Source organism: Paraburkholderia flava, assembly GCF_004359985.1.
Classification (GTDB): Bacteria; Pseudomonadota; Gammaproteobacteria; order Burkholderiales; family Burkholderiaceae; genus Paraburkholderia; species Paraburkholderia flava.
Map to the genome: position 1 here is coordinate 967,763 of NZ_SMRO01000003.1, position 56,517 is coordinate 1,024,279.

The 56,517-nt window shown below is 59.3% G+C and carries 55 protein-coding genes and 4 pseudogenes (2 of these 59 only partly in view); 43 read left to right on the plus strand and 16 right to left on the minus strand.

Annotated elements, in window-relative coordinates; translation table 11 throughout:
• Positions 1-311 carry the 3' portion of a hypothetical protein gene (locus E1748_RS26810; protein WP_133650284.1) on the plus strand. Its footprint begins 91 nt before the window's first position, so the window shows 311 of its 402 coding nt (coding positions 92-402); the start codon falls outside the window, past its left edge; it ends in the stop codon at positions 309-311.
• A 22-nt stretch (positions 312-333) separates the two neighbouring features.
• On the opposite strand, the gene E1748_RS26815 is transcribed toward E1748_RS26810, so the two are convergent.
• On the minus strand, positions 334-726 hold the full coding sequence (locus tag E1748_RS26815) for a VOC family protein (RefSeq protein ID WP_133650535.1): 393 nt from the start codon (positions 724-726) through the stop codon (positions 334-336).
• Between the two features lie 97 nt (positions 727-823).
• Between E1748_RS26815 and E1748_RS26820 the strand changes: the two genes are divergently transcribed.
• A complete protein-coding gene (locus E1748_RS26820) occupies positions 824-1,216 on the plus strand; it encodes a carboxymuconolactone decarboxylase family protein (protein ID WP_133650285.1) in 393 nt (130 codons plus the stop codon).
• 8 nt (positions 1,217-1,224) lie between these two features.
• Here the strand turns inward: E1748_RS26820 and E1748_RS26825 are convergent, their stop codons facing one another.
• The 3 genes from E1748_RS26825 to E1748_RS26835 all read right to left on the minus strand — a co-directional run bounded on the left by E1748_RS26825 (position 1,225) and on the right by E1748_RS26835 (position 4,288).
• Positions 1,225-2,385, minus strand: a complete 1,161-nt coding sequence (locus tag E1748_RS26825; protein ID WP_133650286.1) for a serine hydrolase domain-containing protein — start codon at positions 2,383-2,385, stop codon at positions 1,225-1,227.
• Positions 2,386-2,541: 156 nt separating this feature from the next.
• Positions 2,542-3,486, minus strand: coding sequence for a 2-hydroxyacid dehydrogenase (locus tag E1748_RS26830; RefSeq protein ID WP_133650287.1), 945 nt, complete (start codon positions 3,484-3,486; stop codon positions 2,542-2,544).
• A gap of 211 nt (positions 3,487-3,697) precedes the next feature.
• A complete protein-coding gene (locus tag E1748_RS26835; RefSeq protein ID WP_133650288.1) occupies positions 3,698-4,288 on the minus strand; it encodes an amino acid synthesis family protein in 591 nt (196 codons plus the stop codon).
• A 148-nt stretch (positions 4,289-4,436) separates the two neighbouring features.
• On the opposite strand from E1748_RS26835, the gene E1748_RS26840 reads away from it, so the two are divergent.
• The 15 genes from E1748_RS26840 to E1748_RS26910 all read left to right on the plus strand — a co-directional run bounded on the left by E1748_RS26840 (position 4,437) and on the right by E1748_RS26910 (position 21,295).
• Complete coding sequence (locus E1748_RS26840) at positions 4,437-6,257, plus strand: helix-turn-helix domain-containing protein (protein WP_133650289.1); 1,821 nt, start codon at positions 4,437-4,439, stop codon at positions 6,255-6,257.
• A gap of 153 nt (positions 6,258-6,410) precedes the next feature.
• Entirely contained in the window at positions 6,411-7,400 is a 990-nt protein-coding gene (locus E1748_RS26845; protein ID WP_133650290.1) for a flavin reductase, read from the plus strand.
• Between the two features lie 12 nt (positions 7,401-7,412).
• Positions 7,413-8,924, plus strand: coding sequence for an aldehyde dehydrogenase (locus E1748_RS26850; RefSeq protein WP_133650291.1), 1,512 nt, complete (start codon positions 7,413-7,415; stop codon positions 8,922-8,924).
• Between the two features lie 50 nt (positions 8,925-8,974).
• The gene (locus tag E1748_RS26855) at positions 8,975-10,051 is read left to right on the plus strand and encodes an LLM class flavin-dependent oxidoreductase (protein WP_133650292.1); all 1,077 of its coding nucleotides are present in this window, start codon (positions 8,975-8,977) and stop codon (positions 10,049-10,051) included.
• Between the two features lie 3 nt (positions 10,052-10,054).
• On the plus strand, positions 10,055-10,900 hold the full coding sequence (locus E1748_RS26860) for an alpha/beta fold hydrolase (protein WP_133650293.1): 846 nt from the start codon (positions 10,055-10,057) through the stop codon (positions 10,898-10,900).
• Positions 10,897-11,253: an NIPSNAP family protein gene (locus E1748_RS26865; protein ID WP_133650294.1), complete on the plus strand. Its 357-nt coding sequence runs from the start codon at positions 10,897-10,899 to the stop codon at positions 11,251-11,253. Before E1748_RS26860 ends, E1748_RS26865 begins: the two co-directional genes overlap by 4 nt.
• On the plus strand, positions 11,250-12,449 hold the full coding sequence (locus E1748_RS26870; protein ID WP_133650295.1) for a quaternary amine ABC transporter ATP-binding protein: 1,200 nt from the start codon (positions 11,250-11,252) through the stop codon (positions 12,447-12,449). Before E1748_RS26865 ends, E1748_RS26870 begins: the two co-directional genes overlap by 4 nt.
• On the plus strand, positions 12,442-13,383 hold the full coding sequence (locus E1748_RS26875) for an ABC transporter permease (protein ID WP_133650296.1): 942 nt from the start codon (positions 12,442-12,444) through the stop codon (positions 13,381-13,383). The genes E1748_RS26870 and E1748_RS26875 overlap by 8 nt, the downstream gene beginning before the upstream one ends.
• Before the next feature lie 171 nt (positions 13,384-13,554).
• On the plus strand, positions 13,555-14,556 hold the full coding sequence (gene proX, locus E1748_RS26880; protein ID WP_240766839.1) for a glycine betaine/L-proline ABC transporter substrate-binding protein ProX: 1,002 nt from the start codon (positions 13,555-13,557) through the stop codon (positions 14,554-14,556).
• A 32-nt stretch (positions 14,557-14,588) separates the two neighbouring features.
• Positions 14,589-15,080 (plus strand): Lrp/AsnC family transcriptional regulator, encoded by a 492-nt coding sequence (locus tag E1748_RS26885; protein WP_133650537.1) that lies wholly within the window; start codon positions 14,589-14,591, stop codon positions 15,078-15,080.
• Positions 15,081-15,278: 198 nt separating this feature from the next.
• Complete coding sequence (proX, locus tag E1748_RS26890) at positions 15,279-16,319, plus strand: glycine betaine/L-proline ABC transporter substrate-binding protein ProX (RefSeq protein ID WP_133650538.1); 1,041 nt, start codon at positions 15,279-15,281, stop codon at positions 16,317-16,319.
• 212 nt (positions 16,320-16,531) lie between these two features.
• On the plus strand, positions 16,532-17,653 hold the full coding sequence (locus E1748_RS31855) for a single stranded DNA-binding domain-containing protein (RefSeq protein WP_240766801.1): 1,122 nt from the start codon (positions 16,532-16,534) through the stop codon (positions 17,651-17,653).
• A 411-nt stretch (positions 17,654-18,064) separates the two neighbouring features.
• Positions 18,065-19,225 carry a DUF4919 domain-containing protein gene (locus E1748_RS26900; protein WP_166653634.1) on the plus strand — a complete coding sequence of 387 codons (1,161 nt, stop codon included), beginning with the start codon at positions 18,065-18,067 and terminating at the stop codon, positions 19,223-19,225.
• A 76-nt stretch (positions 19,226-19,301) separates the two neighbouring features.
• Positions 19,302-20,459: a dienelactone hydrolase family protein gene (locus E1748_RS26905; protein ID WP_133650298.1), complete on the plus strand. Its 1,158-nt coding sequence runs from the start codon at positions 19,302-19,304 to the stop codon at positions 20,457-20,459.
• 422 nt (positions 20,460-20,881) lie between these two features.
• Positions 20,882-21,295 carry a hypothetical protein gene (locus E1748_RS26910; protein WP_133650299.1) on the plus strand — a complete coding sequence of 138 codons (414 nt, stop codon included), beginning with the start codon at positions 20,882-20,884 and terminating at the stop codon, positions 21,293-21,295.
• 177 nt (positions 21,296-21,472) lie between these two features.
• On the opposite strand, the pseudogene E1748_RS26915 reads toward E1748_RS26910, so the two are convergent.
• Together E1748_RS26915 and E1748_RS26920 are read right to left on the minus strand one after the other, a co-directional pair.
• Positions 21,473-22,131: pseudogene (locus tag E1748_RS26915) on the minus strand (SDR family NAD(P)-dependent oxidoreductase).
• A 211-nt stretch (positions 22,132-22,342) separates the two neighbouring features.
• Entirely contained in the window at positions 22,343-22,531 is a 189-nt protein-coding gene (locus E1748_RS26920) for a hypothetical protein (protein ID WP_133650300.1), read from the minus strand.
• Between the two features lie 306 nt (positions 22,532-22,837).
• Between E1748_RS26920 and E1748_RS26925 the strand changes: the two genes are divergently transcribed.
• The gene (locus E1748_RS26925) at positions 22,838-23,989 is read left to right on the plus strand and encodes a porin (protein WP_420819357.1); all 1,152 of its coding nucleotides are present in this window, start codon (positions 22,838-22,840) and stop codon (positions 23,987-23,989) included.
• 16 nt (positions 23,990-24,005) lie between these two features.
• Here the strand turns inward: E1748_RS26925 and E1748_RS26930 are convergent, their stop codons facing one another.
• Positions 24,006-24,893 carry a LysR family transcriptional regulator gene (locus tag E1748_RS26930; protein WP_133650301.1) on the minus strand — a complete coding sequence of 296 codons (888 nt, stop codon included), beginning with the start codon at positions 24,891-24,893 and terminating at the stop codon, positions 24,006-24,008.
• 101 nt (positions 24,894-24,994) lie between these two features.
• On the opposite strand from E1748_RS26930, the gene E1748_RS26935 reads away from it, so the two are divergent.
• Together E1748_RS26935 and E1748_RS26940 are read left to right on the plus strand one after the other, a co-directional pair.
• Positions 24,995-26,302, plus strand: a complete 1,308-nt coding sequence (locus E1748_RS26935) for an MFS transporter (protein ID WP_133650302.1) — start codon at positions 24,995-24,997, stop codon at positions 26,300-26,302.
• Positions 26,303-26,349: 47 nt separating this feature from the next.
• A complete protein-coding gene (locus E1748_RS26940) occupies positions 26,350-27,054 on the plus strand; it encodes a DUF1028 domain-containing protein (protein WP_166653635.1) in 705 nt (234 codons plus the stop codon).
• A 120-nt stretch (positions 27,055-27,174) separates the two neighbouring features.
• Here E1748_RS26940 and E1748_RS26945 read toward each other — a convergent pair whose 3' ends face one another.
• On the minus strand, positions 27,175-28,020 hold the full coding sequence (locus E1748_RS26945) for an isocitrate lyase/PEP mutase family protein (RefSeq protein ID WP_133650304.1): 846 nt from the start codon (positions 28,018-28,020) through the stop codon (positions 27,175-27,177).
• 47 nt (positions 28,021-28,067) lie between these two features.
• Between E1748_RS26945 and E1748_RS26950 the strand changes: the two genes are divergently transcribed.
• Entirely contained in the window at positions 28,068-29,030 is a 963-nt protein-coding gene (locus E1748_RS26950; RefSeq protein WP_133650305.1) for a LysR family transcriptional regulator, read from the plus strand.
• On the opposite strand, the gene E1748_RS26955 is transcribed toward E1748_RS26950, so the two are convergent.
• Positions 28,999-30,285 carry an MFS transporter gene (locus E1748_RS26955; protein WP_240766803.1) on the minus strand — a complete coding sequence of 429 codons (1,287 nt, stop codon included), beginning with the start codon at positions 30,283-30,285 and terminating at the stop codon, positions 28,999-29,001. The genes E1748_RS26950 and E1748_RS26955 overlap by 32 nt on opposite strands.
• Before the next feature lie 185 nt (positions 30,286-30,470).
• On the opposite strand from E1748_RS26955, the gene E1748_RS26960 reads away from it, so the two are divergent.
• The 3 genes from E1748_RS26960 to E1748_RS26970 are packed head-to-tail and all read left to right on the plus strand — an operon-like array spanning position 30,471 to position 34,129.
• A complete protein-coding gene (locus tag E1748_RS26960; RefSeq protein ID WP_133650307.1) occupies positions 30,471-31,469 on the plus strand; it encodes an acetamidase/formamidase family protein in 999 nt (332 codons plus the stop codon).
• A 42-nt stretch (positions 31,470-31,511) separates the two neighbouring features.
• On the plus strand, positions 31,512-32,885 hold the full coding sequence (locus E1748_RS26965) for an MFS transporter (protein ID WP_240766804.1): 1,374 nt from the start codon (positions 31,512-31,514) through the stop codon (positions 32,883-32,885).
• The gene (locus E1748_RS26970; protein WP_133650308.1) at positions 32,882-34,129 is read left to right on the plus strand and encodes a M20 aminoacylase family protein; all 1,248 of its coding nucleotides are present in this window, start codon (positions 32,882-32,884) and stop codon (positions 34,127-34,129) included. The genes E1748_RS26965 and E1748_RS26970 overlap by 4 nt, the downstream gene beginning before the upstream one ends.
• 780 nt (positions 34,130-34,909) lie before the next feature.
• Here the strand turns inward: E1748_RS26970 and E1748_RS26975 are convergent.
• From E1748_RS26975 to E1748_RS26985, 3 genes are all read right to left on the minus strand, one after another.
• On the minus strand, positions 34,910-35,806 hold the full coding sequence (locus E1748_RS26975; protein ID WP_133650309.1) for a LysR family transcriptional regulator: 897 nt from the start codon (positions 35,804-35,806) through the stop codon (positions 34,910-34,912).
• A gap of 164 nt (positions 35,807-35,970) precedes the next feature.
• On the minus strand, positions 35,971-36,939 hold the full coding sequence (locus E1748_RS26980) for an alpha/beta hydrolase (protein ID WP_205965301.1): 969 nt from the start codon (positions 36,937-36,939) through the stop codon (positions 35,971-35,973).
• 22 nt (positions 36,940-36,961) lie between these two features.
• Positions 36,962-37,846: an MBL fold metallo-hydrolase gene (locus E1748_RS26985; RefSeq protein WP_133650310.1), complete on the minus strand. Its 885-nt coding sequence runs from the start codon at positions 37,844-37,846 to the stop codon at positions 36,962-36,964.
• Positions 37,847-38,118: 272 nt separating this feature from the next.
• Here E1748_RS26985 and E1748_RS31860 point away from each other — a divergent pair, with 272 nt between their 5' ends.
• The 3 genes and pseudogenes from E1748_RS31860 to E1748_RS26995 all read left to right on the plus strand — a co-directional run bounded on the left by E1748_RS31860 (position 38,119) and on the right by E1748_RS26995 (position 39,642).
• Positions 38,119-38,382, plus strand: coding sequence for a 2Fe-2S iron-sulfur cluster-binding protein (locus tag E1748_RS31860; protein ID WP_240766805.1), 264 nt, complete (start codon positions 38,119-38,121; stop codon positions 38,380-38,382).
• Positions 38,383-38,395: 13 nt separating this feature from the next.
• Positions 38,396-38,530, plus strand: a pseudogene (locus tag E1748_RS31865) (IS6 family transposase); the annotation flags it as partial.
• Positions 38,531-38,679: 149 nt separating this feature from the next.
• Positions 38,680-39,642 carry a LysR family transcriptional regulator gene (locus E1748_RS26995; RefSeq protein WP_133650311.1) on the plus strand — a complete coding sequence of 321 codons (963 nt, stop codon included), beginning with the start codon at positions 38,680-38,682 and terminating at the stop codon, positions 39,640-39,642.
• Positions 39,643-39,648: 6 nt separating this feature from the next.
• Here the strand turns inward: E1748_RS26995 and E1748_RS27000 are convergent, their stop codons facing one another.
• The 3 genes from E1748_RS27000 to E1748_RS27010 form a co-directional block, all read right to left on the minus strand.
• Positions 39,649-39,996 (minus strand): putative quinol monooxygenase, encoded by a 348-nt coding sequence (locus tag E1748_RS27000; RefSeq protein ID WP_133650312.1) that lies wholly within the window; start codon positions 39,994-39,996, stop codon positions 39,649-39,651.
• Positions 39,993-40,907: a dioxygenase family protein gene (locus E1748_RS27005; protein ID WP_166653636.1), complete on the minus strand. Its 915-nt coding sequence runs from the start codon at positions 40,905-40,907 to the stop codon at positions 39,993-39,995. Before E1748_RS27005 ends, E1748_RS27000 begins: the two co-directional genes overlap by 4 nt.
• A 75-nt stretch (positions 40,908-40,982) precedes the next feature.
• Positions 40,983-41,507, minus strand: coding sequence for a cupin domain-containing protein (locus E1748_RS27010; RefSeq protein WP_133650313.1), 525 nt, complete (start codon positions 41,505-41,507; stop codon positions 40,983-40,985).
• A gap of 315 nt (positions 41,508-41,822) precedes the next feature.
• Between E1748_RS27010 and E1748_RS27015 the strand changes: the two genes are divergently transcribed.
• The 13 genes from E1748_RS27015 (at position 41,823) to E1748_RS31890 (ending at position 49,653) form a co-directional block, all read left to right on the plus strand.
• A complete protein-coding gene (locus E1748_RS27015; RefSeq protein ID WP_133650314.1) occupies positions 41,823-42,761 on the plus strand; it encodes an NAD(P)-dependent oxidoreductase in 939 nt (312 codons plus the stop codon).
• 12 nt (positions 42,762-42,773) lie between these two features.
• Entirely contained in the window at positions 42,774-44,030 is a 1,257-nt protein-coding gene (locus E1748_RS27020; protein WP_133650315.1) for an MFS transporter, read from the plus strand.
• 26 nt (positions 44,031-44,056) lie between these two features.
• A complete protein-coding gene (locus E1748_RS27025) occupies positions 44,057-44,425 on the plus strand; it encodes a YciI family protein (protein ID WP_133650316.1) in 369 nt (122 codons plus the stop codon).
• Positions 44,426-44,458: 33 nt separating this feature from the next.
• Positions 44,459-44,980 (plus strand): VOC family protein, encoded by a 522-nt coding sequence (locus E1748_RS27030; protein ID WP_133650317.1) that lies wholly within the window; start codon positions 44,459-44,461, stop codon positions 44,978-44,980.
• The gene (locus tag E1748_RS27035; RefSeq protein ID WP_133650318.1) at positions 44,977-45,300 is read left to right on the plus strand and encodes a GIY-YIG nuclease family protein; all 324 of its coding nucleotides are present in this window, start codon (positions 44,977-44,979) and stop codon (positions 45,298-45,300) included. The genes E1748_RS27030 and E1748_RS27035 overlap by 4 nt, the downstream gene beginning before the upstream one ends.
• Positions 45,301-45,801: 501 nt before the next feature.
• A complete protein-coding gene (locus tag E1748_RS27045; protein WP_133650319.1) occupies positions 45,802-46,290 on the plus strand; it encodes a hypothetical protein in 489 nt (162 codons plus the stop codon).
• On the plus strand, positions 46,253-46,639 hold the full coding sequence (locus tag E1748_RS27050; protein ID WP_133650320.1) for a hypothetical protein: 387 nt from the start codon (positions 46,253-46,255) through the stop codon (positions 46,637-46,639). Before E1748_RS27045 ends, E1748_RS27050 begins: the two co-directional genes overlap by 38 nt.
• A gap of 2 nt (positions 46,640-46,641) precedes the next feature.
• Complete coding sequence (locus E1748_RS31870; RefSeq protein WP_240766806.1) at positions 46,642-47,076, plus strand: hypothetical protein; 435 nt, start codon at positions 46,642-46,644, stop codon at positions 47,074-47,076.
• A complete protein-coding gene (locus E1748_RS31875; protein ID WP_338119606.1) occupies positions 46,977-47,726 on the plus strand; it encodes a DUF6708 domain-containing protein in 750 nt (249 codons plus the stop codon). Before E1748_RS31870 ends, E1748_RS31875 begins: the two co-directional genes overlap by 100 nt.
• 12 nt (positions 47,727-47,738) lie before the next feature.
• Positions 47,739-48,002 carry a PAAR domain-containing protein gene (locus tag E1748_RS27060; protein WP_133650321.1) on the plus strand — a complete coding sequence of 88 codons (264 nt, stop codon included), beginning with the start codon at positions 47,739-47,741 and terminating at the stop codon, positions 48,000-48,002.
• Positions 48,003-48,047: 45 nt separating this feature from the next.
• Entirely contained in the window at positions 48,048-48,764 is a 717-nt protein-coding gene (locus E1748_RS31880; RefSeq protein WP_240766808.1) for a hypothetical protein, read from the plus strand.
• A 75-nt stretch (positions 48,765-48,839) separates the two neighbouring features.
• Entirely contained in the window at positions 48,840-49,097 is a 258-nt protein-coding gene (locus tag E1748_RS31885; RefSeq protein ID WP_240766809.1) for a hypothetical protein, read from the plus strand.
• Positions 49,098-49,170: 73 nt separating this feature from the next.
• On the plus strand, positions 49,171-49,653 hold the full coding sequence (locus tag E1748_RS31890) for an AcrVA2 family anti-CRISPR protein (RefSeq protein WP_240766810.1): 483 nt from the start codon (positions 49,171-49,173) through the stop codon (positions 49,651-49,653).
• Positions 49,654-49,739: 86 nt separating this feature from the next.
• On the opposite strand, the pseudogene E1748_RS27070 reads toward E1748_RS31890, so the two are convergent.
• A pseudogene (locus E1748_RS27070) lies at positions 49,740-50,604 on the minus strand (phage portal family protein).
• A gap of 70 nt (positions 50,605-50,674) precedes the next feature.
• On the opposite strand from E1748_RS27070, the pseudogene E1748_RS27075 reads away from it, so the two are divergent.
• The 3 genes and pseudogenes from E1748_RS27075 to E1748_RS27085 all read left to right on the plus strand — a co-directional run.
• Positions 50,675-51,270 (plus strand): annotated as a pseudogene (locus E1748_RS27075) (recombination directionality factor); the annotation flags it as partial.
• A 679-nt stretch (positions 51,271-51,949) separates the two neighbouring features.
• On the plus strand, positions 51,950-52,747 hold the full coding sequence (locus E1748_RS27080) for a hypothetical protein (protein ID WP_133650322.1): 798 nt from the start codon (positions 51,950-51,952) through the stop codon (positions 52,745-52,747).
• A gap of 10 nt (positions 52,748-52,757) precedes the next feature.
• A protein-coding gene (locus E1748_RS27085) for a beta strand repeat-containing protein (RefSeq protein ID WP_133650323.1) crosses the window boundary here: on the plus strand, positions 52,758-56,517 show its 5' portion. 11 nt of this gene lie beyond the right edge of the window; only the first 3,760 of its 3,771 coding nucleotides appear in the window; the start codon lies at positions 52,758-52,760; its stop codon lies beyond the right edge, outside the window.

Sequence of the window (56,517 nt, forward strand, 5' to 3'; positions counted from 1 at the left end):
CGCTCGATGGCTGGCAGTCGCAGCCGTTGTCGCTCGACGAAACGCAGCTCATCGAGATCGGTACATTGGTATCGCCGGAACCCGGCGCGGAACCTGAGCCGACGTTCAGCGAGTATCTGCCTGCCGGGACGAACTACTGGTCCATCGATGCACCGATCGCGCCGCGCTACTTCCCGTACAACCGCTGTTCGGTGTGGCGCTGCACGTCGTGCAGCCGTCTCTATCTGCGCTATACGGAAGGTGGCGGGTATTTCGTCGACCGGCGGATTCGCGCGCTGCGTTCGATTCTGATCGAAGACGTGCCGCTATAACTGCTCACCGGTTAGCGTCGTACTAAACCGGATCGTGGCAGCACACGCAGAGTTTGTTGCCGTCCGGATCGCGAAAGTACGCACCGTAGTAGTTCGGGTGATAGTGCGGCCGCAGTCCCGGTGGCCCTTCGCATGAACCGCCGTGCGCGAGTGCGGATGCATGTGCCTGATCGACGGTGTCGCGGTCGCGAGCGAGCAGCGCGAGCATGTGACCGTTACCGCGATTCGCCTCGTTGCCGTCTTGCGGCTTGCTGATCACGAACAGCGGACGCGGCGCATCCGGCGATATCCATCCTGCCCATTGCCTGTCGTGATCGCAGAATTTCTGCGTGAGCTTTAGCGTCTGCATCAGCGGCGCATAGAAACCGTACGCGCGATCGAAGTCGGTGATGCCGACGAATACGTGGGAAATCATCATGATTTTTTCTGCGGACAGGTTGTGCTGCATGGCTGGCATGCGGAGATGTCCTGTAGTCTACAGGCTCGTCGATCTGTCATTGGAGAAGGAAGTCATGAGCCAGCAGAAGCCTGTCGAATACGTGGATGCCGCGCCGGAAGTCAAAGCGGTGTACGACGACATCAAGGAAACGCGCGGCGTGCCTGATGTCAACAACTTCTGGAAGTACATCGCGCAGCATCCGCCGACTCTCGCCCGCACATGGGACAGCCTGAAGGACGTGATGTCGCCGGGCACGCTGGACCCGCTCGTCAAGGAACTGCTATATGTCGCGGTGAGCGTGACGAACAACTGCACGTACTGCGTCGCGAGCCACACGGCCGCCGCGCGCCGCGCCGGTATGACGGACGAGATGTTCGGTGAGCTGCTTGCGGTCGTCGGGATGGCGAATGAGACGAACCGGCTGGCGGTGGGGTATCGGGTGCCGGTGGATGCCGCGTTTGAGTAGGGTCGCGCCTACCGCATCGCTTCCCACATCGCCTCAATCAACCTGAACGACCGCTCATCACCAATCAGCGTGCGCCTCATCCGGTTCATCGCAAACGCGAACGTGGCACGCGCGTTCAGGTCGACGACGATCAGCGATCCGCCGCCGCCCGCCCAGAAAATCGTGTCCGGGTTCGGCGGCACGGGCTTGAACAGCGCACACGGCGCGAGGCCGTAGCCGAGTCCGAAGCGCACGTCGATTCCCGTCATCACGAGGTCCGGGCCCTGGATCTGCTGTTCGAGTGCGCGTCGGCAGCCCGCTTCCGACAAAATCCGTTTGCCGTTCACGCTGCCGCCGTTCGCCACGATCGACTGGATCAGCGCGATCGAACGCGCGTTGCCGTGTCCGTTCACCGCTGGAATTTCGGCGCCGCGCCATGCACGCGTGAGCGTGGCATCGGGTTCGGGAAGCGAGTCGAGCAACGCGTTGCGCTGGATCTCGGTGAGCCTCACTTCCGGTGCGTTGGCTGGACGTGCGCTTGGGATCAAATCCGCGACGCGATGATCCTCGGACGCGGGCAGTCCGATCCAGAAGTCCGCGTCGAGCGGCTCGGCGATCTCGTCGCGAAACACCGTGCCGAGCGATCGACCGGTAATCCTCCGCACCACTTCGCCGATCAGAAAGCCGAACGTGTACGGGTGATAGCCCGACGCGGTGCCCGGCTCCCACAACGGCGCCTGCGCGGCGAGCAGACGCGTCGCCTTGTCCCAGTCGTAGTAGTCCGCGCCGCTGAACGGTTCGCGCCAACCCGACAAACCCGACGTATGGCTCATCACGTGTGCAACCGTAATCCGCGCCTTGCCGTTGGCCGCGAACTCGGGCCAGTACTTCGCGACCGGCGCGGCGAAGTCGAGTTCGCCGCGATCGGCGAGCAGCAGCGCGGTGAGGGCGGTCATCGTCTTCGTGGTCGAGTAGACGTTGGCGATCGTGTCGCGCTCCCATGGTCGCGTTTTCTGCGCATCGGCCCACCCACCCCACAGATCGACGACGGTCTCGCCTTCGACGGTCGCGCAGAACGACGCGCCTAGATCCGGACCGACATCGGACGCTTCAGAAAAGTTGGCCTCGAAAATATCGCGTACCGCAGCGAAGCGGTCGGACACGAAGCCGTTCACGGCGCAGCCTGTCATGGGACGCTCTCCGTTCATCGCCGCTTGCATGCGCGGCACGATAAGCCCGCTGGACTTGTGCTCCGTTGGGTCGTCAAGTGTAGCGCAGGCATGCAGTGCGTCCGGCAGCCTGGCGTTCCAGAAGACGGTCTTATCGTCGATGAAATGAAAAGCGCTTCAATAGCCAAGCGCCGGATCGACGCCCGGCGGCACGACACCGGTGGTCCGATAGCGCGCGATGTTCGCCGCGATGACAGCCGCTGCCGTGTCGAAATCGGTCGGCGCGGAAACGTGGGGCAGTACGGTCACGCGTGGGTGCGACCAGAAACGCGAGTCCGGGGCGAGCGGTTCTTCGTCGAACACGTCGAGCACCGCGTGCGACAGATGTTCGCTGTCGAGTGCGGCGAGCAGCGCGTCGGCGACGACGATCGGGCCGCGCGCGAAGTTGATCAGCGCTGCGCCTGGTTTCATCGCGTGCAGACGTTGCGCGTCGAGCAGGCCGCGCGTGTCGGCTGTCAACGGCACGAGGCACACGACGATATCGCTTCTGCGCAGCAGTTCGTCGAGACCGTCGGCTTTCGATAGTGTCTCGATGCCGGGCAGCGTTTTCGGCGAACGACTCCAGCCGAGCACGCCGAAGCCCGCATCGACTAGCCGTTGCGCCGCCGTCGTGCCGAGCGCACCGAGGCCGAGGATGCCGACCGTCTTCGACGACGGCTTGCGATAGTCGTGCTGCTGCCAGACGCGCGCGTGCTGCTGTTGCCGGTACGCGGGCATGTCGCGATGCAGGTACAGCGTCCACGCAAGCACGGCTTCCGCCATCGTGCGCGACATCTCCGGATCGATCAGACGCACGATCGGCGGACCGTCCTTCGGCCATCGCTCGACAAGTTGTTCGACACCGGCCCACAGGCTATGCAGCCACGCGAGATTCGGCAGCGCGGCGAGATCGGTTGGATCGGGATTCGCGACGATCGCAATTCGTACGCGTTCGCGCTGCGCAGCCGTTAGTTCGCGCGCTGGCACGATCTGCTCTTCGGGCATCGCGGCCGCGAGAGAAGATCGGTAACGTGCTTCCTGATCGGGGCGAAGGGTGCTGACGAGTGCGATCGGGTCTGACATGGGTGAGCGATCCGGCAAGAGACAGTTACGCGTGCGATTAGGCGCGCGTCGACACGCGCGCGTATTCACGCACATACGCGCTCATGCATGTACGTGCGCAGGCATTCACGCTCACGTATGAACGTAACACCTGCGCACACACCTACGCAGCACGCACGTTGCGCGTCGTGCATCAATTACAGTCTGAAGCGCCGACGCGCCTAAAACCCCCTCACCCCCCAGCCTTCTCCGCCTCCATCTCCGCCATATCCTGATAGCGATCGGCAATCCGCGGATGCGCGCGCCCGCCATCCGACGCCCCGATAGCAATCAGAATCTCATCCGCCCCAGGCGCATCCGCGATCTGAAACGTCGCCGTAATGAAGTGCGACCGCTTGCCCGTTTCCGACTTATGAATCATCGGCACCGACAGCAGCGCACCAGGCCCGACGCGCGTATTCGTGAAGCTAAGAAACGCAGTCCCCTGAACCGCTTCGCGATAGAGGTTGCCGAAGCGCAACGTATGAATCAGTGCGGAGCCGTGCTCGATCTCACCGTTCACGCCGACGGTCGCCGCCTTGCCGTATGCCTCGACCCGTTCGGCCGGCATGATCGCAGTGAGGCGACGCGTCATCTCGGCGCCAAGCGCCGGCGCGAGCCGCAGAATATCGGGCCGCAGGTTCTCGACGAACCCGCGACCCGCCCACGGGTTCCGCAACACCGCCGCGACGACCACCGTCGTGATCGGCCGCTCAGCGGGTCGACCGCCTTCGATCAGCGTTTCCTCGACAAACGTCGAAATCTTGCGAAGTCCTGTTTCCATTGCCGCGTTCTCCATGATGGGTAGAAGGGATGGAATGCATGCTATCGATGCAAAAGGGACGAGTCTTCCGCCGGTTCGCTGGATGGATCTTTTATTTTTCCCTGCGATATGACGTATATTTTGAGCGAGTCCAACGGTCACGCAGAAAATGTCAGATCAATCGTCGCGGATAATGGCGCTTCGCGATGTCGCCAGTCAGATCAATTCCGACGGCGACCTCGATACCGTGTTGCGGGACCTGATCCGCGCCGCGTGTCGGCACGGCTCATGGGATCTCGGGTCGATCATGACCGTCGATGCGGCGCACGGCTACGCGTTCGTGATGGCGCGCTACGAGACCACGTTGCTACCCCGTTCGCTCGAAGACCGCTGGGAACTCGCGACGAGTCCCGCGCTCGTCGCACTCCAGCGCAGCGAGCCGGTCTACATCCGCGACGCGCGCGAATCCGTCGAATTCCCCGGCTATCGCCGCGAAGCACACGAGCGCGGTTATCGCACGGTGCTCGTGCTGCCGATGGCAAGTGCCGACAGCGAAGGCCGGCCGATGGTGCTGGCCGTCGCCGCGCGCAAGGTCGCGGACGTCAGCGCCGAAGACCTGTCGTTCATGGCGTTGATCGTGCACCTTGGCGCGATCGCGATCGAGCGCGCGCATCGTCAGCGCGCGCAGGCCGCAGCCGCCGAGCAGTTGCGCCGCGCGCTCGTGTCGCAAGGCTCGCTGCTGAACGAAGTGCTCGCGGGCGGCACGATCGAATCGCTCGCGCAGATGCTCAGCGATCTGCTGACCGCGCCGGTGCTGATCCTCGATTTCTTCGGCAACCGGCTGGTCGGTTCGGCGTCGCCGTTCCCCGCGAAGCATGACGACGCAGCGTGGCAGCGGATGCTCGAAGGCGCGCCGGGCCGGCAGATCCTGCTCGACGTACGCGACGCAGTCGCGCATCGCCGCTTCGGCACGCTCTCTCTACGTATCGGCGACAAACTCTCGCTCGACGCACGCATCGAACCGGTGATGGTCGACGACGAAGCCGTCGGCGCGCTGCTGATCTTCGGCGAACTGAATGCCGGCGACCTGCAGCAGCTGACCATCGACAGCGCACGCTTCGCGCTCAGCGTGCAATTGATGCGCAGCGTCATCCGCTTCCGTTTCGAAACCCGCACGCTGACCGAACTGTTCTTCGAGATCGTCGAGCGTCGCTGGCGCGACGAACAGGATGTGCTCAACCGCGCGCATCGGCTCGGCCTGCCGCTTGCGTCGCCGATGCGGATGCTCGTGATCGATTTCCCCGATCGGCCGGATCAATCGGCGGATCTTTCGGCGGAAAGCCATCGCACGGTCACGCTGCTCGCCGCGCAGCAGGATGTTGCGGCGCACATCGTCACTGTCGGCGGCGGCCTCGTGTGCCTCATGCCGCAGGACAACGCACGCGACCAAAAGAACGACAAAAGCGGCAGCGAACGCATCGGCAAACTCGCACAACGCATCGCCGAAACGCTAGGCCGTTCGTTCGGCCGCCAGCCGATCGTCGTCGCGGGCGAAACCTGCGCGGGCCTCGACGCACTCGCAAAAGAATGGGAACGCTGCTGGCGAATGATCCGCATCGCGCGGACCTTCGGCCGCAGCGGCGCGATGGGCGTGCCCGATCTGGGCCCGCTACCGATGCTGATCGGAGCGGCCGATTCCGCCGACGTGCGCAGCTTCATCGATGGTGCGATCGGCGAAGTGGTCGAGTACGACCGCAAGCACGCGTCCGCGTACCTCGACACGCTCGCCGCATACGTGCGCTCGGGCTGCCGCAACCAGCCGTGCGCGGATGCGATGGGTCTGCACGTGACCACACTGCGTTACCGGCTTACGCGCATCGCGGACCTCTTCGGCATCGAAGTCGAAACGCCGGAGCAGCGCTTCGCAATCGAGCTCGCACTGAAGCTGCACAGCCTGATCGAAAGCAGCGCGCCTGCGGTTCCGCACTGAAATTTCCATCCTGAGGTTTCTACCAGGCCGCCGCGTTCACTCCACCGAACGCGAGGCTAATCACCCAAACTTCTCCTTCGTTTCAGCGGAAGCTTCTTCCTTCGACATCCCCTAACTTACACCTCATCCGCAACACGCATCGAGGTGAAGGGCATGCAAGTCGAAGTCGCAGAAGTCGCAGAGAAGCCGGTCGTCATCGATCCGGCCGCATTGCGCGGGGCGTTCGGCACATTCGTTACCGGCGTGACGGTGATCACTACGCGCGACGACGAAGGCCGGCCGCGCGGGATGACCGCGAACTCGTTCACGTCGGTGTCGCTCGATCCGCCGTTGCTGCTCGTGTGCGTCGGCAAGAGCGCATCGAGCGCGACCGCGTTCCAGACCGCCGGTCACTTCGCGGTGAATCTGCTGCGTGCCGAGCAGACCGATGTGTCGGGTCTGTTCGCATCCAAATCCGCCGACAAATTCGCCACCGTCGATCACGACACCGTGCACACCGGCGCGCCGGTGCTGACCGATTGCCTCACGTGGTTCGACTGCACCGTACACGACCGCGTCGATGCCGGCGATCACACGATCCTGATCGGCCGCGTGCAGGCGTTCGGCACTAGTCCTTCCGCGCCGCTAGGTTTTTGTCGCGGCCGCTATGCACAGGTGAAGGACCCGCTGCCGCCGGGCTGGCTCGCATCGCACGCGATGACCGCCGGTTATCTGATCGAAGCCGAAGGCGCGGTGCTGCTCGCGAAAGACGGCAAGGGCGGCTGGGTGCTGCCGAGCGCATCGCGGCGTCTCGCGAACGGCAGGCTGCCGGTGCCGGGCGGCGGTGAACTCGAACTGCTGCCCGACGACACGTTCCTCTATTCGGTGTTCGACGTCGACGGTAACGACGCCGGTTATCTGATCTACCGCGCGCGTCTCGCGCAATCGCGGGCTGCGTGCGCGCTGCCCGACTGCTTCCAGTTTTTCGCACTGGACCAGATCCCCTACGACGACATCGCAACCGTCGAGATCCGCTCGATGCTGCGGCGCTACGTGCGCGAAAGCGCGAACGGCCGCTTCGGCATCTACGTGGATTCGCACGACGGCGGCCGCGTCGCGATGGTGAGCACGGTCCAGCCGTGGGTCCAGCATCCGCAACCTTGATTCGGAAACCTCATGAAGACAACCGTTGAAACCCTGCAGGGATCGCGTCAGCAGCTTTTTATCGATGGGCGCTTCGTCGCGCCGCATAGCGATCAGTATGTGCCGAGCTACGACCCGACGACTGCGGAAGCGTGGTACCAGTTCGCGCAGGCGGACGCCGACGACGTCGATGCCGCCGTGCGTTCCGCGCAAGCCGCGCTGAAGAATCCCGCGTGGCAACGCCTCACGCAGACCGATCGCGGCAAGCTGGTGCGCAAGCTCGGCGACCTCGTGCTCGCGCATGCGGACGAACTCGCGCTGATCGAGTGTCGCGACAACGGCAAGCTGCTGAAGGAAATGCGCGCGCAGATGCGGGCGATTCCCGATTCGTACCTGTACTTCGCCGGCATGGCCGACAAGCTGCAGGGCGACACGATTCCGGTCAACAAGCTCGACACGCTGAACTTCAATCTGCGCGAACCGATCGGCGTGGTCGGGATGATCATCCCGTGGAATTCGCCGCTGATGATGCTGACCGGCACGCTCGCGCCGTGTCTTGCGATCGGCAACACGATCGTCGTGAAACCGTCCGAGCACGCGGCCGCATCGACGCTCGCGCTCGCCGAACTCGCGATCGAGGCGGGCATTCCGCCTGGCGTGTTCAACGTCGTGACCGGCGACGGTGCGACGACCGGCGATGCGCTGACGCGTCATCCGGGCATCGCGAAGTTCGTCTTCACCGGCAGCACCGGCACCGGCCGCAAGATCGCGGGCAACGCCGCAGAGAACCTCGTGCCGTGCCAGATGGAACTCGGCGGCAAGTCGCCGCACGTGGTGTTCTCCGATGTCGACGTCGAGCGCGCGGTGAATGGTGTCGTGTCTGGCATCTTCGCGGCGGCGGGGCAGAGCTGCGTCGCGGGCTCGCGCTGCTTCGTCGAGGCACCGATGGTCGATCGTTTCGTCGAGGCGCTGGTCGAGCGCACGCGACGCGTGAAGGTCGGTCATCCGATGGAGGAAGACACCGACATCGGGCCGCTCGCGCTTGCCGCGCAACTCGACAAGGTGCAGCACTACGTCGCATCCGGTGTGCAGGAAGGCGCGCGCATCGCAGCCGGCGGACGTCAGCCGCAAAACCCCGCGCTCGCGAAAGGCTGGTACTACGAGCCGACCGTGATGACCGAAGCGCGCAACAGCATGCGCTTCATGCGCGACGAAATTTTTGGGCCGGTGGTCGGCGTGGTGCCGTTCAACACTGAAGACGAACTGATCGCGCTCGCGAACGACACCGAGTACGGCCTCGCCGCCGGCGTCTGGACGCAGAACATCGATCGCGCGCTGCGTTTCGCGCGCAACGTCGATGCGGGCACCGTGTGGATCAACACGTATCGGTCGGCCGCGTACATGTCGGCGAACGGCGGGATGAAGCACAGCGGCTATGGCCGTCGCGGCGGCTTCGAAGTGATGCGCGAGTTCTCGCGTCTGAAGAACGTCGTGATCGATTACTCGGGTGCGATGCAGGACCCGTTCGTTATCCGTCTGCGCTGATGTGTTGATGCAATGACACAAGCGCCGAACCAGCAGGCCAGGAGAGCCCTATGAAATTCGCAGTCTCGCTCAGCATGGAGCGTTTTTCGCCGACCGATTCGATGTCCGACGTGACCGCCAACATGCTGAAGCTCGCGCGCGTCGCCGACGAAGGCGGCTTCGAAACGTTGTGGACCGCCGAGCATCACACGATCGAATGCACGATCTCGCCGAATCCGTTCACCGTGCTCACGTGGCTCGCGCAGCACACGGAGCGCATCCGGCTCGGCACCGCGACGCTGGTCGCGCCGTACTGGTCGCCGATCCGTCTCGCCGGCGAAGCGGCGATGTGCGATCACCTGACCGGCGGCCGGCTCGAATTCGGCATCGCGCGCGGCGCGTATCAGTACGAGTTCGACCGGATGGCGGGCGGCATGCCTCAGCAGGAAGGCGTCGCGTACATGAAGGAGATCGTGCCCGCGGTGAAGAAGCTGTGGGAAGGCGACTACGAGCACGACGGACACTACTGGAAATTTCCGCTCGCGACATCGGTGCCGAAGCCGCTGCAACAGCCGCATCCACCGATCTGGGTCGCGACGCGCGATCCGGCGAGCTTCGACTGGGCCGTCGGCATCGGCGCGAACATCCTGTCGACGCCGCTGTCCGCACCGCCCGCCGAGGTCGCGGTGCTCGGCGACAAGTTTCGCAAGGCGGTGGCCGATCATCCGGAGCATCCACGGCCACGCTTCATGATGCAGCGCCGGACCTGCGTGTACGACCGTCCGGACGACTGGGAGGTCGCGGTGCGGCACAGCGTCGATTACGGGCGCACGTTCGAGAACCTGATGCAGAACATCGGCGCGGTGACGAACGGCTTTCCCGAAGCGGTGCCGTACGAGACCGTCGCGAATCGTGCGAACTACGATCCGCAGAGCATCCGCGACAATCTGATGTTCGGCACGCCGGACGAAGTGATCGAGAAGCTCGCGATCTACGAGGCGCAGGGCGTCGATCAGTATTGCCTCGGGTTGTCGTTCAACCTGCCGTTCGAATTGCAGATGAAGACGCTGCGGCTTTTTATCGACGAGGTGATGCCGCATTTTGCTGAGCGCACGCGCGAGTCACGTGTTGCTACGGCCGGGTACTGACGCATGGAGCCCGACGCTTTCTCCATCGAGCCGCACGACGACTGCCGTGTGCTGAACGTGCGCGGTGTCGAACTGAACTATCGGCTGCAGGGCACCGGATCGCTGCCGCTGGTGTGCGTGCACGGCGTCGGTTCGTATCTCGAGGCATGGGACGGCGTCGCAGCGCGGCTCGGCGACGCGTGCCGGATTCTCACGTTCGATCTGCGCGGTCACGGGCGGTCGTCGAAGGTGAGAGGACGCTATGAGATCGACGATTTTGTCGGCGACGTGCTTGCGCTGGCCGCACATGCGGGCTTCGAACGGTTCGCGCTCGCGGGCTTTTCGCTTGGTGGACTGATTGCGCAGCGGCTCGCGCTCACGCGTCCCGATGCGTTGACGCACCTTGTGCTGCTTGCGACCGTCGCGGGACGCACGCCGGACGAACGCGAGCGCGTTGCCGCGCGGCTCGCTGCATTGCAGGCCGGCGATCGCGGCGCGCATTACGACGCGTCGCTGTCGCGCTGGCTTACCGAGGCGTTTCAGGAACGTCATCCGGAACTCGTCGCGCAGCTGCGCAAGCGCAACGCGGAGAACGACCCGGATTGTTACGCGTCCGCGTATCGGGTGCTCGCGCAAACCGACTTCGGCGGATTGATCGACCGGATCGGCGTGCCGACGCTGATCGCCACCGGCGCCGACGACACTGGCTCGAACCCGCGCATGGCGCACTTCATGCACCAGTGCATTCCGCACTCGCAGCTCGAAATCCTGCCGGGTCTGCGGCACTCGATCCTCGTCGAAGCGCCCGACCAGGTAGCCACCCTGATGCGGCGCTTCCTGATTGACGCACCACAGGAGGCGCGGCGATGATCGTCGAGGAGCGGATCTATCGCATCAGGAACGGTTGCATGAACCGCTACCTGCAGCTCGTGCGCGACGAAGGTCTCGCGATCCAGCAGCCGATCCTCGGCCATCTGCTCGGCTATTTCACGACCGATATCGGCCCACTCAGTCAGGTTACGCATCTGTGGGCGTATGCCGATCTCGCGGATCGCGCGCAGCGCCGCCGTCAGCTTGCACAGGATGCGCTCTGGCAGGGTTTTCTGCCGCGACTGTCGGAGAACATCGAACAGGCCGAAAACCGCATCCTGGTGCCGACCGATTTTTCGCCGCTGCGCCAGCTGCCGCGTTCCGCCGATTCATATCAGGAGACAGGTCCATGACCGAACGCTTGAAGATCGAACACGTGTACAAGGTATTCGCCGCGCGTCCCACCGACGCGCTGTCGATGCTGCGCGCAGGCAAAACCAAGAGCGACGTGCTGGAGAAGCTCGGCCAGGTGGTCGGCCTCGACGACGTGTCGCTCGACGTGCCGTCGGGTGCGATGTACATGATCATGGGACTGTCGGGCTCGGGCAAGTCGACGCTCGCGCGCTGCATCAACCGGCTCAACGAGCCGAGCGCGGGCCGCATCCTGCTCGACGGCGAAGACATCTGCGCGCTCGATGAAGACGCGCTGCGCGACGTGCGCCGCAAACGCATCTCGATGGTGTTCCAGCATTTCGCGCTGCTGCCCAATCGACGTGTGATCGAGAACGTCGAGTTCGGTCTGAAGCTGCGCGGCATGACGGCTGCGCAGCGCCGTCAACGCGCGGAGGAAGTGCTGAACGTCGTGGGCCTCGCGCGCTGGGCGTATCACATGCCGCACGAGCTGAGCGGCGGGATGCGTCAACGTGTCGGCCTCGCGCGCGCACTCGCCACCGACGCCGACGTGCTGATCATGGACGAGGCATTCAGCGCGCTCGATCCGCTGATCCGCACCGAGATGCAAGACGAACTGCTGCGGCTGCAGCGCACGCTCAACAAAACCATTCTGTTCATCACGCACGACTTCCAGGAAGCGCTGAAGCTCGGCACGCGCATCGCGATCATGTCGGAAGGCAGGCTCGTGCGCGAAGGTACGCCGCAGTCCATCGTGCTCGAACCCGGCAGCGATTACGTCGCCGCGTTCACGCGCGAAGTGGATCGCGCACGGCTCTTCGATGCGGGTTCCGTGATGACGTCGCTGGTCGAGATTCTGCGCGGTCCGGATCGCATCGTGATGGGTGATGCGTCGGGGGCGCCGGGGCCGGCATTCGTCGTCGACGGCGATGCGCAGGTGATCGGTACGCTGAGTGCCGCACAACTCGAAGCGGCACGCGGCGGCGCGGCGCTGCCGCAGCCGCTGCCGGCCGGTGGTTTTACCTGCGTGCGTTCGGACATGCGGCTCGTCGACGTTGCGGGACGCTGCGGTGCCGACGGTCCGATCGGTGTCGTCGACGATGCGGGGCGGCTGGTCGGCCGGCTGGAGATGGGGCAGATGCTCGCGCGCATTGGAGCGGCTGCGGCAGCGGATACGAACGGAGGACGCCATGTTTAAAGCCGACGATCTTGCGGTATTGCCGATCGCCCAGTGGATTCAGGTGGGCGTGCAGTGGATCGCGCTGCATCTGCGGCCGCTGTTTCTGGTCATCAAATGGCCGGTCGAACGGTTGCTCGGTTTCAACGACAGCATGCTGCACGCGCTGCCGTTTCCGCTGATGGTGCTGCTTGTATTCGTGATCGCGTGGCGGCTCGCAAGTCTCGGCATCGGCGTGTTCAGCGCGCTCGGGCTCGTGGCGATCGCGGCGCTCGGCGTGTGGTCCGATGCAATCACGACGCTGTCGCTGATCGCGACCGCGATCGTGTTCTGCGCGGTGATCGGTATTCCGGTCGGCATCTGCTGTGCGCGCAGCGATCGCGTGTGGCGCATCGTGCGACCGATTCTCGACATCATGCAGACCACGCCGACGTTCGTGTACCTGGTGCCCGTCGTGATGCTGTTCGGCGTCGGTACGGTGCCGGGCGAAGTCGCGGTGGTGATCACCGCGATGCCGCCGCTGATCCGCTTCACGCAGCTCGGCATCCGGATGGTCGATCACGAAATCGTCGAGGCGGGTCTCGCGTTCGGCGCGGACCGTCGACAGTTGCTGTGGGAAGTGCAGTTGCCGCTCGCGATTCCGACGATTCTCGGCGGCCTGAACCAGACGGTGCTGACTGCGATGGTGATGTCAGTGGTGGTCGCGATGATCGGCGCGGAAGGGCTCGGGCTTGTCGTGCTGCAGGGGCTCGGACGACTCGACGTCGGGCAGGCGGCGGTCGGCGGCATCGCCATCGTACTGCTCGCGATGATGCTCGACCGGATCACGCAGAAGCTCGCGCAGCCGCGGCCCGGCACGCGTTCGACGTTGCTGTCGACGATTGCGCGGCTGTTTGTCGGTGGGCGTGGGACGCCGGGGGCGGCACATCCGCACGATCCGAAGGAAGCGGTGTAACGAGCCATTGCGTGCGCAGCACGGATCACACACGTGACCCGAAAGAAGCGCAGTAAAAGCACATCGCTTACGACGCGCAGACGCGCATGGCGGCACCGCGCGGATCACACACAAGATCTGGAGAGTTCGATGAGCGCAGGAACAGGGAGACGTTGGGCGATGCGCATGAGCATGGGCATCTGCGCGCTGCTCGTATCGGCAAGCATCGCATCCGCCGCGCAGCCCATGCCCGGCAAGGGCAAGACCATTCGCTACGCGCAGGGCGATAGCCTCGGCGGCAACTACGTGGCCGTGCAGATCATGACCAAGGGGTTGCAGATGCTCGGCTACGACGTGCGGTTGAGCACGATGTCCACGACGCTGTTCTTCCAGGCCGCCGCGCAGGGCGACGCCGATCTCGCGACCGACGTGAACTTCCCGCAGCGCGAACCGGGCTTTCATGCGGTCGAGAAGCAGGCGGAGATCGTCGGGACCGGGATGATCGTCGGCGGCGGCGTGAACGGCTATCTGATCGACCGCAAGACCGCGCTCGCGTACAACATCACGAACCTCGAACAGATGAAGGACCCGAAGATCGCCGGACTCTTCGGTAAGGACGGCAAGGCGGAACTGATCAGCTGCGATCCGGGCTGGAGTTGCGGCGACGTCGTCGACTATCAACTCGACAAGTTCGGTCTGAAGCAGACCGTGCACGCGGTGCGCGGCAAGTACGAAGCGTTGATGGTCGACGCGGTGGCACGCGTGAAGTCCGGCAAGCCCGCGTTCTTCTATGCGTGGAGTCCGTCGTGGGCGACCAACGATCTGATGCCTGGCCGCGACGTCGTGTGGCTGCCGACACCCGCGGATGCGCTGCCGCCGAACGTGACGAACAAGGGCTCTGCGCTCATTGCCAACGTGACGGGTTGCGCGGGTGGCGCGAACCCGTGCCGGATGGCGATGTCGTCGTGGAACTGGGGGGCGGTCGCGAACCGGCAGTTCATCGGGGCGAATCCGGCAGTCCGCTCGCTCGTCGAGCAGGTGAAGTTTCCGGTCGCCACGTGGTCGCAATGGGAATCGGCGATCAGCAAGAACGGCGGATCGCCTGCGCTGATCTCGAAGCTCGCGAACGAATGGCTTGCCGCTAACCCGACCCAACTGGATCAATGGGTCGCGACGGCAAGCACGGCGCACTGACGCCGATGCCGGATCGAGAAAGGAACGACGCGTTGCGCTTCGACCGCTACGACATCGCAATTCTGCGGCTGCTCGCGCGCGACGGCCGGATGACGAAGTCGCGCCTGGCCGAAGAGGTGAACCTGTCGGTGTCGCCTGCGTGGGAGCGCGTGCGGCGGCTCGAGGCGCACGGCGTGATTCGCGGCTATCGTGCGGACGTCGACTGGTTGCAGGCGTTCAAGGGCAGCCGGATCGTCGTCGAGGTGACGCTCGCGCGGCACACGGCGCACGAGATGCGGCGTTTTGAAGCGCGCGTCGCGGCGGCGCCCGAGGTCGTGCAGTGTCTCGCGACGGGCGGCGGCGTCGACTATGTGATGCAGGTCGTCGCGCGCGACATCGATCACTATCAGCGCTTTATCGACGGGCTGCTGATGGATGAGCTGGGCATCGAGCGCTACTTCACGTACATCGTCACGAAGGTCGTGAAGAGCGTGCCGGATGGGCCGCCTGCATGGGCCGGCGATACACACGATGGTGCTGCTTAGGCACGTTTGATCTGTCCGTTGAAGCGGCGGTCTTTTACCGACGGCGCTCCTTCGGTTCGACGGAAGACGCGTTATTTTGCGTCCCCTAACGTGTGTCCCATCTTCGATACGAGGAGACCGGCGGTGCCGCTGCGCGAATCGTTGCGCCGCATCCGCTTCATTTCAATCTCACAGAGGGAAGAGACGTTCATGAAAGCAATGATGCGAGCGGCCGCGATTGCGGCCTGCATGGCACTGGCAACGGCGGCGACCGCACCGTCGGCGATCGCGGCAGGCACGGCGCAGCCAGGCGCGGGCAAGACGATCCACTACGCGCAGACCGACAGCCTCGGCGCGAACTACGTCGCGGTGCAGATCGCGATCAAGGCGCTGAAAGCGCTCGGCTACCAGGTGAACCTGAGCACGATGGGCACCGTGCTGTTCTTCCAGGCCGTTGCGCAGGGTGACGTCGATATCGAAACGGACGTCAATTTTCCGCAGAGCGAGCCGGACTTTCGCACGGTGCAGGCGCAGGCGGAACTGGTCGGCGGGGGCGAGATTATCGGCGGCGGGATCAACGGGTATCTGATCGACAAAAAGACCGCGCTCGAGCACAACATCACGCGTCTCGATCAGATGAAGGATCCGAAGATCGCCGGGTTGTTCGGTAAGGACAGCAGCGATGGCAAGGCGCAACTGATCAGCTGCGATCCGGGCTGGAGTTGCGGCGAGGTGGTCAACTATCAGCTCGACAAGTTCGGTCTGAAGCAGACGGTGCGGCCCGTGACCGGCAAGTACGAGGCGTTGATGGCGGACGTCGTCGCGCGCGTGAAGAGCGGCAAGCCTGCGTTCTTCTATGCGTGGAGTCCGTCGTGGACGACCAACGTGCTCGTGCCGGGCAAGGACGTGCTGTGGCTGCCGACGCCCGTCGACGCGCTGCCTGCGAACGTGCCGAACCACGGCTCTGCGCTCGTGCCGAATGTCGAAGGCTGCGCGGGCGGCGCGAACCCGTGCCGCATGGCGATGGCGTCGTGGAACTACAGCGCGGTCGCGAACAAGACGTTCATTGCGGCGAATCCGGCGGTGAAGGCGCTGGTCGAGCAGATCCGTTTTCCGTCGGCGACGTGGTCTGCCTGGGAACTTGCGATCAGCAAGGGTAACGGCTCGACCGCCGTGATCCCGACGCTCGCCGACCAGTGGATCAGCGCGAACCGTTCGCAGTTCGATGGATGGGTCGACGCGGGGCGTAACGCTCGGTGATGCGAAATATTCCCGGTCTGCATCAACACAGGCCGGGAAGTTCGGAACACGCGACGGCGCTTCGCGTGATGTCCGTTACGATCTATTACCACCTCCTATCTTCGAGTCTGGGGAGCACCCGACGAAACCATCGATGCGGTATGACATCCGGTCCGGCGGCGTGCGACACGTAACCCGGCAATCGATGCCATGAATCCGCGCAGGGAGGTGCGATGATTTCGACCCAGTATTCCAGTCCCGTTTCGACCGGTGTGGTGACGCAGGGCGGTGCATCCGGCTCCGCCGGCGGCATCACGCCCGCGCTCGAAGAGATTCTGAAAGAGCTTGAAGCGCTGTTGATGCAGACGCTCGGCGGCTCGCAGGGACAACCTGCGCCGACGGGGCAACAGGTTCCGATGCAAGGTGGTCAGGGGGCGCCTGGGCAGTTTTTCGCTGCGGGTGGTTTTCCTGCGGGCTCGGCGCAGTTGCCGCAGCTACCTCAGGCGTCTCTGCTACCGACGACGATCGGTATTCCCATGATGCCCTCGGCTCAGCCCACGACGTCAGGTGCAATGGCTTCGCCGCTGGCCGCACCGCAGGCGCCTGCAGCGCCCGCAGCACCGCCTGCGGCCAGTCAGAAGCCCTGCGCCGCATCGCCGGATCCGACGATGGCGCAGTTCGGAACGACGATGCCTAACGATCAGACGAAGCGTCCGCCGGGCGACAACCGCACCGCGCAGCAGATCATCGACGACAACCCATTGCTGAAGAACCTCGGCAACCAGAGCGGCGTGAAGGACAACCTGAACAAGTTCGTCGGCGGCGACATGGCGAACAATCCGGACCAGGCGTACAAGGCGGCCGCGCTGCTCACGTACATCAAGAGCTCGGCGAACAGCAAAGGCGATACGCGCGATACGTCGCAGGTGGGCAACGGCAAGATCGACGGCTTCACGAAGGACGGCGATGCGCGGCACGGCACCGAAGCGGGATTGCTGCAGGACGTGGTCGGCGGCGGCGGACATCCGGGCGGCGGCTGGGACCACCTTCAGCAGACGAAGCACGACCTCGACGTCACCAGCGATACGCATGTGAACGCCGACGGCACGAACAAGGACAATCTGCAGTGGGGCATGGAGCAGGCCGGCAAATATATCGGCGCGTTCTTCAAGGGACTGGGCAAGAGCGTTATCGATATCTTCACGAAGGGGCGTATCAATCCCGTGTCGGCGATTCTCACCGTGGTGAAGGATGTCGGTGTGTCGGAGGCGAAGACGGCGATCGAGAACAGTAGCCTGGGGGATGCTGCGAAGCAGACGGCGGGGAAGGTGTTTGGGGTGCTGGATAATATTTGATGGGGCGAGAGAGCAGTTCCGGCGCAGCGTGAGCGTGAATGCGCTGTGCCCGGGACTGACCGAGACGCTGGGGCCCGGCTTACGAGATGACGACTATCGTCGCGTTTCCGGTTTCCGGTGAATCGGGTTATCTGTCGGGGCACGCGCTGGTTGCGGATGGGGGGTATCGGTTGCCTGAAAGTGGGGCGTTGTGAAGATCGCTACTGAAGTTGAAGTTCAACCGTTGTCGACAAAGCAAACGGAGCCTGGCTTTTGCCGGGCTCTTTTGCATTTGTCGATTCGCTTATTGCCGGGCGGGATAATTTGTGCAACGCTGTTTGCCGCATTGGGTGGCGTAAAACAAAGCTGAATGACATTGGCCGTTAACGAGATATCAATAAATTCGGGGTGGCTATGCGAAACCATCGGTGGTTGATCGGTCTTTTATGCATCGCGTTCTCGGCTGGCGTATCTGCACAAACCTCGACTTCCATCGTCGACCAGCTTCAGGCGCAGCGGCAGAAATTCGCGCAGGACGCGACGGTCGATCCTCAACAGCTCTCGCACGCCATACAGGCTGCGGTTAGCGATTCGATGGCGCTAGATCAGGCCGGCAATGACGCAGAGGCGATCAACAAGCTCTTGAGTTTGCAAAAGTACGCGCCTCTGGAGCAGTTGCCGGACCACGACGTCCAGATGCTATGCGCGAGGTTTTACACGAAGCTCGGTAATACGCATGAGGCCGAAGGCTGCCGCGAACGCGCGGCGGCGATGACGGAGATTCTTCAGAAACGCTCCGGGAGCGGAACTACCGTTGACGATCCGGTGCGTGTCGTGACGATTGGAGAAATCGGTGAGTGGGTACGTCTGCAGTCCGCGACGATTACCGATGTTCAAGGCTTGAGTTATCACGGCGCGAATCTGCAAAAGGTCACGTATTCGTCACCTGCGATAGAGGGGAAGCCGGTCGCCTATTTTCTGATCAATCCTCGTGTGCTCGCGTCGGTTAACCGCGCGCGACCCGGTGTATTCGATCCGCAACCGGTCAGCGCATCCGATGGTAAATACTTTGTCGCGCTGAAGCAGGCACACGAGCAACGCACCCGGTTTCTCGCGGACCGGAGTTTCAATTATCCGGAATTGATTCAGCTGTGCAGGGAGTCGATGAAGCAGGCGGCGCAGCTTGCGCAGCAGGGCGACATCAATGGAGCGCTGTCCAGAATGAAGGATGTCGAAAAGATTCGGCCTATCCGCGAGATTCCGATCTTCAATTTTATTTCCGTCTACAGCGCGTTGCTCGGCAAAGCCGGAGATGTCGAAGCCCAGGCCGACATGAGGATCTATCTGTTCGGTATCGCGCAGGACATTGCTCATAGTGGCGATGGGCTGTCTCCTGACTCGGCCGTTCATGTGGTCGCGATCGAGGAGGAGTATGCGTGGGTAGCCGACAAGAAACTTCGCGTGACCAAGCAAGGTTTGATTCGGCAAGGCGACTTGCGATACGACGCGCTCGAGACGACGGACGCGAACGGGAAGGCGCAAACTTTTTACTTTGAGGTGAGTCAGGTTTTCGAGAGGGGGAGTCCTTTTTGAGACCAGGAGAGAGGGTGACTGGTCCGGTCGATAACAACGAAGCTCGCGCTTCGCACTACCTCGAAAGACAACCGTCATGAAAGTTATTTGTCGCGCGCTAGGGGTCGTCACGATATCCGCGGCGCTTTCGCTGTTCGCCAGCTTCGCCCGTGCAGACGGCATGCGCGACGAGATCGTCCAGGTGCCGCTGAAGGATGGGCTGTTCACGGTCAAGCTCACGACACGAATTTACGCGCCACCCGGCGATGGACCGTTTCCGCTCGTCGTCATCAACCATGGCAAGGCGCCCGGCAACGCGGCGCTGCAGAAGGACGAATCGTACTATTTTCAGGCGCTCGAATTCGTGCGACGCGGCTACGTCGTGATCGTGCCGACACGCGAGGGATTCGGCTCGTCCGGTGGTTCGTATCTGAAAACGAACTGCAATGTCGGCGACGCCGCGAGAAACTGGGCGATCAGCGTGCAGGCCGCGATCGACTACGCACGCAAGCTTCCGTACGTCGACGGCACGCATATCGTCGTGATCGGCCAATCGCAAGGCGGCATCACGACCGTGGCGCTCGGCGAGCTGAATCTTCCGGGCGTGCTGGGCATCGTCAACTTTGCAGGAGGGTCGCGCGAGGATCGCTGCCCGGGATGGCAGGACGCGCTGGTTCGTGACTATCGTAGTTTCGGCAGTCACTCGAAAGTGCCTGCGCTTTTCCTGTACGGCGACAACGATTCGTATTGGGGCAACGGCGAACTGTCGAAGCAGTTCTTCGAAGCGTATCGCGAGGGCAACCCGAACACGCAGTATGTTGACGAGGGAGTATTCAGCAGCGGCGATTCGCATATGGTGTTTCACCGCTACAACGGCGAGTCGATCTGGCTGCAGCCAGTCGGCAGGTTTTTCGGGTCGCTGGGGTTGAACTGGAGCACACGCTATCTCGACTGGCATCAGGGCAATACCGTGGCGCTCGATAATCTCGATATCGTTCCGTATCGCGATCTGAATACGGCAATCGGCACTGGCATGGAACAGTTCCTTCGCGCGGATCCGCGCGCGGGTCGCGCGATCGCGATTGCGCCGAACGGTCATTACGGGTTCGCGACGGGGAAGGACGCTCAGGCGAAGGCAGCGAAGACTTGCGAGGAGAAGGGCGGGGTGGGGTGTCAGTTGTATGCGGTTGATGATCGGCTTGTAGGGGTGGGTGAGGCGGCGGTTGCAGCGAGCGATGGTCAGGCGGGGAAATGAAAAGGGCTTAAGGGCTTAACCGAAACCAGGCTATCGAGCGTGGTCGCTGTGCTTGCAGCATTCGCATCCGCCGGTCGAAAATCCATCGTTGCGACTTTATGCATTATGAATTTTCATCCGCGCTCGATATTCGTGCGGAACGTCGCTGAAATGCTTTAGAAAAAATAAGACGCTAAAACAAAGAGATCGGATCAACCGCTTAAGTGACTCTCAGAACCAGCAACTGATTCGTTATCTGATCGTCCAGCATCACATGCATATCCCTCGTTTTCAGATGACACATTTTGTTGACGCGTCTAAACTTCGGCTGGACTGCGGACCACGGTTTCCTCAACAAAAAAATCTGGAAAAACAAAATGCGCTTAATTACGCTTTCAGCAGCCAGTATTTTCCTCCTTGCCGCTTGCGCGGGATCTCCGACCATGACTCCTCTCCCCGCCGATCGCGGGCACGACGTTAGCGCTGCGCTTGCTGGCGGTGTGGGCGAACTGCAGATCGATACGGGATCGTTCGATATTTCGGCTGAGGCCAAATCGGATCTTCTCGGTGCGTACCATACCGAGATGGGGAAGGTCGGCATTCCGGTTACCCCGTCGGGCGCACCCGTTACGCTTCACGTCAGCGAATTCAAGACGCGGTCGACAACCGCACGGATATTGCTGGGCGTGTTGTCAGGCAGCGATCACATCAAGGGGACCGTCAGTGTCGCGGGCACCGAGTTCGAAGTCGCCGACACAGCCGTGACAGTGGTGAGCGGGCTGGGTGTTGTCGCGAGGAACGTGGGCGTGCAGACCGCGGACGGGATTGCGCATCTGACGGGCGTTACTGTCAAGTGACGTGATTGAGGCCGGTATCGGTTTGCACGGGGTATTTAAATGATGCCGATATCGGCGGCTGTCGCGCACTCGATGCGTGCGCCTGCTCAACGTTTCGCAAGTGCGGCCGTTGAGCGCTCACTCTTGATCTGAAGATTCCGTCTTGTCAGGACTTCTGCGGCAGATCCCCCCCTACCGCTAGAGCAGATCCTCGTACCGGCAATTGACGAGAATCTCGGCGACGCTCGCGGAATTCGGCATCTCGATCGTATTGGCAATCAGGCGTGCGATATCGTCGGGTTGCGTCATCGCCTCCGATGCGATATCCGCGATGCCGGCCGCCAGGTCCGTGTTGACGAATCCGGGGCATATCGCCGTCGCTCGCAGGCCCTCGTCCCAACCCGTGCGTCGCACGGCATGCGAGAGTGCGACCACCGCAAACTTCGACATCTGATAGCCCGCGTTGAGGTTCTTCACACGCTTGCCTGACAGCGACGCGATCGCGCGTTGCCCGCACGACGAAGATGCGGCAGCGCTGCCTGAGCGAGCCGGAACGGTGCCTTCACATTGATGTCGAGCATCTCTTCGAGCCGTTCGTCGGTGCCGTCCTCCAGGCCGACGTGCGTGCAGATCCCCGCATTGCTCACCAGCACGTCGATGCGACCGAAGCGCTCGATGGTCGCATCGACCCAGTTGCGGCCCGCGTTCGTGTCGCGTGCTTCGTACGCGAACACGAATGCATCGAAGCGGCTACCGAGTGCGGAGGGCTCCCGCATGCCGAGGGACAGCAGGTAGCCGCGCGGCGACAACTCCACGGCGATCGTAAGCCCAATGCCGCGACCGGCGCCTGAGATCATCGCTACCTTTGCATGAGCTTCTCCGTGGACGCGTGGCCTTAGAAGCCGGCGTCGATGACGATTTTTGTCCCATCGCTAAAACGGTCGAGACGGAACGCGTGCGGATCGACGAGCGGCGTGTCGTTCGCCCAGCACTTCGATCGGGTCTTCAATGAACTCAGTGTAACTACGCACGTCTGGACACCACCTCTCTTCCCGCACGAGATTCTCTTCAATCGAACAAACGACGACGCGCGCGGCCGTCGCGAGTGAGGATCATATGTGCCTGACGCGCGCGGATCGTCTTGATCGTCGTCACAAAGGCACCGGAAAGATAAGTGAATTTCTCTGGACCGGTGTAGACAATGGCATCGACTTTTTGCAGTTCCATCATCTTTTGCAGTGCGGAGACGGCGGGCATCGTTTTCTTGGAAGTCTCCTGGATGGGAAGTTTGAGGATTGAATTAGCTGGTGTCCACGTCGCTTTTAATCTTTCACTATCAAAAAAACGCCATCAGGATCGCGGCGCGGTCAGCTTAGGAAAATCCTGAATGCACTCAGCTTCAGGAATTTCCGAAGCTGAGTGCATGAAATTCCAGATTGAGTCCAAAAAATTGGAAGAGAAAACTTCAGGCGGTCGCAAGATTTTTCTTATGGAGCTTCCAGCGACATCCGACCTTTAACCCCGATGGCGCACGGCAACGTCGCCCGATTCGTTTAGACAATGATAAAAAAACAATCCTTGTACGGCGCTCTGACCGTCATGCTGTGCGCCACAGCACACGCGCAAAACAGCGTCACGCTATACGGCGTAGCCGACGATGGACTGGTTTACGCGAATAATGCGGGAGGCCATTCGCAACTGCAGATGAATAGCGGCAACATCATGGGGAGCCGCTGGGGACTGCGCGGCACGGAGAATCTTGGCGACGGTCTGTCGGCGGTATTCGTACTCGAAAACGGATTCAGTCTCGCAAACGGAAAATTCGGTCAGGGCAATGACGAATTCGGCAGACAGGCTTACGTCGGCATATCGCATGTGCGCGCGGGTTCGCTGACGTTGGGACGACAGTACGACTCGGTCGTCGACTTCACGGGTGCATTTGAATCGGGCACCCAATGGGCCACGTCCTTCGCCGCGCATCCGGGAGATCTCGACAACATGAATAACTCGAACCGCACCAACAATTCGATTAAATACACGAGCAGCACGATTGCGGGATTTACGCTCGGCGGTATGTACAGTCTCGGCGGCGTCGCGGGCAATATTCACCGCAATCAGATCTGGTCGGTCGGCGCCCGCTGGTCGTCGGGGCCGCTGTCAGCAGGCGCGGCATATGTCAACGTGTCCGATCCGAACTTCTCCTGGTTCGGCAACAACGCCTCATCGAGCACGACTGCCAGCAATATTACTTCAAGAGTTCTTGGCGGCTATGCGTCCGCGAACCGCCAACAGATTTTCGCCGCAGGCGTTGCTTACGTCTTGGGTGCGTCGACGTTCGGCCTGACATATAGCAATACTGCGTTTCAGAACGTTGGGGCAGACAGCGTAGGCACCCGGGTTAGCGCTCACGGCGATGCCCGCTTCCATAACATCGAAGCGAACTACAAATATCAGATCACGACGGCGTTGCTCGCAGGCGCTGCCTACGATTTCACCGATGGCTACGGCATTCATCACGTCCGCTATCAACAGGCAGCCGTCGGTCTCGATTATTTCTTGTCGAAACGCACTGACGTGTACGTCACCGGCATCTATCAGCACGCTAGCGGTACGGATTCAACCGGTCAGACGGCAGTGGCGAACATCACGCTGCTTTCGCCTTCGTCCACAGCGTCGCAGGTCGCAGCGTTAGCAGGCTTGCGCATGAAGTTTTAATCGCGCCAGTTGCGCTTCAGCTGGCCGCGTCAATCAGACACTCGAGCAGCGACGCAGCAGTGCTGGGAAGGTCGGACCGGCTTTGCACAACTGCACTGGTGTTGTAGGCCTTCCACTCGTCAGTCAGTTCGATAATCCGGCATCCGTTGCCGTTGTCCCGCGCCGCGACCCGGCGCGGGACAACGGCAATGCCAACGTTGTTGGAAACCAGTCGGCAAATCGCATCGAGATTGCGAGTTCGAGCGCGATACCGCATCGGCGCCCCTGCTTCGCGAGCGTGCGATTCAAGTTGTTCCTGAAGACGACTGCCAGGCCCCAATCCTAGAAAATCGTATGGGAGCAGATCAGCAAACGCGCAACGGCTTTGAACCTCCGTGGCGAAGTTATTACCCGTGAATGCAACGAGCGAGTCTTCCAGAAGCGGAATGATCTCTAGTGAGCCGGTTTCGACGAACTCGCCAATAATGCCGATCTCCGCAGCGCCGCTTGAGACCGCGAAAGCGATGTCTTCGCTATGCTGTTCTTCGATGACGAGGTCCGAATTCGGATTGCTGGCGAAGAACGCCGGCGCAGCATCCGGCAGGATTTCGGAAACCGCATACGTAGTGGTATAGAGGCGCACGTTGGTACGCAAGCGGCGGGTGAAGCTAGCCAGATCTTCGTTCATGAAATCGACCTGTCTGAGCACTTTTACGGCGTGATGCATCAAAACGCGTCCAGCTTCCGTGGCAACTATCCCCGAGCGCGACCGGGATAGCAAGGGGACGCCAACCTGGTCTTCCATTTGCTTGATGCGTTCACTCACCGACGCTACCGTCAGATGAACTCGCGAGGCGGCCTTAGTCATGGTCGCCAAATCGACGACCGCTTTAAAAATACGTAGGTCTGAGACGTCGAAGCGCATGGCGTACCTTTGGAAAACCCATAATTCAGTTAGCAATTTCCTGATTGTACCGAGCTTTTTGTACCAACAAACTTGCTTTAAACCTCCACCACACTTCGTATATGAACAAGATCATAGACGTTTCCAGCGGGAAGAGTAACGCATCTTCGCGAGCCATCTCGGGCGCCGAGGTCATCGTCGCTACGACTATCGGCAATGCCCTCGAGTTCTTCGATTTCACGGCCTACAACTTCTTTGCGGTGTTGCTCGGCAGGTTGTATTTCCCGACACTAAGCCCGTTGTTCCAGTTGGTGATGTCTACTGGAACTTTCGCCATTGGTTATTTCTTTCGCCCACTTGGTGGCGTGCTAATCGGCGTCTATGCCGACAAGATCGGTCGCAAAGCCGCTCTCACACTGACCGTAGGCATGATGGCGCTTAGTTCGGCGATTATCGGACTGGCACCAACCTATGCCACCATCGGAATCTGGGCGCCGATCCTTATCTTGCTGTCGCGAATTTTGCAGGGAATCTCGGCCGGTGGCGAAGTGGGCGCATCCACGGCTTTACTCGTCGAGTATGCGGGGCACCGACGACGCGGCTACTTCGGAAGTTTCCAGTTTGCGAGCCAAAGCCTTGGCATCGCGCTGGGCGCGATTGTGAGTTCCCTTCTGTCACGTTATCTTGATCCGCAGGCGCTTGCATCCTGGGGATGGCGGACCGTGTTCCTGATGGGGACGGTGATCGCTCCAGTCGGTATCTATATCCGCGTGCGGCTTAATGAGACGCTGCATCTAAAAGCAGACGAGAAGACACAGCATTCTTTGCTTCACATTCTCGTGTCCCATACGAAGGAACTTACCCTTGGCACTTTGCTTACCTTCGGGGGCACCTCGGCCAATTTCATCATTCTGTTCTCACTTCCGATCATCGCAATCAAGTCGCTTGGCATGTCGCAAGCAGATAGCTTGATGGCTGGCGTTGTTACCGGCCTGGTTGGATTCATAGTCAGTCCGATTGGAGGTTTTGTTTCCGACCGCGTAGGCCGAAAGCCAGTGATCGCGATCTCGCGTTTGCTTGTCATCGTCGCGGTCCTGCCGTTGTTTGTCTGGCTCAAAGCCGATCCGAGCGTCACTCGATTGCTCGTGGTCGAAGGCGTGCTCGCCGCGCTAGCCGCCTTTGGTGGCGCAACGGCAATCGGCTGGATGACCGAACTCTTTCCTGCCAACGCTCGAGCAACCGGCATGGCGATTATCTACAGCGTTGGCGTTGCACTTGCCGGCGTCATTGCTCAGTTCGTATCGACTTACTTCGTCGGCATCAGCGCGAACATTATGCCGGCGGCGTGGTACGTGGTGATATGCCTGTTGTTCACGAGCATTGTCCTGTTTTGGCTACCGGACACAAGCCGCTCGCCGCAAAGCGAATAAATGTAAGTGGATTTGCCGCAGTATCTTTGAAATGGAACAGGAAAGTTATGACTTACAGCATTCTTGCCAGATGCCCCGACACTGGCCGTTTCGGAATGTCGATCGCAACCTACTCGGTCGCGGTTGGACAGTGGTGCGACGGACTGCATCGACGCGCTGGGGTGACCATGAGTCAGGCATTCGTCCGCACGACAAACAATGACCTCGCGCTCAACCTCCTGAAACTTGGACACTCCGCAAAGTACGTAGTCGATGCGCTAGTACGCGACGATGACTTCGCATCCTATCGTCAGATTGGCGTTATCTCTTTGGATGGAACCGTAGATTGCCATACCGGCCCCAATACGCGAGGCTCGGCGGGCCATCAGATCGGGAAGGGTTACGTCGCAATGGGCAACGTGTTGACCGACGACCGTGTCGTGCACACCATGGCCGACGCGTTCGAGAGTTCCGTTGCTCAACCCTTCGAAGAACGCCTATTGCGTGCGCTTGAGGCAGGGCGCGATGCGGGTGGCCAAGGAAATGGCACGCGCGCGCTTGCGGAGCGTTCGAGCGGCTTGATCGTAACCGCTTCCGATAACCTTGACGCAATCAATCTTCGCGTGGATTTACATCCGCGAGCCGTCGACGAACTGCGTCGTCTGCACTCGATATGTAGCCAATATGCCGGTTACTATCGCAGCCGCGGGATCTCCCCGCCAGATGCACCCGGCCAGGAAGTGTTTGAGACGCAAAACGGCATAGTCTGTTGATTCGGCATCCAGCAGAACTGCCCTTTGAAAAGACCGCGATTCCTAGGAACCGCGGTTTTTTTCAACGATAGTTTCTCGCAATCGCCCTAAGCTTGGTTAACTTGTTTCGATATTTAGCAATCAGCTTTTGCACCCGTCGGCGTTATATCGGTTGTGTCGCTGGCTGAACTCCCCATAAGGCACCAAGGTTTCCAGTGATGGATGGTGGGAATTGGACCTTGCAGCGTGGACGCGGTTAGCAAGATTCGCGAGGGCGCTGCTCACACCATTCGCGGCTGCCCGTATGCATATGTCATGATGAATCCACAGGTCGACCACCTTATCCTCAGCGGTGACACTCAACTCTTCGCCTTCGCTGATTGCAATGACGGGAACGGAAATCTGCCTGCGAATTTTGCGGAGCATATCGAGACTCAGGCCAGTCGGCATGACTGCATCGGCACCCGCGTCGGCAAAGGCTCGCATGCGCTCCAATGCCTGTTCGGCATCTTGAGTCGCCCATCCGATGTCGGTACGAGCGATGATGACAAGTTCGGAGTCGACTCGTGCATCGAGCGCAGCGCGGATGCGTGCGAGCATATGTGGCAGCGGTGCTACGCGACGTGGGCCCGATGAGTGTTTGCCGCTGACGTGATCTTCGATGTGAATAGCGGCCGCGCCAGCGCGTTCCAGCCTCGCCACTGCACGCGCAATGCCCGCGGGCTCGTGAAATCCGTCTTCCGCATCCACGATAAGCGGCACGTCGACGCAGGCCGCGATGTCGGTGACAGACGCCAGAATTTCAGTCAGGTCGAGCAGGCCGACATCGGGCACGACTAGACGCGAGGCGAGGCCAAAGCTTCCGATGTGCAGGCAGTCGAATCCGTGCCAGGTGGCAAGGCGCGCTGATAGCGGATCGTGGACACCAATTGCGATCGATGGCATTTGAGCATTTAAGGCGGTGCGAAGAGAAGAACGAGCAAACATGCAAAATATCTCTGAGGGAAAACAATAGCGAGGAGAGGTGCCTACGAATGAAAGATCTGAATTTGCGACGCTTTCGCTACTTCTTCGAGGTGTATCAGCGTGGATCGATTTCCGCCGCTTCCGAGTCGCTCAACACGTCGCCCTCGGTCGTCACGCGGCAAATCCAATTGCTCGAAGATGAACTTCAGACCGTCTTGTTCGAGCGTCACTCGCGCGGACTGAGGCCGACGGAAAGCGCGCGCCATCTGAGCGACTTCTGGAATGATCTGCATGCGCGCTACGAGCAGTTCGAGGATCGCTTGTCCGCGTTGCGAGGTTTGCAGGTCGGCGCGGTCCATCTCGCTGTGAGTGAGGGCTACGTCCCCGATCTCTCTGAACACGTAATAAGAAAATTCAATGCGCAGTATCCGGGCGTCGAGATCCGCGTCGACGTGATGCCGGTTGGCCACATTGTCGATTCGGTGGCCGACGGACGAGCTCATATTGGAATTGCATTTAATCCCGAGCCTCGACCCGACATCGAAGTCGTGTACAGCGTTTGCCAGCCGGCGGAGCTGCTGATTCGTGCCGATCATCCGCTCGCGCGTCGCAAGACCAGCGTGTCGATCGCCGAGCTGTTTACTTGCAAGCTTGCGTTGATGCCGGTGGAGAACGGACTTGGACAACTGCTTCATACGGTTGCGCACGACGAGAAAGTCGAACTGCGCCCCGCCTTGATCAGCAACTCGATTGCGATGATCCGCGAGTTCGTGCTGGGTAGCAGCGGCGCGGCGTTGATAAGTGGCTTTGAACAGATGCGAAGGAAAGGAGACCATACTCTCGTGGCGTTGCCGATTGACCATCCGCTGTTGCTCAATCCGCGCGCCGCACTGATCGTGAAGAGAGGCCGTCCTCTTGGTGTCGCCGCGGAATACATGCTCACGTCGATTCCTCAGACGATGAAGCTTTTCACGAAGGTGCTTGCCCCGACTCGCAGCACTAGGCATCGGGTCGCGCTGCGAAAGGATTGACCGCGAGAAACAGGCCTGCGAGCAACATGACAATGGCCATCAGGTAGAGGCCGGTGATCATCGAGCCGGTTGTCGTCGCAAACCAGCCAATCACGGTCGGACTGACAAACCCGCCAAGCGAACCGATGGTGTTGATTAATGCGATTCCGCCCGCTGCCGCGCTGCCGGTAAGATGCGCACTCGGCGTTGCCCAGAACACGATGTAGGCACCCCAGATCAAACCCGTCGCAAGCGAAATCAAAGCAATTGACCAGCCAAAGTCGCCGGTGATGCGGACAGCCGCCGCGAATGCAATCGCGCTTAGAATCGCTGGCACAGCGCTATGCCAGCGACGCTCCTGCGCGCGGTCGGAGAGACGCCCGAAAATGAACATTCCAAATGCGCCTGCGATATAGGGCAGCGACGAATAAATACCGATCTTCATGGAATCGTGGATGCCATTCGCTCGAATAATGCTCGGCAACCAGAAGCTAACGGTATAGATGCTGCTGATAATGCAAAAGTAAGCCGCGGCGGCTAAATAGGTACGCGCGTCACGCACAACGCTAACGAACGAATGCTCGCGGCGCGGCCGCGCTTCGACGGTTTGCACAAGCAGCTGCTTTTCTTCGGCCGTCAGCCAGCCTGCATCGTTGGGGTGATTGGTCAACACGCGCAGAGCAAGCAATCCGAGTATCACACAAGGGAAACCCTCGACGACGAACATCCACTGCCAGCCGGAAAGTCCGCCGAAGCCCGTGAAATGGGCAAGAACATAGGCTGACGTCGGACCGCCCAGAATGCCCGCCAGTGGCGCCGCCACCATCACGATCGCCGTTGTCTGGGCAAGGCGCTTCGGACCATACCAGTACGTCAGGTAATAGATCATTGCTGGCGCAAAACCGGCTTCGAATACGCCGAGGAGGAATCGCAACAGGTAAAAGCTGGTCGGACTGTGCGTGAACATCATGCCGGTAGACACGATTCCCCACAGGATCATTACTCGGGCCACTGTCGTGCGTGCGCCGATGCGTTCAAGCAGCAAATTGCTGGGTACTTCGAATAGGACGTATCCGATGAAGAAGATGCCGGCCCCGAGACCGTAGACCGCATCGGAAAAGCCAAGATCGGACTGCATCTGAAGCTTCGCAAAGCCAACGTTGATCTTGTCCAGACTCGCAAACGTGTAGCAGATCAACAGAAACGGAAGCACACGCCAGTTTACTTTCTGGTACAGCTTATCAAGCGCTGTTGGCGCCTCTCCGAACCCCGCCATATCCATTCCATACCTCCCATTCAATTATCTGCTCATCCTCGAACGATGAAATGCTTGTGGCAAGAGCAATTTCGCGTCGGGAGATTTGCTGTTTTAGGCAAACCTCACAAGCCAAAAATTGACACATGAAAATGCGCGCTATTCCGGAGCGACAGGCGGAATCTAAATCATGGAAGGGAGATAACATGAGCTGGCTTGAGGAATCCATCATGGTCACGAGGGGTGTCGCGGGCAAAGACCTCGGTCGCACACATGAATTGCCTGAATCGCGTCAAGGCACATTCCATTATACGATCGGCCCCTACTCGACACCGGTTCTTCACGTGCAGCCAGGCGACCGAATTGTGGTCGACACGCGTGACGCCTTCGACGGCAAGTTGCTCACCGAGCAAGATATGCCGACTCAACATTTGCGCATGCCGTTCCTGAACCCGCAGAACGGCCCGATTATCATCGACGGCGCAGAGAAGGGCGACGTGGTGGCGGTGTATATCGAATCAATGCAACCGCGTGGAGAGAATCCTCGCGGCACGTGTTGCCTGATCCCAGGCTTCGGCGCATTGACCGGCACCGACGTCACTGCGCTGCTTAACGAATCGCTGCCCGAGATCACACGAAAAATTGATCTTGATGAAGAGGGCGTCTACTGGAGCAAGCGGGTTCGGTTTCCGTACCGGCCGCACATCGGCACGCTCAGTCTGTCTCCCGAGATCGACTCGATCAATTCGCTCACGCCCGACAACCATGGCGGCAACATGGATGTTCCCGATATGGGGCCGGGCAGCATCACTTATCTACCCGTGAGGTCACCGGGCGCGCGGCTTTTCATCGGCGACGCGCATGCGTGCCAGGGTGACGGTGAAGTCTGCGGTGTGGCCGTTGAGTATGCGAGTCGCACCACGATTCGAGTCGATTTGATTAAACGCTGGCCAATCGCGTGGCCTCGCCTTGAGACAGAGACTTTGCTGATGTCAATAGGCAGCGCGCGTCCGCTCGAAGATGCGACCCGTATCGCTTACAAAGAGTTGGTGCTCTGGCTCGAAGCCGATTATGGGTTCAACCGCTGGGACGCCTACATGATGCTCAGTCAATGCGGAAAAGTTCGCTTAGGTAACGTTGTCGATCCCAAGTATTCCGTCGGCGCAGCTGTCGAAAAGTACTACCTGGCTGAGTCGGACCTGTAGGCCTTCCACTCATCACATCTGAGCATGCCTCGAGAGAATCCTATGAAATCTGCCGAAAGCGCAGTCGAAACAATGCCGCACGTTCAAAGTGCGCTTGAAAATGTTAGCGGTGAGTTATTCGTCGGAAATGGACTCCAGCTTAGCCGACAGGCGAAACGAGTCATCGTGGTATCGACGATCGGCAATGCGCTCGAGTGGTTTGACTTTCTCGTTTACGGCTTCTTCGCATCGATCATCGCCAGGCAGTTTTTCCCCCCTGGCAATCCCGCTGCTGCGATGCTCGCAACTTGGGCGACTTTCGGTGTCGGCTTTCTTACTCGACCACTGGGCGGAATCATAATTGGGGCGATCAGCGATCGCGCGGGGCGCAAGGCAGCCCTGTCATTGACGATTTTGCTGATGGCGGTTGGGCTCATTTGCATCGCACTCGCGCCAACCTATGCCCAAATCGGAGTGGGCGCCCCCCTACTAATGCTGGTTGGTCGCTTTTTTCAGGGCTTTTCCGCAGGCGGCGAAATCGGTTGTGCAACGGCGTACCTCGTCGAGTATGCGCCTTCCCAACGGCGCGGCTATGTCGGCAGCTTCCAGATGGTGTCCCAAGCGAGCGCGGGCGTGCTGGGCTCGCTAATCGGTGTTGCATTGACACATTGGTTGTCGCCGGAGCAACTCGCTGCATTTGGCTGGCGCGTTCCATTTCTTTTTGGACTTTCTATCGTGCCGGTCGGCTTCTACCTGCGCAGATCGCTTGAGGAATCTCCCATCTTTTCCTCAGCGTCGGATAAGGGAACGCTCGCTCGAAATCCGGTATCGACGGTGATGGCCAACGAATGGTCTACGATCCTCGTTGCGTCAGGTTTGACGATCTTCCCCACCATCGGAATGTACATCTTCCTGATCTATATGCCGACGCACGCCACCCGTATCCTCCACATGAATTTGCAGGATGGCCTCGTCAGTTCGGTATGCGGCTCACTTTGCTACGCCTTCGCCAGCCCTTTTATGGGCATGCTCTCGGACAAGGTCGGCCGCCGCGCTCCGATGTTCGTTGCTCTCATCTTCGGTTGCCTTGCAGCCTACCCGATCTACGCCAATCTCAATGCTCACCCGACGCTCGTCACGCTCGTGCTTTCCCAGTGTTTGATGATGCTGTGCCTGGCGCTCTATATGGGCGGTTACCCGGCATATGTTTCGGAGCTGATGCCGACCAATGTTCGATCGACTGGAATTGCAATTTCGTACAACCTCGCCGTGATGGTCTTCGGTGGATTTGCACCTGCACTGGTTCAGTGGCTGACGCAGGCATTGAACGACCCGCTCGCGATCTGTTACTACGTCATATTCGGATGCCTGGTCTCGACAGTTGCGCTCTTCCTCGCCGGTCGGCTTCGCCCCGTTGCCAACGGAGGTCTGACATGAGCACTAGAGCATGGGATGAGGGCGATACGGATGTGCGCCGCCAGAAAGAAGGTCTCGCGATCGATGAAGTTATAGCTATTCGCCGGAAACTGCATTCGGCCCCTGAGTTAAGTTTCAGCGAATTTTGCACTGGAGCTCTGGTTGCCGAACTACTCCGGTCATGGGGTGTCGAGACACACGTGGATGTAGGGGGCACAGGTGTAGTCGGTGTACTCTCGTCTGGAAGCGGACGCCGATCTATCGGCCTTCGTGCGGATATGGATGCACTACCTGTCGAAGAACTCAATGTTTTCGAGCATCGTTCGCAGCATAACGGTGTCATGCATGCGTGCGGTCACGATGGTCACACTGCCATGCTTCTTGGGGCAGCTCGCTACCTTGCAAAGCATCGGCAGTTCGATGGGCAAGTGGTGTTCATTTTTCAGCCCGCCGAAGAAGGCGGATATGCCGGTGCACGTGCGATGATCGAGGACGGCCTCTTTGAGCGCTTTCACGTGGACGAAGTCTACGGCATACACAACTGGCCCGGAATGCCAGCCGGAAAATTCGGTGTTCGGGTCGGTCCGATGATGGCGTCTTTGACCAATTTCGAGATTGAGGTGACGGGCAAGGGATGTCATGCCGCGATGCCGCACAGTGGTCGCGATGCCCTACTGGCAGCAAATCACATGGTCGCTGCACTCCAGACCGTAATTACGCGATCGAAAGATCCCGTTGATACTGCTGTATTGTCCGTGACGCAATTTCATGCGGGAGACGCAATGAACGTTATCCCAGATAGCGCCACCTTTGCCGGGACTATCCGTTGCTTCTCCGAACCAGCACTTGACCAGATGGAAACGGAGTTCAACCGAATCGTAAACGGCGTTGCGCTTTCATTTGACTGCTCCGTGAAAGTGGTCATTAAGCGACTGTATCCTGCGACGACGAATCATTACGCGCCCACTCAACGAGCAATCGAGGCAATGCGTAAGATCGTTGAAGCCTGCAATGTCGACGAATCAGTTGCTCCCACGATGGGCGCTGAAGACTTTGCTCATATGCTTTTAGAAAAGCCCGGATGTTACGCATTCCTAGGCAACGACCGTACAGCGGAGTCTGCAACAACAAAGCACGCAAACGCCTCGTTGCATTCGCCGCATTACGACTTCAACGATGGCATCGTCGAGATCGGGGTTCGCTACTGGATTAAATTGGTTGACTCGTTTTTCCACACGTTTCCAGCAGGTAATTTTATGCGGTGACGGCCGGGTTGGGACTACAAGCGAACGTTCGAGCAAATACACGGTGTGATTCTAGGGGTCATATTTCAGACGTTGACATCGAAAACGAGGAACTTGCGACATGAGTAAATTTGCACCGCGCTGCGGGAGGCAGTTGGGGGCGTCCTAATTGACGTTGCGAGCAGCGCGAAGCACCTGCCGGTCGGCACGCGAGCCGAAATGCTGGCTTTTGCCCACGCTAACGTCGCGTGGCGCGCGAGGATATTCGCCTCAGCGCAGAATGTCACGGCGAAAGAACATGAAGAAGCGCGTGCGCAATTTTCGCTGCTTTATCCGGCGCGCAACTGATGGCGTGCGGCGACGCCATCAACGACCTGCGTCGTCGCGCCCGTACTGGGCGGTCAGATCGCCAAGGATTTTTTTTCGGCGCGTCGGGCAACAGGTAGCCCGTTGGCGCAAGCGTATTGATGAAGCCAATTGCTGCGGCGCCCGTCACGAGCCACCGACGTGGCGGCCGGACGAGCAATCGCCCACGCTATGCCGAGCCGTCGGCAGCGGCACTCCATGTTCATGCGCAATTGAAGTCATGCTCGACCCTTTCGGCTTTGCGATCACGCCTTAAAATTTGACAAGGCCGCCCACGAAGTCAGGTCATCTCCGGTAAAGCGGCCAGTCAGGCGTAGCAGATCAACCCGACCGGCGACCGCGCCGTTAGTGCCAAAATACTGTCTTTAAATGCCCTTGAGGCGTGTCTCTTCTTTACCGACGCACGACCACATCGCCCCCGTATTGGAGCGAAGCTCAAATGTTGCGCAGAAGCTCAATCGCCCAATCGACAAATACCCGAACCTTCGCCGCGATATGTCGGTTGGCCGGATAAGCAACATGGACAGGAATTTCGGCGCCTCGCCATTCCGGGAAAAGCCGTTGCAGACCGCCGGATTGCAGATGGGGATTCACCAGGAACTCATACGTTGTGAGCACCCCGAGACCAGCAATACCCGCGGCGAGCGCGGCGCCAGAATCGTTGACTGTGATCTGGTGGGCACCGTGTATGTCAATCACAGTCTCGTCCTTTGTGAGCGGAAACACAAAGTCACGACCCGTGCGCGGTGATGTCATCCGCACGATCGTATGTCCCTGACCCAGGTCGGACGGACCTTGTGGTGTGCCCTGTCGGAAAAGATATGCCGGCGCCGCACAAGTCACAAGCTTCAGCGTACCTGCGGGCCTCGCGATCAGTGAATCGTTGAGCAACGGTCCGAGCCGCAGCACGCAGTCGAGATTTTCGGCAATGAGATCCACCGGTCGATTTCCTACATTCATGTCGACCTGTACATCCGGGTAGCGCGCGAAGAAATCAGGCATCGCCGGTAAAACTACGTGCTGGGCCAGCGAACTGGGCAGCTCGATCTTGATTTTGCCTTTTGGAGAGCGAGTCGCACTGAGGACGCTGCCGTCTAACGAGCCGACTTCGTCGAGTATGCGTATCGAGCCTTCGTAATAGACCTGGCCTTCCTGGGTCAGGGTGAGTTGTCTGCTGGTCCGATGCAGAAGCCGCACGCCCAATTCTTTCTCTAGTTCCTGGACCAGTCGTGTCACAGTTGATTTCGGCGTACTCATCAGATCAGCCGCCCGGGTAAATGTCCCAGAATCGACAACTCGAACGAATGCTTGCATCGCAGACAATTTATCCATTCATTGAACCATTGGGATGTGCAGGAAGGAAGGCATTGATCGCCGCAGGATTGGCGGCAGCGCTCTTGGGCTGGATTCTCGCACACCGGATGTGTCAACGGCGGACAGCCGCGTCCATTTACACGAGACGCAGCTTGGCCATGCTGGCCCACCAAAGAGATGGTCTAGGCCTCGCTCATGAATCGGACGACCGCCTCGAAAGCTTCCCGGCGATTCTTTTCAAGCATCAGCATATGAGTTGCTTCCCCGAGCTCAAGCCAGCGTTTGTCGGATGTGCCGGTCAAGTGGAGGAAATAGTCTTGGGCCAGCGCGACCGGCACGTCGACGTCCCATTCACCGTGAATCAGAAGGACGGGTACTTCAATCTCGGCCGGGTCGTAGAACGGTCTGCTCTTGGACCAGAATTCACGAATGTCCTGTATCGGCCCATTCACAGCGCGTACCGATTGATTCGCACGAAGTTCCGCGTCAGGTTCCGAGCGCACAATGCTCTCCAGCCAAGCTTCGAAGCCGCCGGTCGGAATCAGGGTATCGCGTTTCCATTGCGGTGCTGCGCCCACCCAGCGCTCGCGAGCGTCAGCTGCACGCACGACACGATAGCCGCCAAGCGGCCCCCCAGCATCTAGCGGGATCGGTTTGTCGCTCACCCACTGAGGCGCGATAAGGCCCAGCTTGCGAACCTTGTGGCCATTGCGTGCTGTGAAGGCACCTGTGACGCTGCCGCCCCACGACATGCCAATCACATTCAATCGCGCAATTCCAGACGTGCGCAACACAAAATTGACTGCTGTCGTGAAATCGCGGATGCCGGACTCGGTTCGACCGAGCGGCTCGCTTTGCGACGCAGGGAGGTCCATCTCCTTCGGCCGGGTAGAGTCGCCGTAGCCACGGACATCGACGGCGTACACGTCGAAGCCCGCCTGTGCCAGATAGTCCATGAACGAGTAGCCTTCGAGCGGCGTGTCGTAAAGACATCCCGACCCGTAGGTCGCGCTGTGCATTAGCATCACTGTATGGGCGTCGTCAAACTTCTCCCGCCCGGCGGGACGCTTGTTGCGAATATGGAGCTCAATGTCCGGCGTATCGCTCGGAATCATGAAATCACGAAGTTCAACTTCAGTATCCTTGGACACGATGTTCTCTTTGAAAAATTGATTAACGAGCAATCCACTTGAACCCGGTTGCGTCGCGTTCGACAACGCCCACCGAAGTGCCCGGGAAATGACTGCTGAAAAAGGTGGCGCGATTGTCGGCTGCAAAGTTCAGCGCCCAGTAGCGTGAGCGTCGGGCGTCTTCCTGGAACTCACAATACACGGAGTTCCAGTCGGGCTTGGCAACCTGCACCGGGTGATGCATGACATCACCGGAGAACAAGGCCAGTTCGCCCGCCGATTCAAGAGTGATCGACAGATGATCGAAGCTGTGTCCTTTGGTCTGGTGGAAAGTGAACCCGTGGACGGACTGCTGCTTCGCCGCATCGATCAGTACGGCCTGACCGGCGTCCACGATCGGCTGCACACTGTCGGCGAAGACGCCGGCGCTCGGGGTTTGCACATGCTTTTCATTTGCATAGAACTCATACTCGGGCGCAGAAAAGACATATTTCGCGTTCGGGAACGTCGGCACCCAGCGATTGCCTGCAAGCACCGTATTCCAGCCAACATGGTCGACGTGCAGGTGCGTGATAAGAACGAGATCGATGTCGGCCGGCTGTACGCCAGCGGCCGCAAGGCGGCTGAGATACGGGGTGTCGAGCTGGTTGAAGACCGGATTCAATGGGCGGCTTTTGCCGTTGCCTACGCCCGTGTCGATGAGGATCGTCTTGCCAGCGAGCCGAACGATCCAGCTGTGTACGCTGAGCGCGACGCTTTGGCCGTCTTCAGCTGTGTTTTCCGAGTTAATCCAGTGCGGCCGAGCATCGGCCAGCACCGATCGGTCGCGATTAGGAAAAAGATAATCGGCCGGAATTTCAGATAGCGTGAGTTCGGTTACACGCGTGACTGTCGCGTTCCCGATCTGATAACTTTGAATCTTGTCCATTTCGTCCGTCCTGTAAAAGGTGCCACGAAGAGTCATCAAGGCATTGTCCAAATAGTGCAGGGTAAGGAACAGACGAAGAAGCGGGCACGGACGAAAGCATCGTTGCGCAATCGCGAACGTGTGGATACTTCAAAAGGGATCGTCCAGCAATTGCGTGTGCGAAGAGCCTGGGGTTTGCAAAGGGCCTGTCCGATGTCGGCGATGGTCGCCCCGTGATCCAGCACGCGCGGTCGAGGCGTTTGTCGAGGTGACCGCCGGATTATCGTCCGCCAATGTGCTCGTCGAGCGGTTTCCCCGCGACGACGGAAGTTGCCGCGGAGGGTGGCTTCGAAGTGCGGCTCGAGCGCAGCGGGAAGCAACTGGTCGTCTCTCAGGGCAGCACGATCCTGCAGACACTGCGAGATGCAGGCTTGGCGGCGGCATCCTCTTGCGAGCGGGGTGTCTGCGGCGTATGCGAGTCGCGCGTGCTGTCCGGTAGCCCGACCATCGCGATCACGTGCTCACTGCTTCCGAACGGGCGAGGGGCGACACGATGATGATCTGCTGCTCGGGCCGATCCGGCAACATTTCGCGCTCAAGCGGCATCAGCTGCGCGTATCACTCTTTCGCAAACAACTCGCCGCACGGTTCGGCGCGTGGCGCGAAATCACTGAAGTCACCCGAAATCCCTTCTCGGCTTTCTGACGGATGCTCTTTGCTGCCGACCTTCCTCATCAACCTCGGCAAGTTGACAAACCCCAGAATGACGTAGCGGACATGCGTTGCGTGCCGACGATGTAGTATCGATACGATCGTTATCGACGCACCGCCCGAACCGAAATCAAAGGACTCCGATGGACCTACGCCAGTTGCGATACTTCACCGTGCTCGCCGCCCATCAGCATTTCGGGCGCGCTGCCGCGGTGCTGCATATCGCGCAGCCCGCGCTGAGCCGGCAGGTTCAGTTGCTGGAGGCCGAACTGGGCGTGAAGCTCGTCGAGCGTCATTCGCGCGGCGCATCGTTGACGCGCGAAGGCGAACTGCTGCTCGATCGCGCGACGTTTTTGCTGCGCTACGCGGACCAGATTCGCGTCGACATCATGGATCTGCAGGGCACGCCACGCGGCACCGTCGCGGTGGGTTTGCCGCCTGCGTTCGCGTCGTTTTTCGTCGTGCCGCTCACGCATGCGCTGCGCGAGCACTATCCCGACGTGCGGTTGCGCGTCAGCGAGAGTTTTTCGCCGTCGTTGTCGGATGCGCTCGAACGCGGCACGCTGGACGTCGCGTTGATCAGCGGGCCGGTCGCCGCGCCGACGCAGATTCACCCCGAGCTGCTGCTCACCGAAAAGCTCTGTGCGATCGGCCCCGCGAGCGACGCGCGGCTCGACGTGCCGTCGCTCGACATTCGCGCGCTGGCCGACATTCCGCTGATTCTCGCGGGGCTACAGAAATCGGGCGTCCGTCTCGCGCTCGAACGCAGCGCGGCGCGCGTCAACATGACGCTGCACGACGTCATGGAAGTCGAGTCCGCCGACGTCGCGGCGCAACTCGTCGCGGACGGCACGGGCTGGACCGTGCATGTCGCGTCGGCGGTGCGCCGCGAAGTGGAGGCGGGTGTGTTGCGCGCGGTGCCGATCGACGGCCTCGTGCTTGAGCGTTTTCTCGCGCATTCGCGGCAGCGTCCGCCTTCGAGCGCAACGATCGCGTTGATGAGCACGATCCGTTTGCTCGTCGCGACGATGACGGGCGCTGGCGACTGGCCGATGGCGGAAATGCATGCGCCCGCGACAGTCGATGCGGGCGCGTCCAGCGCTTAGCGACGCTTAGGCAGATAGACCCGCGACGTCGACCGGCGACATGACGACGACCTCGGGCGGCGCCTGCAACAACGGCATCGCGGCCGCGCGATAGACGCGATAGTGCTCGGTCTGCCGATGTGCGTCGATCGCGTCCTGCGTCGCGAAGATCTCGAAGAAGCGGAACGTCGTCGTCGGTGTTTCGCTCACGAGCAGGTCGAAGCGCAAACAGCCCGGCTCTTCGCGCGTGGGCTGCAACACCGCTTGCAACGCGCGTCGCAACTCATGTTCGTTGCCGCTTTGCGGCACGAACGCCGCGACGATGACGATTGGCGTATCGCCGTCTTTAAATGAAAGCCCACGCGACGTCGTCATGGCAGCGGACACATCGGCACGCGCATCGTGCCCGGCTCCAGTTTCAGATCGAGACCGAGTCGGAAGCTGCGGTCCGGCTGCGGCTCGAAGCGCTGCAACAGCGAACCGACCGCGCCGAACACCGCGTCGCGGTACGCATTCGGATCGTCGGCATCGAAGATCTGCGTCGCGAGCGTCTTGTAGCCCTCGGCCATCACGATGAAGTGAAGATGTGCGGGCCGCATGATCGGCCGCTGCTGCGCCGCGAGCAGTTCGCCGCACGGGCCGTCGACGGGCACCGCATAGCCGGCGGGACGCACGCTATGAAACGAGAACCGTCCATCGCTGTCGGTCTGGAAGCGGCCGCGAAGATTCATCTCGACCTGCTGCGGGTCCTGGTTTTCGTAAAGACCGCCCGGTGAAGCCTGCCACGTTTCCACGCGCGCATTCGCGATCGGCGTGCCGTCGAGCGAGAGAATCCGGCCGTCGACGAACAGTTTGTCGCCCGGCGTGCCGTCGGCGGCGATGTTCGAGCCGTTCTCGCGCAGCGGTTGCGCCGCGCGCCAGAACGGGCCGATGAGCGCGGGCTCGGTGCCGCCCGCCGCGAGCGCTTTCTTTGCATCGATGAGGCCGACCAGCGTGGCCAGCCCGAGAATATCCGCGAGCAGAATGCCCTCGTGTTTTTCGGGGCCCGTTGCCTTGCCGATGCGCACGAGAAAATCGAGGCCGATTTCCAGTTCCTGATAGCTGAGTTCGACCTCGGCCGCAAACGCATGCAGGTGGCGCAGCAGACCGTCGAGAATCTGCTTCAGGCGGGGATTCGTCGTGTCCCGGTTCGCCGCGAGCACGGCATCGAGCAGGGCCTGCGGCGTCGCGGGAAGGGGTTCGCGGCGCTCCGCGCGTGACGCGGCCGCCTGGTGGGGTTCTTTCATGGTGTACTTCGCCTCCTGCATGTTGTACGCATTCTGCGTGCCCTGCGCGCGGCGCAAAGCGTGATCGCGTGGTCTTTACGCTTCGTTCTTCAGAAAACCGGTTTCGTCATACTGAAGGCCCGTGCCTTCCGCTGCCTTCAGCACGTCGGGATGCCATTCGATCCGGCCGACTTCTTCGTCCGTGCCGCCGACGACCGAATAAATGACGAGATCGTGATCGTTCGGATTGCGGAAGCCGCGCATGACGCCGGTCGGCATCGAAATGCAGTCCCACTGATTCAGTTCGAGCTGATGTTCGCCGTGGTCGCCCCAGATCACGATCATCTTGCCGTTGAGCGGAAAGAATACCTCTTCGGTCTTGTGCGAGTGCAGGTTCGCGCCCTGGCCGACCGGCACTTCGATCAGCGTGACACCGAAGCGGTGCGCGCCTTCGATCGCCGGCTGCACACCCTTGTTTTCGAGCACGCCGCGATTGATGATCTTGTAGAGCCGCTTTTCGAAGCCCGGCAGCCGGCTTTCGATGAACGTCTCGCCATACGGCTTGACTTGTCCCCAGCGCGCGACGCGCGTCGCTTCCATCTGTTCCGGTGTGATGTTCATGATCGATGTCCTCTGTGAACGCCTTTGAGCGTGATGGTTTGGATGAAATGTGGCCGATGCGTCTTGCCAGCCGACAATCGATCGTATTGCAGCGACCCGCATCAAATCCAACATCAAATTTCGAACGAGCCGATAACTTTGCGGCATCGACGATGAGCCCATTGAAATGACCGATCGGCCGATTCCGATAACAAGCGGTTATCGAATCGAGACATATTCGGTGTTGGACCCACTCCGCATGCACCGCATACGATCTGTTTCGAGCGGCGGCCTTTAAGGGCATCGCCGGTTGAACTCATTCAAATGGAGACAGCAATGGGCGACACGGCCTGTAGTTCAGTCATTGGTTCAGTCGTTGATTCCGCGGATCAAGAGGTTGTCGATATCGGCTTCGTCGGTGTCGGCAAGATCGGTTTGCCGATGGCGACGCATCTGCATCGTCATGGCCACCGCGTGGATGCATTCGATGCGAGCGTCGAGCGCGCGAGCCTCGCGCGCGCAGCGGGCATGCCGGTGAAGGACTCGCTGGACGCGGTCGTCGATGCGGCCGACGTGCTGATCACGTCGCTGCCGAACGACGCCGCGTTCGAAGCAGTCGCGTTCGACATCGCCGCGCGGGCGCGTCCGGGCCAGTTGTATATCGATACCAGCACGGTCTCGGTGAAGGCGTCGCGGCGCGTCGCGAATGCATTCGACGAAGCCGGCATCGCCTATCTGCGCGTGACCGTCTCGGGCAACGCGAAGATGGCCGAGCAGGCGCAGGTGACCGCGATCGCATCGGGACCGCAGGCGCAGTATCAGCGTGCGTTGCCGCTGCTTCGCCTGCTGGGACCGTCGCAGTTCTACGTCGGCGCGCAGGAGGAGGCGCGCGTGATGAAGCTGATCATCAACCTGATGGTGGCGAACACCGTCGGCATGCTCGGCGAAGCGCTCGCGATCGGTCAGCAGGGCGGGCTTGCATGGAGCGACATGTGGCAGGTGTTGTGCGCGAGCGCCGTCGGCTCGCCGATCGTGAAGGCGAAGGCGCAGCAGCTCGTGACGCACGATTATTCGCCGACCTTCACCGTCGAGCAGATGCAAAAGGACGTCGGCCTGATTCTCGAAGCGGGCGCCGACTGGCACGTGCCGCTGCCGATCACGTCGCTCGTCGCGCAGTCGCTGCAGCATGCATCGGCGTTCGGCTTCGGCAGCGAAGACTACGCGGCGATGATCAAGCTGTCGCTGCCTTCGGCAGTTTCTTCTTCCGACGCCTGAGCGAGGTGCGACATGGCCACTTCTTCGACGCTCGTCGACTCGGCCGCCGCCCCGCGCGACGGTGAGACGGTTCGCTACGGCATCGCGCTCGCGCTCGTCATCAGCCTGTTTTTCGCATGGGGGCTGACGTATGGCTTGCTCGACGTGCTCAACAAACATTTCCAGCAGACGCTCAACGTCACGCGGATGCAGTCGGCGCTGCTGCAGACGTGCTATTTCGGCGCGTATTTTCTCGTGGCGATTCCGTCGGGTCTGTTCGTCAACCGCTACGGCTACAAGCGCGGCATTCTGCTCGGGCTCGTCGTGTTCGCGCTGGGCGCGGTGCTGTTCGTGCCCGCGACGGCGCACGGCCGCTTTTACCCGTTCCTGATGGCGTTATTCGTGCTCGCATGCGGTGCCGCGTGTCTCGAGAGCGCAGCGAATCCGTACATCACGGTGCTCGGCGCGGCGCAAGGCGCGGCGCGGCGGTTGAATCTCGCGCAGGCGTTCACGGGCTTCGGCGCGTTCGCGGGACCGTTCATCGGCGGGCTGTTTTTCTTTCGACACGGCGCGGCGGCGGCCGGCAATGCGGCATCGGTGCGGATGACCTACGTCGTCATCGCGGCGGTCGTGCTGCTGCTGGCGCTGGTGTTCTGGCGCGTCGCGTTGCCCGAGCCGGGCAGGGAAGCCGCCGCAACGCAGGCGGAGGCGGTCGATGCGACGCCGCTGCGGCGCGAGCGCCGCTTCGTGTTCAGCGTCGTCACGCAGTTTTTCTACTTCTCCGCGCAGGTCGGCATCGCCGCGTTCTTCATCAATTTCGCGGTCGAGCACTGGGCGTCTCTGTCGACGGGGTCCGCCGCCTTCATGCTGTCCGGCGCGATGATCGCATTTACCGGCGGGCGCTTTCTGTCGACCGCGCTGATGCATCGCTTCGACGCGTCCGCGATGCTGGCCGTGTACTCGATCGCCGCGCTCGCGTTGTGCGTGGCGGCCTGCGCGATGCATGGACCCGTCGCGGTGATCGCGTTGATGGCCGTGTTCTTCTTCGAGTCGATCATGTTCCCGACGATTTTCGCGCTCGGCGTCGAGGGTCTCGGCTCGCGCACCGGCCGTGCCGGCTCGCTGCACGTGATGGCGCTGTTCGGCGGCGCGGTCGCGCCGCTGCTGATGGGCGCGATCGCGGACCGCATCAGCGTCGGCGCGGCGTATCTCGTGCCTGTTTTTTGCTTCACCGTGGTGTTGTGCTTTGCCCTGTCGAGCCGGACGGCCCGACGTCGCGCACCGCTTTGATCTATCCAACCAGGAGTCAAATCGTCATGTCAGACCTTCAGGCCGAAATTCAGCGCCTCGTCGAACCGAATCTGCGTCAGCGTTTCTACGTCGCGTTCAGCTATCCGGTCGCCTCCGTCGAAGAGACGATGCCGCATATTCCCGAGCACATCCGTTATCTGATCGAACACGAGGACAAGGTCTTTCTGTCCGGCCCGTTCGTGACGGAAGGCCATATCGTCGGCGAGGGGATGACGGTGCTGTATGCCGAGTCGGAGCAAGAAGCCACGCAGTTTATGGACAACGAGCCGTTTATCCGTCGCGGCCTGCGCCGCTACGAACTCAAGCGGTGGGAATTGCGCGAGGGCACGCTGTCGGTGAGGACGCGTCTGTCCGCCAGCCGTTTCGAACTCTGATTGATCGGTAAAGCATTGTCGAAGGCCCCACCCATGAAACCGCATTCGCCCGGCGTCACGCCGCTTCCGTTCAATCACATCGGCATGACGGTGCCCGACATCGAGCGCGCGATCCGCTGGTACGGCGACGTGCTCGGGTTCAGGCTGATTTTCCGCAGGACGCTGCAACTGAATCCCGACGTGCCCGAAGTGCAGGAGATTTTCGGTCCTGCGTTTCGGCGCGCGTTGCAGGCGCATCTCGTGTCGGCGAACGGCGTAGGGCTCGAACTGTTCCAGTTTCTCGAACCGGAAGTCGAGATGCCGGAACAGAATTTTCGCTATCAGCGGGCCGGGGTTTTTCATCTGTGCGTGACGGATCCCGATCTGCCCGCGCTGGTCGAGCGCGTCGTCGCGCACGGCGGCCGCCAGCGCACGAAGATCTGGACGTTCCTGCCCGACCGGCCCTATCAGCTCGTGTATCTGGAGGACTGCTTCGGCAATGTCATCGAAGGCTTCTCGCATCAGTACACGGAGACGTTCGCGAACATGCCGGGATGGCATGCGGTCGACGAATGAGCGCGACGAAGGGCAATATCAACTTGCGTTCCGCAAGTGAGCTGGCCGAGATCAAGTCCATCGAGCACCTCTATAAGATCGGCTTTTCGACGACGCCTGTGGATGGCCGCATCAAAAACGCGAGGCAGGAGCCGACCTGCTTGATGGCACCAGTCAAGATCGTGTCGGTGTTCGAGTGCTACAACCCTCAACCCGCAGAAGTTCGAGGCTTTGCTCCATACCTTCTTCGGAACGGCATGTCTCGAACTGACGGTGACGGATTCTTCCGGCAAACCACATACGCCGCGAGAGTGGTTCATCGCGCCGTTGGACTCGATTGAGCTTGCGGCGCAGCCCCTCATCAATGGCGAAATCGTCCATTGCCGCTACGACCCGGACTTGCTCGAAGTGGTGGAGCGGTCATGAAGGCAGTCGTCGTTTCATTTCCACCAGCAGCCCGTGACGAACTGGTGCTTTGATGAGGTAGCCGATGCGGAATATCCGCTCCTTCGACATGCTCTTTCTCGACAACTTTTTTGAGGTGGGAAACGGCTACGTCCTGACCTTCTCCAACTCTACTTTCTCGCACTTTTTTGCCGACGAGCTCAACGTCGATATTGACGATCCCTGCATGTCGAAAACGGCACGTCCAAGGGCCGGCGCCTACGCGGTTTCCTGCAGAAGGCCGATGTGCCGACTGTGGTTAAGACGCTCAAGGCCCTATGGGAATACCGTGAAGCCATCAGGATGCGCGAAGGCAAGGCCGAGCGGGTAGAGAACGCGCAAGGCCTGGCGAAACGATCAAACAGTCCAAGGTCAGTAAGCTTGCGCTGAGAGATTGGATGCTCCAGAACGCAAAAGACCTAGGAGTGGACCTCGATGGCACCCGGACTGAGCGGCGAGAGAACGCCACGCAGGTTGCCAAACAAACTTTGAAAACCACCCCTGCATCCGATCCGGATGTTGTGGGACACGAATTAGACACTGATGCATTGCAGCGTACGGGCAAGCTGGAGGGAACGGTTAAAGGTATTAAACTGCCGGGCGCAGCAACTACTCGAGAGTGGCTCGGATCATCCGCCCCAGCTGCGTTTCATCAGGGCGTTGCCACTGCTATTTTCCAGATGGTAGCGCTGGTCTTCGCGACAAAGGACCTCTCAGACAGCGATCGGTTTAACAAAGACGAAAACGAGCGGAAGCTTGCTGCGTGCATTGTCTCAATTGTAGGAAATATCATCGAAACGGCTGCCGAAACTGTCGCGAAAGCCGAGACACATCCTCTTTCGGCATATATTGCTCAAGCAATGGGCCAATGCAGAGCGCTATTCTGAGATCGGCAAATACGGTGGCCGGGCGATCGGTTCAATCGCCGGCCTCGTGCTTGCAGGCTACGATCTTTTCAAAAATGCGCCTGAAGCGTTTCACGCTCAGGAATATGGCTTGTCCGCTCTCTACGTAGCAAGTGGAATTCTGGGTGCCTATGTGGCAGTCGCGGCGTTCTTCGGGACGATCCCGTTCTTCTGGCCGGTATTGGTAGCGTCGATTCTGATTGGAATTGCAATCGCCCTATATAAGGGAGCGGAACTGAAAACGTGGATTTCGCGGTGCAAATTTAGCAAGAGCGAGTACCACACGCTCAACGAGGAGCTCGATGCATATAACTCGGCCGCCGGAGGTTAGGCATGGATGAACGCTTGATGAAGAAATGTATCGGCCAACCGGTGCCGGAGTGGGACATGATGCATCGGTTGCCGATAGACCGGCCAGTCGGCCCCGATATGTGGGACACAGGCACGATCTTCAGGATGAACTCGACGTATATGGACGTGACCGAACCATCGTTTCTGGAAAAGCAGTGGTTTATCACAGGAGTAGTGCTTGCATTCGTATTTATGGGAATCGGCCCATACATCTACAATTTTACGCACAGCGGCCCCCCGCGCCGGCCTTCTGGCTGTTTGTTTTCGATTGCCTGGCACTTGCTGCCGTCGTGCTTTTCGGCGCCATTGTTTGGAGAATGGGTCGTGGGTTCTTTTTCGGCCTACGGCGCAGGCCGATCCGGTTCCACCGTGGCGAGCTCAAGCTGTACGCGATCCGCTCGCGACGCTTCCTCATGAGGCGCGGCCAAGGTGATGTTGTATGGGAGGCACCATGGACAAAGGACTCAATTTTCTGCCTGCACAAGGAAGTAACTCAGTTCAATACCGTGTATCACATCCGTCACTACACGGTAAACGAGAGTGGTAACGTGACAAGGGCATTTTCGATAGGCCGGGAGTGGACGGGATCGCCCGAGGTGGAACTTGTGCTTGTGCAATGGAATTATTGGTGCAAGTACATGAATAGCGGCCCGAACGGGTTGCCGAAACCCATGCTGTTTCATACAGAACACGAGACGCCGCGCGAGTCGTTCCTTTTCGCGCTCTACGGGCTGGGCATGCGGGCGTCGCCGTTCTGGCGAATTATCACGATGCCACTTGTCCTGGTCTTTGCGGCAGGTCGTATCGTAGCTAATGCGAGCTGCCGTGACCCAGAATGGCCAGAATCGATCGAGAAGGTAAGCGAGATTTCGCCGGATGACCCCTATGCGGAGCCACGAGCGGGCACACCGGTTGGTTGGGCAGAAACGGTTCTGGCACAACAGCGCGGCGAGTATCCGAACGATCCGCAGGGTAAAGTCGATCACTGGAGGGGCGAGCAGGATGGGGTAGTCAATGCGCGGCTATGGCTGACGGACCGGCCACCGAAAAATCTGTCCGGTGCCTGACAGGAATATTTCATGAAGGATGAAGCTGAACGCGGCGTAATTCGCTTGAACGACAAGACGACCCACGGCGGTCATGTGACCACCGCGAGCGATGACTTCAAGGTTTTGGGAGTGCCGGTGGCTCTTGAAGGAGATAAGACCTGGTGCCCCAAATGCCAGGGTACGTTCGCGATCACCCCAAAAGACAGTACCCGCATGCATCACGACAAGGCCGTCGCCTATGACGGCGACCCCACGGAATGCGGTGCGAAGCTTATCTCCAGTGTCTCCTCCTAAGGCAACGCATAAAGCCTTTCGGCATGGTAGAGCGTAGGAGTTTTCGTGGAAGAATGCCGGCCCGGCACCAACGATTTACCCCTCGCGGACAAGCCTCCGGCGCAGGTCAAAGTGTTCGAAAATAGCGGGCAGAGCCTGCGCTACCGGGAAGGCAGCTTGATGAAAATTCCCGGCAGTCCGGAGCGCAGCTCTCAGGCGATTTTCAGTGCGGCGCTGTTCGGCTCGCTCGCGTTGGAGGGGCAACCTGTCCGGTTCTCGGGCATTGTGCCAGGCGTGAGCATGAGAGTCGGCACCGGGAGCCTCAGGCTCGGTGACGACGATGCGGTCATTCACGCCGCTCGAGGGATATGGCGGGAAGTTCAGCCGAGACTGATCGAATGGCTGACTTCACCTGTTGCGCCCGCTGGGCTAAAAATCGTGCTGGCGCCGGATATCAAAATCGAGTTTGGCTGGGACGGCAAGTATTTCCTGCGGCCGGGTGTCACACAGATCGATATCGAATATGACGTTGCGTTCGTCGCGTGGTTCACGCGTACCCGCCATCCACTGATCGAAGTGCAGCCAAAGCGCAATCCCGAGCGCATGGCACAGATCAACATCGTGCGTAGTCTGGTCGCGACCGCAATACAGAAAACGGTGCAAGCGAACGATGAACTGTACGCGCGTCTTCCACCGCCAGTGCGATATCGTGCCACAGGCGCCGTCGAAGCTTGGATGCAGGTCAGGCTCGCGGCCGGTGAGTCCGGCGCCGATTTTACATAGCGGCTACAGACTGACCGCTTCCTGTCGCTGATAAAACGTTTCCCGCAATTTGTCCACTAATGCGCGGGTCAATCGATGGGCGACATCGCCGTCGGCGAACGGGACGCCAATCGCAGTCTTCTCTGGCAGACGTTCAACGTACGGGAAGGCGCGCTGTATGAACCCACCGCTGCGCTACACCGGCTGCTCGACGCTGCCTATATCGCCGACGATGTACCCGTCGGCCTGATCCGCCTGCCGGCTGACGCCGTGTGCATCGTGCCCGACCCGTCGTGGTGGGGGCGCCAGGGCGGTATAGAGGCCGTCACACTGTTCTACCCCCCCGAAGCCTGACGACAACCCTACGCCGGCCCTGTTGAGCTGCGTGACGTGGGCACATCTGCCGGGCCCGGACCGGCACATCCAGATGGATGTTCTGCAAATTGACGCTGGTGATCCGGACATGACGATCAGGCAGGCACTGGCCGACGCAATGTCGGCGTCGCTTGAATTTGACGATGCCGAGACTGCAACCGCCGTGCTCAGGCATGGGGGCAGCGTACTCGATTATGTTATCAAGATGCTGTTCTACCTGACGGCGCGAGACGCGCACGTTGTACACGACCGGGCATATAGCAATGCACCACGCAATTTCAGTGGCCTAGGCAAACGCAAACGTGCCGAACGCCTCGCACAGATCGAGCTGTTATACGATCGGCACATTGTGGGGCGGGCCATTCTGGATGTGGAGCCGAGCGCGTCGCTGCCGGCGGACGGCAGCCAACACGAAGTTCGTGAGCACTGGCGGCGACCGCATTTCAGGATGCAGCCCTATGGACCGAGTTCGTCGTTGCGCAAACTCGCGTTCATTGGACCAACGCTTGTACGGCCCGACCGGTTCGGACTCTAGCGATAAGGCTGCGGGTTGCATGGGCCTGCTCAAGGATTTCCCCTCTCAGCTGCGCATAGCGGGCGCCTCCCATGCCGCCGGTCGGATCACATGCGGGTCGGTACCACCTCTTCTCCGAGCCATGCGTTGAGTTCCGAGAAGCGAGCCTGTAACGGCTCAATTTCATTTCGGCCAGAACACACTGGCCGCCGTGTCAGCCGCACCGAACCCGCCCGTATTGCCCGGCACGATGCTGAGCAGTTGCTGCGACACGCGGTGTGCGGCGAGCAGATCGTCACGCGTCACATTCTTGATATTGAAGAACTCGTCCATCACAACGACGTCCGACACGGGTATGAGCTGGATACCGTCCTGCTCTCAGTCACGCGGCGTGCAGCGAACTCAGGTGCTCGGGCTGGCCGCACACCTCCTGGTTGATATCCGGGCGCATCAGATGAAAAACCGATCGCTGCGCGAATTCATGTGACTCCAGCCAGCCACCGCCAGCGAACACATAGCCGCTGAAGTCCGCCTTGCGCCGCACGTATTTCGAAGAGCCGGCACGAGCTGCAGGGTTCCACCGAGCGGGTTTTGCCGCTGCTCCAGATAACCGTTGCCGAAGGTCAGAAAATCCAGTGCGAAACGCCCGAACGCGTGACGCGAAAACCACCTGTGCGGGGTGAACGTTGATGCCAGTACGTTGACCTTGAAGAACAGTGCTGAGCCATGGTGCGTGCCAACGCAAAACGATTTCGCGGGTCCCGCCCAGCTCATCGGTGGCTCGAACCATTTGCCGTTCGACCAGCATTTGGTGTAGTCGAGAGTGTCAGCACGCTCCATGACCTGTACTGACTCGTAGAACGAGCACTTCTTCGGGCGTATCGCGTCATCTGACGTGACGGACCGACTATCGTGCGACCTGAGCGGTTGGGCTACAAATGTAGTCCGTATGTGGTCGCCACGAGCCTTCAGCGGTAAAGCTGCTTTTCCATATCATGATGGACTACTACGTTTCGTATTTGTGCCGTGAGACTGGAACGGACGCGCCACAGATGCGGAGATCGAATCGCTGCCGTGTCCGTCGCCCGATGATTGTGCGTTCGGTCAAAAAGGGTAACTGCAAGCCGTATGGCCGGCTGAACGTTGTGGTCGGTGATGAAGACGAATTGGGTTCGCTCATCTTCCGCACGACCTCGTTCAACTCGATCCGCACGCTTGCTGCGAGGCTGCGGTACTTCAGTGCAGTTTCGGGCGGGCTGCTGGAAACGATGCCGCTGGAACTGAAGCTGAGAGGAAAGTCTACGACGCAGAGCTACCGAGCCGCCATCTACTACGTCGATCTCGTTGTGCAGTCCGGGCTGACACTGGAAGAGGCGATTGGTCGGGCAACGGAATTGGACAGTCAGCGCAGGGCTGCGGGTTTCGATCAGGTGGCACTCGATTACGCAGCTAGGGTCGGGTTCGGCAATGGCGCTTTTGAAGAATCCGGGGGAGGATGTTTCGGTGGTTGCCGAGGAGTTCTATCCCGAGGAGGATGAGGAAGACAGGAGCGACACTTCCGGAAGTGTGAGTGGCTCACCAACGCTCAGGGAAAAACTTGGCTGGAAGGTTGCAAACGCAATGGGAGATGCATCGTGACGGGGCTTGTTGCCTTCCTGTTGCTGACGGTGGCCCCGACCATTCTGATTGCAATTGGCGTTGTATGGCTGCGGGCTGGCCGCAAGCTGTGGGTCTGTCTGTTGGGGCGGTGATATCGCTCCGGCTCTCGCTTCGGGAAGAGCTTTTTTAGCTCGTTGATGGCTTCAGCACATCGACTTGACGGCGCTCCCAAAACGGATTGCCAGACCTCCGCGCCACGAGACGCACGATATGGATATTTTGGCAGAAGAGCGATTTCTGTATGGGAAAACTTCAGAAACATAGAATTTTTCGAAGATGGAAAAAATGTAAAGCCGAGATTCCTCGGCATGTCCAGATTCATTGATCAAGAAAATGTTTTATGTGAATTTTTAATTTCCCTGCTTATGATTATGCGAGGCGCATATAAATCGTGCCTCGGCTTTCATGCTGCCTTCGTTTCAACGACATTTAATGATTTGAAATATTATGTAATGTAAATATTGCGGATTAGATCTTGCCTGTGTTGTTGAAGCAAACGAGGGCTGGTAAATTAATTTCTTAACAGATAGAAACCGCAGTGCCGGCCTGACGAGCGCAGCAACGTTGACGAATTCACTGAATTCACATTCACAGCCTTTGATAAATGATTTCTAACGTTTCAATTGTTTGTTGATGTATCACGGGAAGAATTAAACGGTTGGCATTCAATCGATATGGACTTTGTTATCAAGTGCGGCAAAGATTTAATGATGATCGGCTATTGAAGTGGGTATTATTCGGGTTGGCTATGCTTATGAAAGTCGGGGGTTTCTTGGAAAACATCGAAAAAAATAATCTAAGTATTAAAGATGTTATTTCTATTTTTTTGAAGATGGCAATAATATATTTATTTTTCGTCACCGCTACGAACTTCTCGGACGCATTGGCGGAGACAAATCCAGGTAGCCAGCCAGCGATTACTACCTCATCGGAAAGTATAAATGATGTACTTGTGGGAATTCATGAGGTGGCTCAACACGGGAATTTAATGGATATTCTTTTCTTTGAAAAGAAAATGCATATAAAAATGAATCAACTTCCCGATAAATATGCTCTATTTGGCTTCGAAATATGCGGAATTCCAGAGGATCCTGCTCTCAACGAAAATTCTCCGGCGAAATTGAGACGGTACCAATATGTCGAGGTGCCATGGTCTCTAAAAGAACCAATTGAGCACCCGAATTTCTGTTCGGCTGACTATATTGAACGCCTGGACAACCGAAACAAGATTTCGAAAAGTATGGTCAAATTGGAATTTGATATAAACCGATCTTGCACTTCAGAAGAAATGTTTTTGGAGAACTTTAAAGATGCAAGACGAGATTCTCGATCTACTGAGAATGCAATTGCATATTATTACAATGGCAATAACGGCTTAAGAATTAATTTTCTGTTTTATCGAAAAAAAACTTCCCCAGCATGTATCGAGGCGGCTGTATTAACACAAACATTCTGATGAGGGACACATGACTCAAGATAATCTCAATAATGCGATCACCGCGACGTCGGCAATATGGGGGGGCAAACCTCCTTCTCAGGATGTACTCACGCAAATCAACAACAGTTCGCTCTTGGTCCAATCAATTAATCAATACGATAATGCCATACAGGATGGAACAGCTGCTCCAATAGGAACATATTTTCCTCAAGATGGAAGCGCTTATAGTAATGGAAAGGAAACTATTGTTAATGATAATAATCAAGTGCAAATTTTATTGGGAACAATAATTACTAGTTCAACCGATACGGGTGTTTATATTTCTGCATTGACTTATGAGATGGGAAAATTTTCTTATTTCAACCAAGGTCAGGAATTATACAATGCCGTTGCGAATCTGAATCCGAATGATCCCAATTATGGGAATGCTGCAGCAGTAGTAGGAACTACTACGGAGGCTTGGTCGGCCGCCTTCAGCTACCAAGTTCAACAGCAGATGGCTTCCGCTCCAGGGGGAGCGACGTTTACAATTGATGGAGACGAGCCAGGGCACGCTAATGGCGCTATCGAGCAGACGCTCAACAATGCTTGGCAAGGGCAGAATCTGTCGAACGCTTCGTCTGCGGATGCCTTTGCGGCTTTGACCACCGCCGCATTGAACGTAATCGGGACATTCCCGGCCATTGGCTCCAATACCTACCCTGAAATTTATCAGAACAATGCTGTTGCACTCCAAGACGAGTACGGCAGAGCAGGTCTAAATGGCGTCACAACGAATCCACCTGCAGACATCACCGGTATTGTCGTCAATGATTCGAATGGCAATCTGAGCTCATCAACGTTGACCTTCCAATCGGGTGAGCACGAAACATTAGCGTTTACCGGTAATCAGGTAAGTTCAGCAACTTATACCGATGCATCGGGAAATATTATATCTAATATCTCCTACGTCCACAATGCGGATGGGAGTTATACCTCAACGGTAAAGGACACAACTGGTGCCGTCGTGTCCACGCAGCAGTTTTCCAGCAATGGCTCGGAAGTCGATACGGTAACAAACGTCAACACCGCTGCCGATGTCAATGCCAGCGGGGTGACGCTGACCACCAACGCCAATACCATCGACGTGAATGGGCCAGACTACGACACGACGATTCTTAATGGCGGTCATGTTATCAACGCTCAAGCCGGTGACACGTTTCAACTGACCGGCGTTGGCTACAACGTGAATTTGTCGGCGACGGGTCCAGCATCGACAATCACGTTTAATGAAAGTACGAGTGCATCAATTGGCTCGGTCAATGGATCAGGCGCAACGATCAATGTTAACGACTCCAACGACGTGTTTACTCCAATCGACTGGAGTTCTCCCAAGCTTACCTCTCTGGAAAATGCAATCTCAGGAGGCAACAGCGCAAAGCTCCAAGAATTTGAGCAGTATGCGGATAATTCTCCAGAATATACAAAGGAACTCGACGAGATCGTAGATGGCCAACCTGCCACATTGGGTGCCCCGACCACGTGGGATACCGATTCAATTGATGTAAATGGATCGAACGACTCAATTTTGAACGCCACTGGGGGTACAACGACCATCACAGGAGATGGCGATACACTAACCTCTTATGGGTTCGGTGGCACGGTTAATGTTTCTGGGCAAGGTGATACGTTTGATGGTTCTAATGTGACCATTAACAGTCAAGACGGCACCTCGCTTACGGTGGATGGATCGGCCAATTCGGTTAGCGGCGGATCTGATAGCACGATCGATATAGAAGGGTCTGGCGATACCCTGACATCTGTAGGGGGTGGGAGCACCGTTGATGTTTCTGGTTTTAGTCAAACAGTCGATGCTTCAAGCGCTACAATTAATGGGGAAGGTCAGTTCGCAATTAACGGATCAAGTGATTCTATTGACCTGGATGCTCCCGGTGATACTGCAACTGTTAATGGAAGCAGTGACACGATAAATTCTAGTATCCAGGGAAGTGATTTCACAGTTTCTGGTCAAGATGACATTCTTAATGTGTCAGGCGGATCAATTGATGACGCAAATGCATCCTCAATTTTGACCGATACGCTCTCTGTTAATGGGTCCGGTGACACTATCTCGGATAGAGGAGATGATATTCTGGATGTCAGCGGTGGAAGTAACGTATTAGAGACCGACGCAGGAAGTACAATCGATATTTCTGGTGAAAATAATTCTATCTACTCGTCAAGTACCACCGTAGAGGGTCAGAACAGTGACTCATTATATATAACCGGTTCCAGCAATATAGTTTCTGATGGCCAGGGCAGTACAACTACAATAGACGGTAATGATAATACACTGTCTTCCATTGGCGCTAGCAGTATTGTTGATAACACTGGCCAAAATAACACCATAGACCTTGATGGCAGCAGTTCGACCACGAATTTTTCAGCGGGATCCAGTGGGACAGTTGATGGAGCGGGAGACACCGTTAACGGTCAAGGTAGTGATTCACTCACGATCAACGGATCGGGCGATACGATTACCGACGGGGCTAGCAGTACGACCAATATTGATGGTAACGACGATACATTGTCGGACGTCGGTGCGGGGAGCACCGTTGGGGTATCTGGGCAGAATTACACTGTCGATCTGATTTCAGATAGCAACTCTCTGGTGAATTTGGCAGCAGACTCCAGCGGTACCGTCAACGGGTCAGGAAATACCGTCGATTTAACCGGCAACGGCATTACCGTCAATGCAAGTGATGACACATTCACTCACGCCGCCGGCATTTCAGGAGATATTGTTGACGGAAGCAACGATTCGGGTGTTATGGGTGTCTCCGGGTTGGATTACATCGATTCCGATAGCGGCAACCCCACTGGTGGTGGAGATGACGGCGGTGGAGATGACGGCGGTGGAGATGACGGTGGTGGAGATGACGGCGGCGGAGATGACGGCGGGGGAGATGGCAGTGGTGGCTACTATGGGGGGTATGGATTCTCCGGAAACCGGAATGCGGTCCAGAAGGAGCTGTCGGGCGGCAGTATCAGCGGAATCGCGCAATACGATCTGAATCAGGGGAACGACCAGGCAGCTATGGCCGCGCAAGGTGGATTCCGGCAGGCAGCAGAAATGGCAAGGGACACCGCTACTTCGGCGGGTACAGGGCCGAATGTACTTGAAGGTGCACGCTGGAGTGCAGACACGATCACGTGGAGTCTCTCCAGTCTGTCAGGCATCGATGGCGCGTCGTTCAGCGGCCAGATGAGCAGTCAGTACGAAACGGATGTCGAGAATGCATTTGCAACGTGGGCGGCTGCATCCGGCCTCAAGTTCCAGGAGGTCTCGGACGCTTCGCAGGCTGACATCAACATTGGATGGGGCAATCTGAATACGGCGACGACCGGAGAGGTGGGTTACACCGGCTATCGTGCTGCTGGCGGAGTGATGTCGTCTGCCGCGATCGAATTGGAGAATCCGACCCAGGATGCGCTGGCAAGCGGAGCGGACGGCGCGCTGACCTATTCGACCGGCGCCACGCTTTCGCAGGTGCTGCTGCATGAGATCGGCCATGCGTTGGGGCTTGCCGACAATGCCGACCAGGGCTCCGTGATGAACTATGACCTCACGTCAACCAACCAGACACTGGACAGCACGGATATCAATGCAATCCAGACACTTTATGGTTCTTCGGCGCAAACGGCGGCGTTGATCCAGGCCATGGCGGGCCAAGCTCCTTCGTCCTCTGCAAGTAGTACCTCAAACCTTCCGGCAGAACAGGCATCACAGCATGTTCAGTTGGTCGCCG

What these genes read in the sequence shown, in the direction of transcription:
- E1748_RS31875 (WP_338119606.1), top strand. Translation starts at nt 46,977, where the DNA reads ATGGGTCGTGGGTTCTTTTTCGGCCTACGGCGCAGGCCGATCCGGTTC.
- E1748_RS26830 (WP_133650287.1), bottom strand. Translation starts at nt 3,486, where the DNA reads ATGTCAGACCCGATCGCACTCGTCAGCACCCTTCGCCCCGATCAGGAA.
- E1748_RS26820 (WP_133650285.1), top strand. Translation starts at nt 824, where the DNA reads ATGAGCCAGCAGAAGCCTGTCGAATACGTGGATGCCGCGCCGGAAGTC.
- E1748_RS27060 (WP_133650321.1), top strand. Translation starts at nt 47,739, where the DNA reads ATGAAGGATGAAGCTGAACGCGGCGTAATTCGCTTGAACGACAAGACG.
- E1748_RS26920 (WP_133650300.1), bottom strand. Translation starts at nt 22,531, where the DNA reads ATGCCCGCCGTCTCCGCACTGCAAAAGATGATGGAACTGCAAAAAGTC.
- E1748_RS31855 (WP_240766801.1), top strand. Translation starts at nt 16,532, where the DNA reads ATGATTTCGACCCAGTATTCCAGTCCCGTTTCGACCGGTGTGGTGACG.
- E1748_RS31890 (WP_240766810.1), top strand. Translation starts at nt 49,171, where the DNA reads ATGGATGTTCTGCAAATTGACGCTGGTGATCCGGACATGACGATCAGG.
- E1748_RS26910 (WP_133650299.1), top strand. Translation starts at nt 20,882, where the DNA reads ATGACTCCTCTCCCCGCCGATCGCGGGCACGACGTTAGCGCTGCGCTT.
- E1748_RS31885 (WP_240766809.1), top strand. Translation starts at nt 48,840, where the DNA reads ATGGGCGACATCGCCGTCGGCGAACGGGACGCCAATCGCAGTCTTCTC.
- E1748_RS26955 (WP_240766803.1), bottom strand. Translation starts at nt 30,285, where the DNA reads ATGGCGGGGTTCGGAGAGGCGCCAACAGCGCTTGATAAGCTGTACCAG.
- E1748_RS26855 (WP_133650292.1), top strand. Translation starts at nt 8,975, where the DNA reads ATGAAATTCGCAGTCTCGCTCAGCATGGAGCGTTTTTCGCCGACCGAT.
- E1748_RS31860 (WP_240766805.1), top strand. Translation starts at nt 38,119, where the DNA reads ATGTGCTCGTCGAGCGGTTTCCCCGCGACGACGGAAGTTGCCGCGGAG.
- E1748_RS27005 (WP_166653636.1), bottom strand. Translation starts at nt 40,907, where the DNA reads ATGAAAGAACCCCACCAGGCGGCCGCGTCACGCGCGGAGCGCCGCGAA.
- proX (WP_133650538.1), top strand. Translation starts at nt 15,279, where the DNA reads ATGATGCGAGCGGCCGCGATTGCGGCCTGCATGGCACTGGCAACGGCG.
- E1748_RS26815 (WP_133650535.1), bottom strand. Translation starts at nt 726, where the DNA reads ATGATTTCCCACGTATTCGTCGGCATCACCGACTTCGATCGCGCGTAC.
- E1748_RS27010 (WP_133650313.1), bottom strand. Translation starts at nt 41,507, where the DNA reads ATGAACATCACACCGGAACAGATGGAAGCGACGCGCGTCGCGCGCTGG.
- E1748_RS26970 (WP_133650308.1), top strand. Translation starts at nt 32,882, where the DNA reads ATGAGCACTAGAGCATGGGATGAGGGCGATACGGATGTGCGCCGCCAG.
- E1748_RS26935 (WP_133650302.1), top strand. Translation starts at nt 24,995, where the DNA reads ATGAACAAGATCATAGACGTTTCCAGCGGGAAGAGTAACGCATCTTCG.
- E1748_RS26825 (WP_133650286.1), bottom strand. Translation starts at nt 2,385, where the DNA reads ATGACAGGCTGCGCCGTGAACGGCTTCGTGTCCGACCGCTTCGCTGCG.
- E1748_RS26860 (WP_133650293.1), top strand. Translation starts at nt 10,055, where the DNA reads ATGGAGCCCGACGCTTTCTCCATCGAGCCGCACGACGACTGCCGTGTG.
- E1748_RS27035 (WP_133650318.1), top strand. Translation starts at nt 44,977, where the DNA reads ATGAGCGCGACGAAGGGCAATATCAACTTGCGTTCCGCAAGTGAGCTG.
- E1748_RS27025 (WP_133650316.1), top strand. Translation starts at nt 44,057, where the DNA reads ATGTCAGACCTTCAGGCCGAAATTCAGCGCCTCGTCGAACCGAATCTG.
- E1748_RS27015 (WP_133650314.1), top strand. Translation starts at nt 41,823, where the DNA reads ATGGGCGACACGGCCTGTAGTTCAGTCATTGGTTCAGTCGTTGATTCC.
- E1748_RS26865 (WP_133650294.1), top strand. Translation starts at nt 10,897, where the DNA reads ATGATCGTCGAGGAGCGGATCTATCGCATCAGGAACGGTTGCATGAAC.
- E1748_RS26985 (WP_133650310.1), bottom strand. Translation starts at nt 37,846, where the DNA reads ATGGACAAGATTCAAAGTTATCAGATCGGGAACGCGACAGTCACGCGT.
- E1748_RS26845 (WP_133650290.1), top strand. Translation starts at nt 6,411, where the DNA reads ATGCAAGTCGAAGTCGCAGAAGTCGCAGAGAAGCCGGTCGTCATCGAT.
- E1748_RS27000 (WP_133650312.1), bottom strand. Translation starts at nt 39,996, where the DNA reads ATGACGACGTCGCGTGGGCTTTCATTTAAAGACGGCGATACGCCAATC.
- E1748_RS26950 (WP_133650305.1), top strand. Translation starts at nt 28,068, where the DNA reads ATGAAAGATCTGAATTTGCGACGCTTTCGCTACTTCTTCGAGGTGTAT.
- E1748_RS26995 (WP_133650311.1), top strand. Translation starts at nt 38,680, where the DNA reads ATGGACCTACGCCAGTTGCGATACTTCACCGTGCTCGCCGCCCATCAG.
- E1748_RS26975 (WP_133650309.1), bottom strand. Translation starts at nt 35,806, where the DNA reads ATGGATAAATTGTCTGCGATGCAAGCATTCGTTCGAGTTGTCGATTCT.
- E1748_RS26945 (WP_133650304.1), bottom strand. Translation starts at nt 28,020, where the DNA reads ATGTTTGCTCGTTCTTCTCTTCGCACCGCCTTAAATGCTCAAATGCCA.
- E1748_RS27045 (WP_133650319.1), top strand. Translation starts at nt 45,802, where the DNA reads ATGCTCCAGAACGCAAAAGACCTAGGAGTGGACCTCGATGGCACCCGG.
- E1748_RS26835 (WP_133650288.1), bottom strand. Translation starts at nt 4,288, where the DNA reads ATGGAAACAGGACTTCGCAAGATTTCGACGTTTGTCGAGGAAACGCTG.
- E1748_RS31870 (WP_240766806.1), top strand. Translation starts at nt 46,642, where the DNA reads ATGGATGAACGCTTGATGAAGAAATGTATCGGCCAACCGGTGCCGGAG.
- E1748_RS27020 (WP_133650315.1), top strand. Translation starts at nt 42,774, where the DNA reads ATGGCCACTTCTTCGACGCTCGTCGACTCGGCCGCCGCCCCGCGCGAC.
- proX (WP_240766839.1), top strand. Translation starts at nt 13,555, where the DNA reads ATGGGCATCTGCGCGCTGCTCGTATCGGCAAGCATCGCATCCGCCGCG.
- E1748_RS26840 (WP_133650289.1), top strand. Translation starts at nt 4,437, where the DNA reads ATGTCAGATCAATCGTCGCGGATAATGGCGCTTCGCGATGTCGCCAGT.
- E1748_RS26870 (WP_133650295.1), top strand. Translation starts at nt 11,250, where the DNA reads ATGACCGAACGCTTGAAGATCGAACACGTGTACAAGGTATTCGCCGCG.
- E1748_RS27030 (WP_133650317.1), top strand. Translation starts at nt 44,459, where the DNA reads ATGAAACCGCATTCGCCCGGCGTCACGCCGCTTCCGTTCAATCACATC.
- E1748_RS26965 (WP_240766804.1), top strand. Translation starts at nt 31,512, where the DNA reads ATGAAATCTGCCGAAAGCGCAGTCGAAACAATGCCGCACGTTCAAAGT.
- E1748_RS26905 (WP_133650298.1), top strand. Translation starts at nt 19,302, where the DNA reads ATGAAAGTTATTTGTCGCGCGCTAGGGGTCGTCACGATATCCGCGGCG.
- E1748_RS26960 (WP_133650307.1), top strand. Translation starts at nt 30,471, where the DNA reads ATGAGCTGGCTTGAGGAATCCATCATGGTCACGAGGGGTGTCGCGGGC.
- E1748_RS26850 (WP_133650291.1), top strand. Translation starts at nt 7,413, where the DNA reads ATGAAGACAACCGTTGAAACCCTGCAGGGATCGCGTCAGCAGCTTTTT.
- E1748_RS26930 (WP_133650301.1), bottom strand. Translation starts at nt 24,893, where the DNA reads ATGCGCTTCGACGTCTCAGACCTACGTATTTTTAAAGCGGTCGTCGAT.
- E1748_RS26940 (WP_166653635.1), top strand. Translation starts at nt 26,350, where the DNA reads ATGACTTACAGCATTCTTGCCAGATGCCCCGACACTGGCCGTTTCGGA.
- E1748_RS26875 (WP_133650296.1), top strand. Translation starts at nt 12,442, where the DNA reads ATGTTTAAAGCCGACGATCTTGCGGTATTGCCGATCGCCCAGTGGATT.